This is a genomic window from Prevotella sp. oral taxon 317 str. F0108 (assembly GCF_000162415.1).
Lineage (GTDB): Bacteria > Bacteroidota > Bacteroidia > Bacteroidales > Bacteroidaceae > Prevotella > Prevotella conceptionensis.
On sequence record NZ_GG740073.1, the window covers coordinates 9,200 to 66,870 of the forward strand.

Sequence of the window (57,671 nt, forward strand, 5' to 3'; positions counted from 1 at the left end):
GAATTAGTATGAATGAGATTTAGATTCAGGCTTCCAACCAGACTGTGCCGTATCAAACGTATTAAGCAGGCTCTGCATGAAACCCTCCACGCATTGGCAGTGCTTCTTTTCTTGCAGCCTTGATAGGCACAGCACTCCCCACCACGAGGGGGGGGGGGCATAACTCCGTTCAAATCACCGCTAAACGTGTGTTAGGAAGACATTCTACGTTCCAAGATATGTTCCACCACAAACCCAAAACAACATGGCAAAACGTGAATATATAGAAGCCAACAAACGCTGGCTTGAAGAAAAAGCAAAAGAAGCGGGGGTGAAATGCCTCACTAAGGGCGTAATGTATAAGGTGATTAAGCAGGGCGGAACTGGCGGCGCAAACCCTTCACCAAGAAGCATCGTAACGGTGCACTACACGGGGCGAACTATCAATGGGCGGAAATTCGACACGAGCGTGGGCGGCGTTCCACTTGCTTGCCGATTGTGCGACCTTATTGAGGGCTGGATAATTGCCCTGCAACAGATGCACGTTGGCGATAAATGGGAGTTGTATTTGCCGGCCGAGGTGGGTTATGGCAAGCTGTCGCAAGCTGGTATACCTGGTGGGTCGACCCTTGTTTTTGAGGTTGAACTGCTGGGTGTGGGCTAAATATCTGGCTGGTTTCTTCGCCAAGAACATGAAGAAGTAGGAAAGAAACGAGGCTGGTAAGGCTCGCTTTGGTCTGCTGGTGGGCAGTTGTAATGTGCAACATGCTCAACAACGGCTTTGTTACAGGCTTGCTCTGGTCTGCCGGGGCTGGGGTTGTAATGTGCAAGGCACTCAATAACGGCTTTGTTATAGGCAGGTTTAAGAGATTACCTTTGCTGTGTTTTCAGTACATGCCACAACATAATAAAGGCTCGCTCTATCGCGGGGCGAGCCTTTCTTTGTGGTGGTACACCTATTATATAATAGGCGGTTGTAGCGGGTTGTCTTGGCTGTGGTTGCAGGCTTTTGGCTCTTGTTGGTGTTGCATTACAAGTACAAAAGGCTGCAAACAACCTTCGCCATCCGCAGTTTCGTTATTCTTTATTAACAGAAAAACATTTGCTTTGAAGTGTCCTTTCTCTATCTCGCAGTAAGTTTGCAGCAGAAATCAAAACAATCATTCAAAAGCAAATCTGTATGAATAATCTTCTTAACAACCCAGAACACACCGAAAGCAAGCAGCGACTAACCCAAGCCCGACAACACCTCATCAAGGCATTCGCGCCCTTGCTCTCTACTCAACACAACGGAAAGCAAAGGTGGATTGGCACCAAAACCGACTTACTGGAGATGGTTCACCTGGCCTATACCTTCTCTTACGTACGCGACGACCAAGGTCGACCTGCCACTTTTCTGTGGATGGTGCAACGCGCCTGCGACAACTTTTTGCTCTCCATGCCCCGAAACCCCAGTGCCTTTGTGGGCAAAGCCATGCAACGTAAAAACACTAAGCAGGCCCCTTTACTAGAACGCTACTGCCATTTGCTCTACGAACAGGGCGTTAACGAACCGTTACAGACATGGATGGCAGTGTGAGTTGTTTTGAGTTAAGGCGTCAACTTGTCAACTCGCCGACAGCAAAAACATCATCAACTAACAAAAGAGCTCACAAACTTACCCACACATTTCTCCAACCAAAAGAACAACATTCAGCTATGACCACACAACACATCACCCTCAACCAGACGTTAACCCCGCACTTCACCCTTGCAGAGTTCGTGCGTTCAGGCGTTGCTATACGCCATAACATTGCGAATACCCCGACACCCAACGCAATTAATAACCTTCGCCTACTTTGTGAGAACGTATTAGAACCCCTACGCCGCCGCTTTGGCGTGATACGCATAACCAGTGGCTATCGTTGCGAAGAGCTTAACAACATGGTGGGCGGCAAACCCAATTCGCAACACCTGCTGGGACAAGCTGCCGACATTCACCTTTCTAATAAAGAGGTGGCCATGAAGATGTTCAACTTCGTTGCCGAACGTCTTGACTACGACCAGCTGCTGTTTGAGCATCGAAAAAGCGATGGGGCTAATTGGCTACACGTATCGTATAACGCCGCAGGCAATCGCAAAATAAAATCTGAACTGGACGTTTAGGCATTAACCACGCCCAAAACACAACCGCAAACACGAAGGGCGGGCTGGGAACAAGCAAACGCATGCCTAGCCCGCCCTTTTTATATTCGCCTTTAAACCAAGCCTTTACAAACGCTACACCTAACACTATCCCCATCACTACACCATCATTGCTTGACAAGGGCACCTTGATTTAGTAACTTTGCAAACGTAATCAGTAAGCAACCACACCGCCGCCCACCAACAGGCACACACGGTATGCGCGATGTCGACTAGCGCAAAACGTTCTTGCCCCCACCCTTCAAGGGCGAAACGGATGGCCTCTACTGATACATAGTGAACATTATTAATCAAAAAAAGAACCTTTTAAACAACACACAATTATGGCAGTAATGTATAAACTTCGTCAAGAGAAGAACCCCAAGAGCAAGTTCAAAGGTCAGTGGTACGCACGTGCCATCGCCATCGACACGGTAGACACGGCGACAATTGCCAACATCATGCAACAAAACTGTACCTTGAAGAAGGCAGACATCCTGGCGGTTATCGCCGAACTGATCGACGTGATGAAAGAGCAGTTGCAAAACTCAAAGGTTGTTCGCCTCGATGGCCTTGGCTCATTCCGCATCGGCATCAAGACCAAACCCGCTCTCACAGCCGAAGACTTCAATGCCTCTAAGAATGTTGTGGGCACGCATGTGCTCTTCCGTCCGCAGACTAAGGTAAACAAAGACAAGAGTCGCAAGAAGGCCTTGCTTGACGGATGTCGCGTGCAAGAGTTGCCGCTCAACATGATTGAAAAGAAAAAGAAGCAGGCCGGCGGCTCTACTCCCGCTCCTACGCCCGGACATTGATAAGGAGAAAGGTGAGGGTGGCGAGGGGTGATAAAGGGCTAGGTATTCTAGAGATTTTAGGTATTCTAGTTATCCTAGACATTCTAGGACAAGCTAGACAAACATTATATCAGTAGGCGCAGCCATCTTTTCACTTTTTCACCTTTTCACCCTTTCACCTTTAAAAGGCGCAGCCATCTTTTCACCTTTTCACCCTTTCACCTTTAAAATCCCTTTTTACATTAACTTAAAACTTCAAAGCACAATGAACACCAAGAAACTATCAACCTTCAAGTTAATCATCAAAGTAATTGCCGCCATTGCCACTGCCGTGCTTGGCGTGATTGCAGGCAAAGGACTGGGCGATGAAGATTAGTCGTGAGCAGCGAGAGATGATACTCTTCATTCTCAAATCCATCGCCCTGCTAGCCACCACCATTGCAATATTCAGTTGCACTTGGCTACTTCATTAGCCTCAACGCCCACACTATCTCTCTCGTTAACGCGCGTTCGGACAAGTTCCGAACCCGCGTTTTCTTTCCCCTCTCCCCTATTTCGCATATAAAGCCTGTTCTTGACAGAAGAACATAAGGGACATAAGCAAAGAACGCCCTACCATCTTTCCTACTTTTTAAGTTAGCAAGGTCGTATTGACCTTTAACCCCAATCGGCCGTTACACCGCTTATTAATTATTTTAGGTTGTTTCCATCGCTTCCTGTTCATCTTTCGTTTGCTTGACGGCATTTTGCCTGTCTTATTCTCTCGACCTAGCCCGCTACGCCTTCAAGAATAAGAAAGACAATATGCTGAACAACCAAACAAAACCAGTACAGGCTCTAACAAACGATTTGGGTTTATCAGTGGTAAAATGCGGCTACACTTCAAAAGAAACTCTGTTGGAATTAATTGAGTCTATGCCCTATAAGTTCAAGGCGAAGTTATAGCAACACTTAATACTTATAAAGGTGAAAAGATGTAGCAACCATACGCGCTTACTTACTATGGAGCTGGAATAATCGCATTGATTAACTTTATGTTCCTTATGTTCTTATGTCAAAAAGGGCTGTTGCTATTTAAATGCCGCTGTTTCTATGTCTAATGCGCGAGAATAGAATCTGCCAATTCGCTAACTTGTTGACTTATTAACTCGTCTGCTAACTAACTGGCTAAAAACAAAATGTGAGAACATCCTATGCCTTGGCATAGAACGCTCTCACATGATTGCACACAGGCGAAACATCTGCACCTGCACATAGGCAAGTGTAGATGTTCGTTGCACAGGTTGGGTTATACCCTGAGGTTTAGTCGGCCAACTTAGCCGAAATAAACTCGCGGTTAAGGCGTGCGATGTTGGCGATTGACTCGTTCTTGGGGCATTCGGCCTCGCAAGCGCGAGTGTTGGTGCAGTTTCCAAAGCCCAACTCTTCCATTGTCATCACCATTGCCTTGGCGCGTTTAGCGGCCTCGGGCTTTCCTTGGGGCAACAATGCCAGCTGACTAACCTTCGAACTAACGAAAAGCATGGCCGAACCATTCTTGCAAGCGGCAACGCAAGCACCGCAACCGATGCACGTTGCGCAGTCCATTGCCTCGTCGGCATCTTCCTTGGGGATGAGGATGGCGTTGGCATCTTGGGGCTGACCCGTGCGAATGGTGGTGTAACCGCCTGCTTGGATAATCTTATCGAATGCGCCGCGGTCTACCATGCAATCCTTAATAACAGGGAAACCAGCCGAACGCCAAGGTTCGACGGTTATCACGTCGCCATCTTTAAAGCGACGCATGTACAGCTGACAGGTGGTTGCACCAGTAGCTGGGCCATGAGGATGACCGTTAATGTAGAGCGAACACATACCGCAGATGCCTTCGCGACAGTCGTGGTCGAACACGAAAGGCTCTTGGCGTGCCTCGATGAGCTGTTCGTTAAGGATGTCGAGCATCTCTAAGAACGAAGTGTCGCCAGGTATATCTTTCATTTCGAACGTATCAAAATGCCCTTTGGCTTTGGGTCCATTCTGACGCCACACTTTAAGTGTGAAACTTATATTTTTGTCCATGTGATTTAGTTTTGTTTAAGTTGGCGAGTTAGCCCGTCAACTTGTCAACTCGTTAACTTAATTATTGCTTATAGTTACGTGTTTGAACCTTTATCGCTTCGTATTCCAGAGGCTCCTTAATGAGTTCGGGCTCGGTGGTGTCGTCGCCTTGATACTTCCAGCAACCAACGTAGAAGAAGTTCTCGTCGTCGCGTTTGGCCTCACCCTCTTCCGTTTGGTATTCCTCGCGGAAGTGTCCGCCGCAACTCTCGTTACGCGAAAGTGCGTCGTAGGCTTCGAGCTCGCCCATGATGATAAAGTCGCGCAGGTGGATAGCCTTGTCAAGTTCAACGTTCAAGCCTTCTTTCGAACCAGGGATGAAGAGGTTGCTGTCGAACTCCTTACGCAGCTCTTTCAACTTCTTGATACCCTCGCGCAGACCCTCGGCCGTACGACCCATACCCACGTGTTCCCATAGGATGTGGCCCAGCTCCTTGTGTATCGAGTCTACCGAACGCTGACCTTGAATGCCCATCAGCCTGTCTATCTCGGCCTGCACACCCTTCTCGGCCTCCGCAAACTCGGGCAGGTCGGTAGAAAGACGTGGCCAAATAGCTTGGTCGGCCAAGTAGTTCTGGATGGTGTAAGGCAGCACAAAGTAGCCGTCGGCCAGACCTTGCATCAGTGCAGACGCACCCAAACGGTTTGCCCCGTGGTCGGAGAAGTTGCACTCGCCGATGGCGAAAAGCCCCTTAATAGAGGTCATCAGCTCATAATCTACCCAGATACCACCCATCGTGTAGTGTATGGCAGGGTAAATCATCATCGGGTTGTAATACTTCACGCCATTAATTTCGTTGGCCAACTCGCCGGGATTAACGTCGGTTATCTCTTCGTACATGTCGAAGAGGTTGCCATAACGCTGACGAATGGCATCGATGCCCAGGCGTTCGATACTCTCAGAGAAATCGAGGAACACAGCAAGACCCGTGTTGTTTACGCCGAATCCCTTGTCGCAACGCTCCTTTGCGGCACGAGAGGCCACGTCGCGAGGCACCAAGTTGCCGAAGGCGGGATAGCGACGCTCCAAGTAATAGTCGCGATCTTCTTCGGGAATGTCCGAACCACGCTTTTGTCCAGCCTGCAATGCCTTAGCGTCTTCAATCTTCTTGGGCACCCAGATACGGCCGTCGTTACGCAACGACTCAGACATCAGTGTCAGTTTAGACTGCTTGTCGCCGTGTACGGGAATACAAGTGGGGTGAATTTGCACGTAGGCAGGGTTGGCAAAGTAAGCGCCCTTGCGGTAACACTGTATGGCGGCGGTGCAGTTGCAGCCCATTGCGTTGGTAGAAAGGAAGTAGGCGTTGCCATATCCACCGGTAGCAATAACCACGGCGTTGGCCGAAAAACGTTCTAACTTACCTGTAACAAGGTTCTTGGCGATGATACCACGTGCGCGGTCGTCAACGATAACCACGTCTTCCATCTCGTAACGCGTGTACAGTTTTACCTTTCCTGCATGCACTTGGCAGCTCAGGGCCGAATATGCACCCAGCAAAAGTTGCTGTCCTGTTTGTCCTTTGGCGTAGAACGTACGGCTTACCTGCGCTCCACCGAACGAACGGTTGGCCAACATGCCGCCATATTCGCGTGCGAAAGGTACGCCTTGCGCCACACATTGGTCGATAATGCTGTTGCTAACCTCGGCCAAGCGGTAAACGTTGGCCTCGCGAGCGCGATAGTCGCCACCCTTTACGGTGTCGTAGAATAGGCGATACACCGAGTCGCCGTCGTTTTGATAGTTCTTTGCGGCGTTGATACCACCTTGTGCGGCGATGGAGTGTGCCCTACGGGGCGAGTCTTGTATGCAGAAGTTCAGTACATTGAAACCCATTTCGCCCAGCGAAGCGGCTGCACTAGCACCGGCAAGACCAGTTCCCACCACAATAACGTCGAGTTTGAGTTTATTCTTGGGGTTAACCAGTCGCTGGTGAGCCTTATAGTTAGTCCATTTCTCAGCTACGGGTCCTTCGGGAATTCTCGAATCTATTTTAATAGCCATAATCTTTATCTTTTTATACGTATCATGATTTAAGCGCAGCAGCACAAGCTAGGTGCGCAACCGAAAGCGAAGGCCAACACTACAATGAGGAAACCCAACATGAGCAGCGTGGTGTAAACCAAGCCGATGGTTTTCCAACGATTGAACCATACCTTGCCGTTAATGCCAAGGCTTTGCATGGCACTCCAAAAGCCGTGCGAAAGGTGGAACCAAATGGCCACAAGCCACACGATGTAGAGCACTACATAAACGGGATTAGAGAATGTTTCCTTGATGTAAGCGAACCCGTCGGCTGGATGGAACTGCATTTCCACGCCTATAAGTTCTGCAAACATCATGTTGTACCAGAAGTTGTAGAGGTGCAACAACAAGCCTAGGGCGATGATAATACCCAAAACAAGCATGTTTTGCGATGCCCACTCCACCTTCTCGTGCCTGCTGGTAACGGCGTAACGCTCGTTTCCGCGGGCCCTGCGGTTTTGTGCCGTGAGGATGAAGGCATACACAATGTGCGCCACGGTCAAGGCTCCAAGGCCAAGCGTGGCAACTACGGCATACCAGTTGGCACCCAAAAACTCGCAGACCATGTTGTATGCCTCGCCCGAGAACAGCGCAACGATGTTCATCGACATATGGAATGTCAGGAACAGAACGAGCGCCACGCCAGTTACAGACATGACAACCTTTCTACCGATAGAAGAATTGATTAACCACATAAATTGATTGAAATTTAATTATTTAATTATGTTTGTATTATTTCCTGTTATCTATCGCGTTTGTTTTAGGCGAGCCTGGGCAATCCCCATGTGCCAAAGGGCCGTCTTTTTGCGTTGCGCATCATGGTTTTGGGGGCTAGTTTGGCTTGTTTGCGCCTTACCTCTCGACACACGGAACGCGCCTCCTCCCCAAGAACAACGCACACCCTGCACGATAAAACCGCCAAGTTTGGCCGATGCTTTCGGCTAAAACCTGTACAAAAAACAAACTTTTTGCCCGTTGGCAATACCTTGATTTAGGTATGCTACTTGCATAACACGTTGCAAAAATACTATATTTTGGTGATTATTCAAAGTATTTTTGACGCTTTATTATACTTCTTTGCACTATCAATACTTACACCATATACCGCACAAATATGGCCAAACGATAGACAAAAGCCGACAACGGCGGCAAGAAGTCAACCTTATCACACCAAAAACATTCTCCCAGACACTGCAAAATGCCTTTTGCTAGCCGTATGTAAACACCATGCTGCGAAAAGCAATGCAACCAATAACTTTTTAAAAAGCTATTTATTGCCCGAAAATCACTTTTTGAAAAGTTATTTTTCGCACATAATTCGCTTTTGAAAAAGTTATTCTGCATCTTCCCAACACGCTCAAATCGCTAACAAAACATTTCTTTATGAAATGCTACCAACGCCCTATAAGGGTGCACCTTTTAACCGAAAACCTCCCTACCAACTTGTTAACCAGCCAACTCATCAACTTAAAACCCATCTACTTTGTTACATTTTCTCTCCCAACCGCTTTGCTGTCTCGTGAATAATCAATATATTTGCAGCCATATATATAAGGAAACCATCTTGCGCGAGCAGCATAACGAAGTGGCGCAAACGCCACCCTGCCCCACCATCAGCTATCCGAACAATCGCAAATAATATAAAGACATTCCAATATTTGATGATGAAAACGACCCTGACTATCGTGGCCCTTGCCCTAGCTACATCGGTATCGGCCCAAGAAAGTCCTTTGTGGATGCGCTATTGCGCCATCTCGCCCGACGGCTCTGCCGTGGCCTTCACCTACAAAGGCGACATCTACACCGTTCCTACAACGGGTGGAACAGCACGACAACTTACTACCAACGCCGCCTACGACACGCATCCCGTGTGGAGTCCCGACAGCAAGCAGCTGGCGTTTTGCTCTAACCGAGAAGGCAGCATGGATGTATATGTGATGCAACGCGAAGGCGGTACGCCACGCAGACTAACCACCAATAGCAACAGCGAGACACCCATCGCATTTAAAGACAACAATACCGTGCTTTACACCAGTAGCATCATACCCTCGGCCAAGAGCATTATCTTTGCCAACAGAATGCTCCCCCAGGTGTATGAAGTGGGCACCAACGGCAGCCGACCCCACCTTTTCTCGGCCCTTCCGATGATGGACATCAGCATTAGGCCCAACGGCGACTTGCTGTATCACGACCAAAAGGGCTACGAAGACCCCTGGCGCAAGCACCATCGCTCGCCCATCACGCGAGACATTTGGCTGCGTCGCGGCGGCAAATACACTAAGCTTACCAACTTTAACGGCGAAGACCGCACACCCGTTTGGGCGGCGCAGGGCGACACCTTTTACTATCTCAGCGAAGAAGACGGCACCTTTAACGTGTACGTGCGCAACATCGACGGCACTGGCAAGCAACAACTAACTCGCCACACCACCAATCCCGTGCGCTTTCTAACCGCCGCCAACAACGGAACGCTGTGTTATGGCTACGACGGCGAGATATATACTTTGAAACAAGGCGAGCAACCGCAGAAACTGAAAGTGAACATCGTAACCGACAAGATAGACACAGACCTTGACAGGCAGACGCTTTTTACGGGCGCAACGGAGATTGCACTTTCGCCCGACGGCAAGGAGCTGGCCTTTGTGCTGCATGGCGACGTGTATGTTACGTCTAACAACTATCGCACCACCAAACAGATAACCGACACGCCCGAACAAGAGCGCGAAATACAATTCGCTCCCGACGGGCGAAGCATCGTTTACGCATCAGAACGCGGCGGACTATGGCAAATCTATCGCACAAAGCTGAAACTAGACAAGGAAAAAAGCTTTGCATACGCCACTCAACTTGAAGAAGAACAGCTGGTAAAGAGCGACCGCACCTCGCAACAGCCTCGTTTCAGCCCCGACGGCAAGAGCATCGCCTTCTTCGAAGACCGCTCCACCCTGCGCGTTCTCGACATTAAGAGCAAGGCTGTGCGCACGGTGATGGACGGGAAGTACGTTTACTCCTACTCCGATGGCGACATTAGCTTTGCATGGAGCCCCGACAGCCGTTGGTTGCTCTCATCCTATATCGGCGTTGGCGGCTGGAACAGTCCCGACGTTGCCTTGGTAAAGGCCGATGGAAAGGGCGAAATTCACAACCTTACGCAAAGCGGATACAGCGACGTAGGCCCCCGATGGGTGCTCGGCGGCAAGGCAATGCTTTTCAGTAGCGACCGCGCCGGCTATCGCAGTCATGGTTCGTGGGGTGCCGAACGCGACGTTTACATCATGTTCTTCGACCTCGACGCTTACGAAAAGTTCAGACGAAACAAGGAAGAACGCGAACTAGCCAAGAACGAAGTGCAAGAAAAGGATGAAAACAAGAAAGAAAAAGAAGAAGACAAGCTGAAACTTGGCTCGGCTAAGAAAGATAAGAAAGACGATGTGAAGGCTTTGGAGTTCGATTTGGAGAACTGCCGCGACCGCGTTATTCGCCTTACCGACCACTCTTCGCACTTAGGCGACTATGTGCTGAGCAATGGCGGCGACACATTGTACTACCAATCGGCGTTCGAAAGTGGGTACGACCTTTGGAAACGCGAGATTAGCGAAAACAAAACGGCCCTCGTAATGAAGAACGTGGGCGGCGGCGAATTCATCCCCGACAAAGACTTCCGCAACTTGTACCTCTGCACCTACAACGCCATCAAGAAGATCGACTTGGGCAGCAACACAAGCAAGAACATTGAGTTCGAGGCGCGTTTCAACTTCAAGCCCTACGCCGAAAGACAATACATGTTTAACCATGTATGGCAGCAAGTTAAGGATAAGTTCTACGTGCCTACGCTGCACGGAGTAGACTGGGCTAACTATCGTAAGGTGTACGAAAAGTTCCTTCCCCACATCAACAACAACTTCGATTTCAGCGAAATGCTCAGCGAAATGTTGGGTGAACTGAACGCCTCGCACACTGGCGCACGCTTTTGGGGCACCGCTCCGAAACTGCAAACGGCAGAATTGGGCCTTTTCTTCGATACCGAATATCAAGGCGATGGCCTTCGCGTGCAAGAAGTAATCAAGCGCGGACCATTTGCCGTGCGCAACACAAAGGTTACTCCGGGCTGCATCATCGAGAAGATAGACGGCGACAGCATTCTGCAAGGCAAAGACTATTACCACTTGCTCGACGGTAAAGTGGGCAAACCTGTGCGCATTTCGGTGTTCAACCCCAAAGGCAAGAAACACTTTGATGTGGTGATACGTCCCATTTCGGCTGGCGAACAACAAGAGTTGCTGTACAAACGCTGGGTAGACCGCAACCGCCACCTTGTAGATAGCCTTTCGGGAGGCCGTTTAGCCTACGTGCACGTTAAGGCGATGAACAGCTCAAGCTTCCGTCAAGTGTACCTCGAACTGCTTAGCGACACCAACCGCTGCAGAGATGCCGTTATCGTAGACGAGCGTCACAATGGCGGCGGATGGCTACACGACGACCTTTGCACGCTGCTTAGCGGCAAGGAATACCAACAATTCGTGCCTAACGGACGATATGTGGGTAGCGACCCCTTCAACAAATGGACCAAACCCTCGTGCGTAATGGTGTGCGAAGACGATTACAGCAACGGCCACGGTTTCCCCTGGGTATATAAGGAGTTGGGCATTGGCAAGCTGATTGGCACGCCCGTTGCAGGAACCATGACCGCCGTTTGGTGGGAAAGTCTGCTCGACCCCTCCATCGTGTTCGGCATTCCGCAGGTGGGATGTCGCGACATGCGTGGCAATTATGGCGAAAACACTCAGCTCGACCCCGACATCGAAGTGTATAACACACCCGAAGACTATCTCAACGGATACGACCGACAACTGGTTAGGGCCGTTGAGGAGATGATGAAGGTGGTGAAGAAGTAAGCGTTTTTGGGGGAGTTAAGTAGTAAAGGAGTAAGGAGTAAGTAATGGGAGACAAGTAGTTAGAAGTAAAGGAGGTAAGCCAAATGGCTTTGAACAGCGAGGCAAATGCCTTAATTAGCAGCTTACCCTTCAACTGCTCAACTTTTCACCTGTTGTTACTTATCCCTTACTCCCACTCCTTACCCCTTCACTCCCTCCCACTCCTCACTCCTTACTCCTTTACTCCTTACTCCTTTACTCCTTTACTCCTCAAAAGCAATGAACAACCTTAGACGAGAGCTTGAACTATTACTTTTATTAACCGAAAACCGCGATTACACCGTACAATTGCTGGCCGACCGCCTTGACATAACCCGCCGCCAGCTATACTACGACCTCGAAAATCTGCGCGCATGCGGCTTTAAGCTCATTAAGACAAACACCCGTTATCGGCTCGACCGCCATTCGTCTTTCTTCAAACGACTGCACGAGAACATCGCCCTTACCGAAGAAGAGGCCATGTTTGTCTACCGCCTGCTCGACCGCTTGCCGCACACCGACTACCTTTCGAAGAACATACAATCGAAACTTGAACGTTTCTTCAACCTCGAATTGCTTACCGATGTGGGTCAACGCCGACAGACGGAGCGTAACGCTGCCGTGCTGCGCGAGGCCATTGCGCTACGCCGAGTGGTGATACTCAAAAACTATTCGTCGCCCCATAGTCGAACCGTTAGCGACAGAATGGTTGAACCTTTCCTCTTTCTCAATGCCGAAATGGACATCCGCTGTTTCGAGATAAATAGTCACACCAACAAGACTTTCAAGACTTCGCGTGCCGAATCGGTAGAGATGACCGACGTGGAATGGCTCAACGAGAAAAAACACAAATCCATTTTTACTGATATTTTCATGTTCAGCGGTGAAGAAAGGCTGCCCGTAGAGCTGAAGTTGGGGCGGCTATCGCACAGCATTCTACTAGAAGAATACCCCGCAGCAGCGGCTTACATCACCCCGTCCGACGACTCCGAACATTGGATTTTCTCTTCAGACGTTGCCAGTTACCTCGGCATCGGCCGTTTCGTACTGGGTCTTTATCACGACATCGAAGTACTAGGCAGCCCCGATTTCGCAGACTACATATATAATAAGGTGAAAGCAATGGTTGAAAAAGTGCGCTAACCAGCTGTGTTTTTATTATTCGTTATCGTCAAATTCTGGCACGCCAATATCATTCGGCCAAAGATAGTCTGCCGTAAACCAAGCTTGAACTTTGGAAAAGCCCATGACGACCTAAATCTAACATAAAGATTTTCCTTGTCAACAAAAGGAGAATATAACAACGAAAACAGCCAACTAATCTCAATACACAACACTACAAGCACTTTGTAGTAGCAGTACAAGCCGCTTGTAGCGTCAGTACAAGATACTTTGTAGTGTCAGTACAAGGTGCTTGTAGTATCAGTACAAGGCTCTTGTAGCACCAGTACAAGCCGCTTGTAGTGCCTGTACAAGGTGCTGTGTACTGATGTTTGCGCCCAATATATGCAAACTCGTGCGTAAGACAATCATTCCAAAACTAATTCTTTTCGATTATCCCAAATCGGTCGTTAGAGCCTGTGCAGATTTTGTTTGATTGTTGAGCATATTGCCTGTCTTGTTCTTAAAGGCGTAGCGGGCTACGTCGAGAGAATAAGACAGGCAAGATGCCGACAAGCAAACGAAAGATGAACAGGAAGCGATGGAAAAAACCTAAAATGATAGGTAAGCGGTCTAACGACCGATTGGGGATTATAACGCTGCCTACAAACAATGGCCTGTCGGGGCGATAAGTATTGTGTGATGTATCAATGTTCATAGCCATATAAAAAAACTCATGAACCCAAAAGCATAAAATGCTTAAACCTTCTGCTCCTCATTCTCCAACATTTCCTTAACGCCCTTGAATGTTTTACGATGAAATGGGGAAATTCCATGCTCCTCAATGGCAGCGCGGTGCGCCTTTGTAGGATAGCCTTTGTTCACATCCCACTGGTATGCGGGGTGTTGTAAGGCAAGGCTGTTCATATAATCGTCGCGGTAAGTCTTGGCCAAAACGCTGGCGGCAGCAATAGACAAGAACTTGGCATCGCCCTTAACAATCGTTTCGTGGGGCAGAGTGCCGTAGGGTTTAAAGCGGTTTCCGTCTACGATAACGGCCTGCGGACGAAGTTTCAAGCCATCTAGTGCGCGGTGCATGGCAAGTATGCTCGCATTAAGAATGTTTATTTTGTCGATTTCATCGGCTGTAACCTCGCCCACAGCCCATGCCAAAGCATCGGTTTCTATCTGCGTACGCAAGGCATAACGCTGTTTCTCCGTCAGCTTTTTCGAGTCGTTTAGCAAAGCGTTCTCGTAATCAACAGGTAATATTACGGCTGCCGCAAACACGCTGCCAGCCAAACATCCACGGCCAGCCTCGTCGCAACCGGCCTCGATTAAATCGGTGAAATAATGAGATTTTAGCATAAAGTTTATATTTTATAGGGGCGAAAAGGCGGGAAAAGGTGAAAAGGTGAAAAGATGGCTGCACAACTTAAAGGTGAAAAGGTGAAAGGGTGAAAAGGTGAAAAGTTGGCTGCGCACCTTAAAGGTGAAAAAGTGAAAGGGTGAAAGGGTGAAAAGATGGCTGCGCCTTCTAGCTTGTTAGCTAAGGAAGAAAACTGGCAGTGCTTATTAACTATCTTGTTGTTCTATATTGCCTAGTTGTTCTAGGTTAACTAGTTGTTCTAGGGCATCTAGGTTCCCTAGCTATTCTAGTGTTTCTAGTTATTCTAGGCTTGCTAGTTGTTCTAGGCTTGCTAGTTGTTCTAGGCTTGCTAGTTATTCTAGGCCTGCTAGTTGTTCTAGGCTTGCTAGTTGTTCTGGGGCACCTAGGTTCCCTAGTTGTTCTAGCACTCCTAGGGTTCCTAGTTATTCTAGGATTCCTAGGCTTTCTAGGCAAAGAATCAAGCTTAATCCTTTACTGCCCCTTACTCCTTTCTCCTTACTCCTTCCAACTTTCTCCTTTCTCCTTTCCCCTTCCTACTTAATACTTACTACCTCCTCCTTACTACTTACCACTTCCTCCTTCCTCCTTTTGTTAATTATTAACCAAATTCATTTGTTTGTGAAATATCACTTCCATATTTTGCTGCAATTTTGCACCTACAAAGATAAGCAAATAATAACATTCAACATAGAGAACAATGAAAAAGGAGATGACATTATCAGTTAATTCTGCAAGCGAGATGCGTATAAACAACCTCTTTGCTAGCGTAAAGAAAGGCATTATGTTTCCCATAGTATGGCTAAGCCAATACTATTCGGCCGTATTGAACAAGGAGATAAGTGTCAAAACCACACTTCAACTGCTCAATGCACAAGTGGCATTTGCCCTCGCCGTATTCCCTGCCAACGCCCCTTTCATCCTTCGGGTGGTATGCACAGCATGGTTCGCCACAGCCATTAGCGGATGCAAACGAAGTTTAAAGAGCAGCAAGCGCAGGTAAAAACGTGCGCCCAAAACAACAAGAAAGCAAGAAACAGCGGTTTCATCGATAGGCAAGGCCTATCAAACACGTGTTTGCGTTGCATCCCATTTGTTGGTGCAACGCAAACAAATACATTTCATTTAGAATAACAACACACACCCATCAGCAAGCATTTTCAGGCTAAACAAATGCTATTTAGCCACAAACTCCCAACAAACAAGGCAACCAAAACACTTGTTCTGCCCTAGAACATTGCCGCCACTCTACGCACGCCAGCTACAAGGGCATCAACCTCTTCGCGCGTGTTGTACAAGCCAAACGAGGCGCGAACGGTACCAGAGATGCCCAAACGAGCCATAAGCGGCTGGGCGCAGTGGTGACCCGTGCGAACGGCAATGCCCAAACGATCGAGCAATGTGCCGAGGTCTAGATGGTGAATGTCGCCAACAAGAAAGCTAATGACGGCGTCTTTATCGGTGGAATGGCCGAAAATGCGCATGCCGTCGATGGTTTCTAGCTGCTGAGTGGCATAGCGGGTAAGGTCTTGTTCGTGCTGTTGAATGTTGTCCATGCCCAAAGCCGAAAGGTAATCGAGGGCAGTTGCAAGTCCGTGAGTGGCCACATAGTCGGGTGTACCAGCCTCGAACTTAAACGGCAGTTCGGCAAAGGTGGTCTTTTCAAAACTCACAGTGGCAATCATCTCGCCTCCCCCCTGATATGGCGGTAGCTTTTCGAGCCATTCTTCCTTACCATATACAACGCCTACACCCGTTGGGCCATACGCCTTATGACCCGAAAAGGTGAAAAAGTCGCAATCCAAATCTTGCACATCCACCTTAAAATGCGGCACGCTCTGTGCCCCATCCACCAAAACAGGCACGCCATGAAGGTGCGCACGGCGAACAATCTCCTTAATGGGGTTCACCGTTCCCAACACATTGCTTACCTGCATAACGCTAACCAGTCGGGTACGCGAGGTAAGCAATTTGTCCATTTCATCGAGAATAAGCTCCCCGCGGTCGTCAATGGGTATCACCCTGATGGCAATACCGCTACGGGCAGCCTGCAATTGCCACGGCACAATGTTGCTATGGTGTTCCATGGCGGTGATTATCACCTCGTCGCCAGGCTGCATAAAACCCTCGCAAAACGAAGAGGCGATAAGGTTGATGCCCTCGGTTGTTCCGCGAGTAAAAATTATTTCGTTGTCGCTACGGGCATTAATGAACTTACGAACGGTGGTTCGGGCGGCCTCGTGGAGGTCGGTTGCCTGCTGCGAAAGATAGTGAACACCACGATGCACGTTGGCATTGGCGTTGAGATACTCGCTCCGCATGGCATCAAGCACGCAAAGGGGCTTTTGCGTTGTCGCCCCATTGTCGAGGTAAACCAGGGGTTTGCCGTACACTTCGCGCGATAAAATGGGGAAATCTGAACGAATGGAGGTGATGTTGTACATATCTTTTGAGGAGTTATGGGGGTATGGAGGAGTTAAGGAGTTATGGAGTTAAGGAGTTAAGCCAAATGCGTTGTCGCAGAGTGGTAAACAATCTTGTAAACTCATCAACTTATCCGATTATCAAATGTCCAAGAAGTTAAGGAGTTAAGCCAAATGCTTTGTTGCAGAGTGGCAAACAATCTTATAAACTCATCAACTTGTCTGATTATCAAATGTCGAAGAAGTTAAGGAGTTAAGCCAAATGCTTTTGAGCAGAGAGGCAAACATCCCTGTCAACTCGCTAACTTGTCTACTCATTAACTAATAAACATATCACGCCCCTCTCCCCTTGGAGAGGGGAAGGGGGTGAGGCTTTTTTTACTGCACTTTTCTACAACCTTCGCATCGGTCGAACTCGCCACGGAAACGTTTTTCTACCAAATGATGCAAGCGTTCGCGTAGCGGTTCGAGGTCCATTTGGTCGATTACTTCGTTGATAAAAGCAAATTCGAGCAACAATTTCGCCTCCTTTTCGCTTATGCCACGCTGGCGCATGTAGAACAAGGCTGCATCGTTAAGCTGCCCTACGGTAGAGCCATGCGAGCATTTCACATCGTCGGCGTAGATTTCGAGCATGGGCTGGGTGTACATGTGCGCCTTTTTCGTGGCACAGATGTTTTGGTTACGCATCTCCGAATCGGTGTGTTGGGCATCTTGTCGCACCAACACCAAGCCTGCGAAGGCACCAATGGCCTCATCGTCCAACACATATTTATATAGTTCGTGACTTTGACAGTTGGGCACGGCATGGTCTATCACAGTGTTGTTGTCCACATGCTGTTTCTTATCGGCAATAACACAGCCCGACAAGTTACATTCGGCACCCTCGCCACGGAACGTTAACGAAACATTGTTGCGCGTTACGCCATTGTGCAGCGTTATCACATTGTGGTTCACGCGACTGCTAGACTGCTGCTCGATGTAAACACTGCTCACGCGTACATTCTTCTCGTGGGTTTCTTCCATGCAGTAAAGGTCTAGTCGGGCGTTATCGCCAACAAAGGCCTCGATAACCTGCGTGGCCAAGAAACGTTGGTCGTCGAAGGTGTGGTCGCAGAATAAGAACTTGGCCTCGGCTTGCGGTTCAACGATGATAAGCACGCGGCGATTAACCATCAGGTCTACTTGTGCATGCAGGATGTTAATAACCTGTATGGTTTGTCCGAGCTTTACACCACGCGGAACATACACCAAAAGCCCGTCTTGTGCCAACATCGTGTTGAGTGCCGTTACGGCATCGCCAGATGTTGCGGCCAACTTACCATAGTATCTGGCGATGAAATCGGGATTTTTCTCTGCGTATTGGCACAGCGAAGTAATGACAACGCCGTCGGGAAGTTGCTTATGGGGCGCGGTGGGCTGCAAGAAAGCATCGTTAACCACAAAGTGATTGGCCGTGCTAAGGTGCGGCACGTCACAACTGAACACCTCGTAAGGATTGATGGGCATGGGCAAGCGTTGTAGGTTTAGCCCGAAGTCGGGTTCGAAAAGCTTGCTTATGTCGGTGTATTTGTACTCCTCGGTCTTGCGCGTAGGAAATCCCAAACGCTTGAAATCTTCGAAAGCAGCCTCGCGCGGAGCGTTCATTACCGCGGTGGAATGGGCGGAAATAACATTGCGGTTGGCCTCGAAGAGGTCTATATATTGTTTCTCACTATTCATGTTTGCTAGCCTTTACTTCTCTCCTACTTCTTCTTTAATCCAGTCGTAGCCGCGTGCCTCAATCTCTTTGGCCAGTTCCGGCCCAGCCGTCTTAACGATTTTGCCCTTGTAAAGCACGTGTATCACGTCGGGACGGATGATGTCTAGCAAGCGGTCGTAGTGGGTAATGACGATGGTACTGGTGCTGGGCGACTTCAATTTGTTAACGCCTTCGGCCACGATGCGCAGGGCATCAACGTCCAAACCAGAGTCCGTTTCGTCGAGAATAGAGAGTTTTGGTTCGAGCATTGCCATCTGAAAAATTTCGTTACGCTTTTTTTCGCCACCGCTAAATCCTTCGTTTACCGAACGTTGAGACAGCTTTGCATCTAGTTCTACTATCTGTCGCTTTTCCTTCATCAGCTTAATGAAGTCGGCGGCCGACATGGGTTCGAGGCCTTGATACTTGCGTTTCTCGTTGATGGCGGTACGCATGAAGTTGGTCATTGATACGCCAGGAATTTCAACGGGGTACTGAAACGACAGGAAGATGCCTTCGTTGGCCCTGTCTTCGGGTTTCATTTCGAGCAAGTCTTTGCCGTTAAAAACGGCCGTTCCATCGGTAACTTCAAACATGGGGTTACCTACCAGCACAGCCGAAAGCGTGCTTTTGCCCGAACCGTTGGGTCCCATGATGGCGTGCGTTTCGCCATCTTTAATTGTGAGGTTGATACCTTTTAATATCTCTTTATCGCCAATCTTGGCGTGTAAGTTTCTTACTTCTAACATATATATCTATTGTTTTATTATTTTCTATTAGTATTGGGGCCAAACAGAATGTTATACAGCAAATCGTCTAACAAGCCATCTACCACTTTCTGCCCATCTTTCTCGGTGAAATGGAACGGAAATGTTACTTTCAGTCCTATATTAAAGCCGTGCCTAATTGGGCGCAAACGTATCTCAAAGGGTTCAGCCAGGTGGTTGTACTTGGCCTGAATGACGGATGCCTTACTAAATCCCATCCTACAGCTATATTCCAATTGAATGGCTATACAACTGAAAAGATAGAGGTCGACACCTGCTATGGGTGCAAGACTGAAACGCGGAATATGCGCCATTCCATCGTAATGCACCCTGCCGTATCGGTTGCTGTCCAGCTCCCTACTGAATACCCTGCTACCACCATTAAAGTTATACAGCGCATCAAGGCCTATATATGGTTGTACAAACCATGACTTACGACCAGGATAACATCGCCCTCCGAGCGAAAAAATCTCCATATCATCGCCTAAATTGGTGTCGAGGAAGTTCCATTCCTCATGTTCGTAGCCCGCCTTTAACGAGAGCGGCGTGTAAGGCAGATAATATTCCAAACGCAGTTTGGATATTATGCCATAGCCCGAACCAACCTTCTCGGGAATGAGATATTGCCCCTTGGAAAGGGTTTTAACGTGTGGAGAGCTGGCTCCGCCTATTTGCCCGTCGATGGCGAAAGTGCGAACGGGTTCGTCTTGTGCCTTAACGGCTAAGGGCACAAGGAGCAATGCGATGGCTAGAAGGGCTTTCACGTCTGACAAGGATTTACCTAATGTTCTGTTTCTAGTCTATCCTACCGTGCCTTCGAGCGACACACTGAGTAGCTTTTGCGCCTCAACGGCAAACTCCATAGGCAACTTGTTGAGCACTTCCTTGGCGTATCCGTTCACGATTAGGCCCACGGCCTGCTCGGTTGGGATGCCTCGCTGGTTGCAATAAAACAGTTGGGCCTCGCTTATCTTGCTGGTTGTAGCCTCGTGTTCGATAATGGCCGTGTCGTTATGTATGTCCATATAGGGGAAGGTATGCGCGCCGCACTTGTCGCCCAGCAACAAACTGTCGCACGAACTGTAATTGCGAGCGTTGTCGGCATTGGCCGTTGCGCGTACCAATCCGCGGTAAGAGTTCTGACTACGGCCTGCACTGATGCCCTTAGAGATGATGGTGCTCTTGGTGTTTTTGCCCATGTGTATCATCTTGGTGCCCGTGTCGGCTTGCTGATAGTTGTTGGTTACGGCCACAGAATAGAACTCGGCCTGCGAATTGTCGCCGCGTAAGATGCACGAAGGGTATTTCCAAGTGATGGCCGAACCCGTTTCTACCTGCGTCCACGACAGCTTGGAGTTTACTCCGCGCAGGTCGCCGCGCTTGGTAACGAGGTTAAACACGCCGCCTTTTCCATGTTCGTCGCCTGGATACCAGTTCTGAACGGTGGAGTATTTCACCTCGGCATTGTCCTTAACGATAATCTCTACGATGGCTGCATGCAACTGATTTTCATCGCGCATGGGGGCTGTACAGCCTTCAAGATAGCTTACATAGGTGTCGTCTTCGGCCACAATGAGGGTTCGTTCGAACTGTCCCGTGTTGCGAGCGTTAATTCGGAAGTACGAACTTAGCTCCATTGGGCAGCGCACGCCCTTGGGAATGTAGACGAAAGAACCATCGGAGAACACGGCACTGTTGAGCGCAGCGAAGAAGTTATCGCTGTAAGGAACCACCGAACCGAGGTATTGCTGCACCAAGTCGGGATGTTCTTGCACGGCCTCGCCGATAGAACAGAATATCACGCCCTTCTCTGCCAGTTTCTCTTTAAAGGTTGTTTTCACCGAAACAGAGTCCATAATGGCGTCTACGGCCACGCCTCCAAGCACCAATCGCTCTTCAAGCGGGATGCCCAGCTTATCGAAAGTCTTTTCCAATTCGGGGTCTAGCTCCTTGTTGGCGGGCTTTTTGGCCATCGGGTCGGCATAATACGAAATGTCCTGATAGTCTATTTCGGGCAAGTTCACATGCGCCCAGTTGGGCTGTTTCAACGTTTTCCAATGATTAAAGGCCTTCAACCGAAACGCCAGCAACCATTCGGGCTCGTTTTTTTTGCTCGAAATAAGTCGCACAACGTCTTCGTTAAGGCCCTTCTCTATAATATCTGTTTCCACGTCTGTGGTGAAACCGAACTCGTATTTCTGTTCGGCCACACTTCGCACATACGCGTTTTTTTCGTTCTTTACTTCTTCCATATATACAAATTTGTATTAGCGATGAATAGGGGCAGCCCCAATGGAGCGCCCCTATTGTTTAGTTCAGCAAACACCGTACCGCAAAACAAGGCGGTAACAAATGTTACTGTTAGTTTTTGAGGTGGTGAGTTCGTGAGTTTTTAAGTTCTTGAGTTTATGAGTTATTGCGTTCATCAGTTGATTTGTTGATGCTAAGCATGGCCTAACCCTAACATATCTGCAACTCAAAACCTCATAAACTCAATAACTTATCAACTCAAAAACTAACCCTACAACTTCTGTTCCACTTCGATAACGGTGAATGTTTCGATGATGTCGCCCACTTGAATGTCGTTGAAGTTGACGATACTTATACCGCATTCGAAACCCGTAGGCACCTCTTTCACATCGTCCTTATAGCGTTTCAAGGCGTTGATGTCGCCCGTATGTACCACGATGCCGTCGCGAACAAGGCGGGCTTTGTCTACGCGGTGCACCTTTCCTTCGGTAACAATTGCTCCTGCAACGGTGCCCACCTTCGATATTTTGTAAACCTCGCGCACTTCTACTTGGCCCGTCACTACTTCTTTCTTCACCTTATCGAGCATGCCCTCCATAGCCGAGTGCACGTCGTCGATGGCATCGTAGATAACCGAATAGGTGTTTATCTCCACCCCTTCTTGGTCGGCCAACTTGCGTGCGGCAGACGAAGGACGTACTTGGAAACCCACAATAAGCGCATCGGAGGCATCGGCCAGCGTAACGTCGTTCTCCGAAATCTGACCCACAGCCTTGTGAATAACGTTCACCTTGATCTTCTCGGTAGAGAGTTTGATGAACGAATCGCTAAGTGCCTCGATTGAACCATCGGTATCGCCCTTGACGATAATGTTGAGTTCTTTGAACGAACCCAATGCAATGCGGTGCGAGATGTCGCTCAACGTCAGACGTTTTTGCGTACGCAAGCCTTGTTCGCGTTGCAGTTGCAAACGCTTGTTGGCTATGTCGCGCGCCTCTTGTTCGGTTTCCAGCACGTGGAAAGCATCGCCAGCTGTTGGCGCGCCGTTCAAACCAAGGATGATAGCAGGCTCGGCAGGACCAGCACTTTCAATGCGTTGGTTACGCACGTTGAACATGGCCTTGATACGTCCCCAGCTTGTTCCGGCAATCACGTTATCGCCAACATGTAGCGTTCCGTTGCTCACCAGCAGCGTAGAAACATATCCGCGACCCTTGTCAAGGGAGCTTTCGATGATGCTACCCGTACCCTTACGGTTGGGATTGGCTTTAAGGTCGAGCATCTCGGCCTCCAAAAGCACCTTCTCCAACAGCTCTTTAACGCCAATACCTTTCTTTGCACTAATCTCTTGGCATTGGTATTTGCCGCCCCACTCTTCCACAAGCAGGTTCATTTGCGAGAGGTCTTCGCGTATCTTGTCGGGGTTTGCGCCCGGTTTGTCAATCTTGTTGATGGCAAACACCATCGGTACGTTGGCCGCTTGGGCATGCGCGATGGCCTCTTTGGTGGTAGGCATCACGCTGTCGTCGGCCGCGATAATGATAATGGCGATGTCGGTTACTTGTGCACCGCGGGCACGCATGGCCGTAAAGGCCTCATGACCGGGCGTATCCAAGAACGTAATGTTGCGCCCATCGTCTAGTTTCACGTTGTAAGCACCGATATGTTGGGTAATGCCGCCGGCCTCGCCTGCAATAACGTTGGTGTTGCGAATGTAGTCGAGCAGCGATGTCTTACCGTGGTCTACGTGTCCCATCACAGTAACGATGGGCGAACGCGAAACGAGGTCGGCCTCATCATCGGCCTCTTCGGTAACGGCCTCAGAAACTTCCGCACTTACGTACTCGGTCTTAAATCCGAACTCTTCGGCAACGAGGTTAATGGTTTCGGCATCTAGACGTTGGTTGATAGAAACCATGATGCCCACGCTCATTAGCGTTCCGATAACCTGATTAACCGATACGTTCATCATCGAGGCCAGCTCGCTAACGGTAACAAACTCCGTCAACTTCAACGTCTTGCTCTCCTTGCGTTCTTCTGCACGCTCTTCGTTCAGACGTTCTTGTGCGGCCTCGCGTTTCTCCTTACGATACTTTGCGCCCTTCTTGTTTTGGCCACGACTGGTAAGACGTGCCAAGGTTTCTTTTACCTGGCGTGCCACGTCTTCCTCGTTCACCTCTAAGGGTTTCTGGTTTCGGTTGGGTTTCTTATTTTTCTTATTGGCGTTTCGTCCGCCGGCAGCATTGTTATTGTTGCCGCCACCGTTGTTTCCGCCCTTATTCTTATTAGCGTTAGGCTGGTTAGCAGCCGCATTAATGTCCACCCTTTCGGTGTTTATGCGGTTGCGTTTGCGACGTTCGCCGCCCTGTTGCCCTTTATTCTCGCGTTCTTTGCGCTTCTCTTCCTTCGACTTCTTCTTGGGTCGCGTGTTTTGGTTGATGGTAGAAAGGTCTATCTTTCCCATCACCTTGATGCCAGGCGCATTGTTTTGCTCGCTCTTCAACGTAAAGATAGCAGGCTTGCCGCTCTCCGTCTCCGCCGTATCGGCCTTTTCGGCAGGTGTTTCCACCTTTTCGTTCTCGGCTTTGGGTGCCTTATCTGCGTGTTCCTGTTTCCTTTCGGCCGTTTCTTTGGCCGATGCAGCAGGTTGTGCAACGTTGGCTTGGGCATCCTTGGCAGGCTGTTCCTTTTGTTCAGTCTTGGTTTCCGCCTTCTCCACGCGGGTTGTTTGCATGGTTTCGGCCTTCATTTCGGGCTTTTGTTCAACCGTTTCAACCTTCTGTTTAGGCGTTTCCACCTTGCCAACCTTCTCTTGTTTCTCAGCAGAAACGCTCTCTGCCTTGTTCGAAACCTCGCCCACGGCAGCAGGCTTAGTCTCTTCTTTATCGTCTTGAACGGCTTTAACATCAGATTTCTTCGCCGAACCTTTGCCGTTGAGGTCAGAAAGGTCTATCTTACCCAAGGGCTTATATTGTTGTTTTCCAGCGTTCAGCACCGTTTCTGCACGATGGTCCTTATCTTCGGCCGCACGTTTCTTCTCCTTCGTTTTCTTTGGGAAAAGTTTGTCGGCTTGGTTGCGCACCTCCTTGTCCTTATGAAACGCTTTCACAAGGGCCTGATATTGCGCATCGTTCAGTTTGAACGTGGGTTCGGCTTTCACCTCTCCCAGCTCGCTTTTCTTTTCTAAGAACTCCACTGCCGTTTGGAGTCCGATGTTCAATTCACTTATTGCTTTGCCTAATCTGATGCTCATTCTGTTGTTTTGTTATTGTTTTTTGGTTCTGGCCTCGTTTTTATCTACCCATACGGGGTTTTTATCCTTGTTCGAACTCTGCCCTCAGCACGCGTAGCAGGTTGTCTACGGTTTCTTCCTCCAAGTCGGCCTTCTCTACCAGCATTTCACGGGGTGCGTTAAGCACTGCCTTAGCCGTATCAAGACCGATGCTCTTAATGGCGTCGATAACCCATTGGTCTACCTCGTCTGAGAACTCATCCAAGTAGATGTCCTCGTCGGCCTCGCCTTCTGCCACTTCGCGGAACACGTCGATGGTGTATTCGGTAAGCATGGATGCCAGCTTAATGTTCAGTCCGCCACGTCCAATGGCCAGCGATACTTCTTCGGGGCGCAAAAATACTTCGGCCTTGCGGGTCTCTTCGTCGATGTTGATGCTGCTCACTTGTGCAGGACTAAGTGCGCGTTGGATGAAGAGTTTGGTGTTGGCCGTGTAGTTTATCACGTCGATATTCTCGTTGCAAAGTTCGCGAACGATGCCGTGTACACGACTTCCCCTAACGCCCACGCAGGCACCAACGGGATCGATACGCTCGTCGTAGCTTTCTACGGCAATCTTAGCGCGTTCTCCCGGCATGCGGGCGATGCGCTTAATCGAAATCAACCCGTCGTTAATCTCAGGCACTTCGGCCTCCAACAGCCTTTCAAGGAACATAGGACTGGTGCGGCTGAGTATAATTTTGGGGTTGTTGTTCTCGTTGTCTACGCGCAAGATAACGGCCCTAATGGTTTCGCCCTTGCGGTATTGGTCGGCAGGAATTTGCTCCGACTTGGGGAGAATCAGCTCGTTGTTCTCGTCGTCTACGATGAGCACCTCGCGTTTCCACACTTGGTACACCTCGCCCGCGATAACCTGTCCCACACGGTCCTTATACTTATTATATAACGAGTCGTGTTCAAGTTCCAATATCTTCGATGCCAACGTTTGGCGTAGCGTTAAGATGGCGCGACGTCCAAACTTGGCGAAGTCTACTCGTTCGGTAACTTCTTCGCCCACTTCGTAGTCGGGTTCAATCTTTTGCGCCTCGGCCAACGCAATTTGTTTGTTCTCGTCTTCCACTTCTCCATCAGCCACTACCATTCGGTTGCGGTAAATTTCAAAGTCGCCCTTATCCGGGTTTACGATAACATCAAAGTTCTCGTCGCTACCGAAGATACGGGCAAGTACGTTGCGAAAGCTTTCTTCCAGAACGCTCACCAAGGTCATTCGGTCGATATTCTTGGTGTCTTTAAACTCCTTGAACGTGTCGACCATGCTCAAGATATTCTCATCTTTTTTTCTTGCTACCATAGGGTTTATTATCGTTTGATGTGGCCTTGCCCCAACATTGCAAGCCGATTGCACGTGCGAATGGTGTTTCCACGTATCGGCGGCATGGGGGCGAGCCAATTAATTTCTCCTTTTAATTATTAGTTTATGAGTTGACAAGCTTGTTAGTTGACGAGTTAACAAGTTGACAAGTTAACCAGAGGGTAAGTTGATAAGTGTATGAGTTTACAAGTTCGGGGTTAATTTGTTAAAGAATCAACAGCAATGCCACAAAACATTTAACTTAACTCCTTTAAGGCGATAGGCCATTGTAGCTCTGCAACAAAGCATTTGGCTTAACTCCTTAACTCCATAACTCCTTAACTCCTACCTCCCACTTACTACCTTACTACTTTACTACCTTACTACTTTACTCCTCAAAACTGAATCAGATATTTGGTGTACTTCACACCATCCATCTTAAAATTGTGGTCCACGTCTTGCAGCACAGGGCGTTTCTTCCCTTCCACTTTCACCTTCTCGTTCACCGCAACCACGAAGTCGTTTCCGTCCACGCTTTTGAGTATACCCTTGTATTTTTTGCCATCTTTATCCAAAACCTCAACCTCTTTACCAATGAAGTTCACGTATTGTTGTGGCACTTTAAAGGGTTGTCCCAGTCCGGCCGAACCCACTTCCAGTTCATAATCCTCTTCATCGCGGTTCAAGTGTTCCTCGATAAAGCGGCTCAGCTCCACGCAGTCTTCAATCCAAACGCCGTCGGCATGGTCTATTTCCACCACGATACGGCTGTCTGGACTAGTCTCAACGTCGACAAGAAAGTACTCTTTGTCGGCTAACCATTGTTCAACAAGTTCTTTTACAACGTTTTTGTCAATCATATTTTGTTGTTACTGATAATGAAAATGAGGAACTCTCGTCGGAGCCCCTCATTCCACTGAATGCTGCAAAGTTACGAAAAAATAGCGAAACGCACAAAATATTTTTACGTTTTCAGTGTTTTTATCCACGATTTTTGTATATGGAAGTCGTTTCGGTGCATTTTTGATAGGTAGGAAGTTACATAAAATCAGTTTTAACAAGTAAGGCAGCAAACAAACAATTGCGAAATGGACAGCCATATTTGCGGGTATAACTTTGCAAATCAGAGCGTTTTTAAAGTTTGCCACTTACCATGATATTCATGGCCCACTCCCCCACAACATGCACCTTATTATATATGCGCATGCCTGCACGCGCGAGGGCGCAACATCCCCCTACGGCATCTTTGCAGCCTGCTTTGCTTTCTCGGTTGGCTTGTTCCTGGCATTAAGGTCTATTGCGCAACCAGCACCTTATCTTGCTTTGCCCCCACGACAACATCATTAAGCCCCCACAAGCATTGCACATAAACTGCCCATAAACAGAGAAACCGCCCCGATTGATAAGCCAACGCAGCACACGGAATAAGCTTTTGCATGCTCAGAAAACTATTAGCCCACAAACTTACTGACCAACAAACTCACTAACCCCTCCAATTTTTGTCCGCTTTTCGGCATAAAATTTAACATTATGAGTGCCTTTTTGTTCACCAATCGCACACCTTGCCGCAAAAAATCGATTCTCGCGAAGGTTGGTTTCGATGCAAAATAGGGTTAGTCTGTGGGTGCGGCAAAATGAATTTATATTTAAACGAACCACCATTTGCACCAACTTTTGGGCTATTTGCTGCTAAATGCACTGCGTTTTGGTGCTAAATAGCGTGCGTTTTGGTGCAAAATGCACTGCAATATGCCGCTAAATGCAATGCGTTTTGCCGCTAAACGCGAGGTAAAATGGTGCAAAACGCAGTTCAATGTGCCGCTAAATGCAAGGCAAAAAGCATAAATATCCGTCGCAATGGTATAAATACAACCTTCTAGAACCATTAAATACATGGCTCAAAAGGGCAAAATGTACCCTAAAAAGTGGGTTTTTAGGGGCAAAAAGCAGCAATTTGGGGCTGCCAAAAACATGAATCGGCAGCAAACTAGAAAGGCAAAATGGTGCTAAATGTAGGTGGCATGCTCAAAATTGGACTAAAAAAGGAACGCGCCAAACCCAAATTTGCAGCCATTTGCCTGTTCTGAGGGCTATTTTTGCGCTAGAAGGGTGTTGCGAGCAGGGGGCGTTTTGTAAAGATATTTTAAGTTTACGCCCATTCGGGATAAGATGGCTGTGGCTCTAAATACCACCTATATTTCAATTGCCATTACTACGTCAATCCCTCCTGGGTTGTTGGCTTACCGCAGGAAAATTGGCCTGCTGCGTTTGTGCGGCAGGTGTCGTCAGCCTCGGTTATGGCAACTTTATAGAGCATCCCGGCCCAATGTTGTTCTTCTTGAACCAGCCTTGCGGCACTTCGAGCGCATAGCGCACAGATTGCGACGACTCTACACTTGCCTTACTGAACGGCGTCATATCGCGTGTTTCGCAGATTTCGCCACTTGCACTGATGAACGCGATTGAAAGGGGCGTAGGCGTGTCTTTCATCCAGAAGGCGAGCTTTTGGTCTTTTTTAAACACAAAAAGCATGCCCGTTCCATCGGGAATATTTGTGCGCCCCATAAAGCCTTTTGTCATCTCTCGGCGTGAGCGGGCAAGCTCAACTGTTATGGGAATGGTCTTGCCGTCAAGATTTGTGATTGCCAAATCCTTTTTTTCAAATTCGATCACGGACGTTGAACATGCGCTAAAAATGGCGCAGCACAATACAACAACTCCTTTCAGCACCAGCTTAGCATGCAGCTGTAAAAACTTTTTCATGGATAATCCTTTGTAAGTCATAATACAATTCATTATTTATTGGTCTGTAATTTATGGTGTTGTGGATAAGAAACACCTTATTCGAAAGCAAAGGTAATCTATTTTTTGCAAAACACGAAGAAGTTTTTGTTGTTTTTCTTGGTTGCTTTTGCCACGCTGAAAGCAAATGTTTTGTTGATGTTGCAGATGCTTGCAAAGGCCAGTTTGGTATAACTAAGAATGTAACTTGCTACCTTTCCATCTCGTTCTATCGATTGCCCTGTTCGTCTGTTGGGCATGTCTAAAAACACGCGAAGAAACATGTGGAAAGAGGTTAATAATATGGTGTAGGCGCCAGAACGCATACCATTATACGCCAGTTCGGGATAAGAAAGTGCCCTAAAAGGTTGGTAATCTCACTATTATTTTGTGAGTTTATAAGCGTGTAAGTTAGTGAGCTGGTGAGGTTGTGAGTTAGTATGTTTGCGGCACTTTTCAAGGCATTAGCACGTTTTGCCACAGACAAATGATGCCGAATCTTGACATTTTTCCCATTTTAGTATTAGTACTTCGTGCATAATGAGGGGTGTTTATCTGTTTTCTCGCGTATATTCCAAAGACGATAAGCCTCTTTCAAAGTTATAAGAAAACTATAATTCAACACTAGTTCAACATTAAAGGCGCACCGTGGGGTGCGCCTTTAATACTTTTATTGTATGGCAATTAACCCAAATCGGCCGTTTGAGCCTGTGCAGGTTTTGTTGGGTTGTTGAGCCTATTGTCTGCCTTACTCTTGAAGGCGTAGCGGACTACGACAAGAGAATAAGACGGGCAAGATGCCGACGAGCAAACGAAAGGCGAATAGGGAGCGATGCCAACAACCTAAAAATAATTGGTAAGCGGAGTAACGAGCGATTGGGGTTAGACTAGAAATCATAGCTAGTATTATAGGGATCGACAAACGTGTAGCCCTGCCCTTTTTTCCTTAACACAAGCCTAAAATAGGAAAACGACATGTGGGGGATTGTGCCATTGTTCCCACTATAAACGCTTAGGAGTTCGACACCGGTATCCGACAGCGAACCTGAAGATAGAAATTTAGAGGAATCGATGTAAAAGCTGTAATAAAAGATTAGCGGTATCTGTACCCCATCTATCGACATTTCAACTCTGGAATATCCGATGCCCGTTGTGAATCGCTTTTCCATTTTGGCAATGTACTCGTCGGTAATGCCGTTTCGTCGGCCATCAGAGCGTGTTGCGCCTTTGGCTGCATAAGATGGGGGAATCTCTTTCAACGGAACTTCGGGCGAGAAAACGAGTAGCTTATCGCCTTCCTTCACTTCTGTTCGCACGTCTAAGGCTTCACCGCCATTCTGCCCAACAACAGAAAACTTATTGTCTTTCAATAGCTCGTCGGGGTCTATGGGCTGCCCATTTTCATCTTGTACCTGCACGTAGACTTTGTTTTCCACCACAAAGGCAGAATCGTCTGCATCGTTGTTCGAGCCACAAGCCACAACGAATAGGGCAGCCAACGCTGCGAGCAAGCGTATTCGCAAATGTTTCATCGTATGTTGTTAGTATTCAAATTTGTAAGTTGGTAAGTTGATGGAGGCTAGGTTTGTCGGCCTTCAATGTTACTCCTTGCTGCTAAACACAAGCACTTTGGATTGAACGTTAACGCCATCGGCTTAGCCAAAAGGGTGTATACACACCACTTTACTCTACCGAATAGCCTTGCTCTTGCTTGCGCAAAACAATTTTGAAATGCTTATTATGCAGGTAAGGGTCTATCGTTTTACCCTGATACTCCACCGATTTTATAACAATACTCGTTCCTCCATACATTTTTTCGGCATTGGGCACAGCCGCATACGCATAATGAAAACGCATCGGCAGCTTAACGCGGTCTATCGTTATCACCACATCTGCATAGCCTTCGCCACGTTTCCCCTCGGCCGTGTCCCAGAATTTCATTACAGACAGGTCGGGCAAGTCGGCAAAAAAGCGAAACACGTCAACGTCATCTAGCTTGTAGGCATCCACGTTTAAGGTGCGTTTACTGGCTTTTCCAAACACCGAGAACTTGCATTCGTACAGCATGGCACTGGGCGAAACGGTCTTCTCGCCATCTTGCACTTCAACATACACGGTGCTGTTGAGGGAAGATGCCGTCGTGGGCCTGTACATTTCTTTCTCCTCATCGGCACTACAAGCGGCCAACAGCACAAGCACTGCCATCAACCACAAACTGCTTTTCAATTGTTTCATCGTCTTCGGTTTTAAAAATGGAAGTGGAATATACATGCGACCAAAAGGCCTAGACACTCCATTTGAGTTAATTAATTGAAGTTGGAGCGCATGCCACTGCCCTAGGGTTATTATAATTAGATGCTGCAAATATACACTTTATGCTTTAAAGTGCAAAGAAGAAGGAAAGAAAATCTCAACTAAGACCATACAAAACAAGTGGTGCGAATTTTCTTAAAGAATTTCTACTTGCTTGTCATTATACACCTGTGTCTCTCTTACCGAGCCCCGTTTTACATTCTCATAGTTAGAAAAAAGTAAGCGAACGAAGGTCATGCTTTTACATCACAGTCGGCCTTCGCTCGCTTCTCTTCGTTTTTTTCAAGGTGTTCCACCTACCCTATCTGCTTTAACAGATAGGCGCATTTCTCAGGATTACCCAGCGTTTTACCCTTATCGCACGATAGTTTTACACAGTCGTGCCATTCGCGTTTCTCAGTAATGCGACACTTAGTGAGTTTCACCACGATGTTCATGGGCTTACATCCCAGCACATCGCAAGTAAGGAAAGTGCCCATGCCGTAGCTGTCTTGCACACGTCCGTCTACAAAGCGGTGTATCTCTAAGGCGCGTTCGATGTTCAAGCCATTGCTATATATCACCTGCTTGGTGGCTGGATTGATGCCCAGTTGCTTGTATTTTTCGATGATTTTTTCGGTTTGCTCTTCTTCCACGCCGCTGTCTACACGCAAGCCAACGAACATCAAGGCCATGCGCTTTGATAGATTGTTGAAGAAAACCTTGTCGCCGAAACAATCGTAGAGGTAAATGCCGTTGTCGCCATCGTAAACATCGCTGAACTTACGCATCACATTGAAGTTGCATTCGAAGATGCCGCTGACGTTTTCTTCAAATTCTATAATCTGATGGCTCATCGTTCCCATAGGCACCAACCCATGTTTCATGGCCAGATACACGTTGCTTGTACCCACGATGCGACCTTTCCACGGCACGAAAACGCCGTCTACCTGCTCGCCGCCTGCATCGGCGGTGGCTTTCATGGCACGTATCACGTTGTCGTGATGCACAAACGACAGTCGGCGGCGCGTACCCATGTCGCCCAAAATCAACCCTCCGCGCAATATTTGCCTAGCTTTATCGACAGCTCGCTCGTACTCTACGGCGGCATCATAGCGTTCTAAGTCGCCGCGATGCTGGTGCATCAACTCGGAAACGATGGACAGTACGGGCATTTCCCACATGATGGTGGAATACCATTTGCCGCGAATGGATATGGCGAGTTGCCCATCTGGGGCTTGTTCGATATGCACTTCGGCCGGATTGAACTTGTAACCGCGCAAGAAAGTGAAGTACCATTGGGGCAGATAATACATGCGATGCTGCATAAAGGCTATCTCCTCTTCGGTTATTCGCACGTTCTGCATCAGGCTAATCTGCTCTTTCACCTTCTCGGCAAAGCCTTCGGGGTACACGGTGTGGTTGCGATCGAAGAAAGTATATTCTACTTCGGCGCGCGGATAGGTTTGCAAAATGTAGTACTGGCAACTGAAAGTGTAGGCATCGTTGTCGGTAAAGTGGTTGATGATTGGTTGCATAAGTATCGTTTTTTATGGGTTTTTATTTCGAAGTGCGGTGGGTGTTGCGCGGGTGGGGTTAAGGGGATTAAATGATGTTGAGCAGCTCGGCAAAGTCGTCTATCACCCAATTGGCACCTGCTTCTTCCAACTCGGCAGGCGTGCCGTTGCCATAGGTTACGCCACAAGTAAGGGTGTTGGCGCGGCGTCCCATCTCAATATCGAATGCCATATCGCCCACAACGAGCGTTTCTTCGGGCTTTACGCCAAAATGTTCGAGGGTAAGGAGCACTGGTTCGGGATGAGGTTTGGCGTTCGTAACATCGTCGGCACTCACAATATAGCTGATGTATGGGCCTATGCCGATGCTCCGCACGAGGTTGGGTAGCGAGTCGCGCCCACGACTGCTGGCTATGGTGAGCGTTAGGCCTGCGCTGTGCATGCGCTTAATGGTTTGCACCACGTTGGCAAAGGGCTTTACTGCACCCGTAACATTGTTGATGTCGAAAATGCTGCGATAGGTTGTTACACAGGCTGTGGCCGTTGCATCGTCTACGTTTGCCAAGCGCACAAAAGCCTCTTTAAGGGGCAGCCCGATGGTGGCCGCACATTCGTCTTCGCTGTTCTGTGGCAAGCCATGTAGCCGTAGGGTTTCTCTCAGTGTGTCGACAATGATGCGGCGCGAGTCGCCTAGCGTGCCGTCAAAGTCGAGTATCACGGTGGTAATTCTCATCTTTTTCATGCAAAGGTATGAAAACTTTGGGAGTAAGTAAGGGTGAAAAGGGGAAAAATTGAAAAGGGGAAAGGTGGAAAGGTGAAAGAGTGAAAAGGTGAAAAGGTGAAAAGATGGCTAACGCCCTTTAAAGGTGAAAAGGTGAAAGGGTGGAAAGGTGAAAGGATGGCTAACGCCCCTTTAAAGGTGAAAAGGTGAAAGGATGGAGAAAGCCATGAAAAGATGATAAATAAAGCATAACCCCTGCCCCCCTTCCAAAGGGGAAAGGGACAGGGGATGAGGTTTTATTTATCAACCACAGTGAAGTCTAGCTGACGTTTCTCTTGGTCTACACGAGCCACTTGTATGCGAATAGGGTCGCCAAGCTGATACTTGCGGTGGCGTCGCCTGCCTACAAGGCAATAGTTTCGTTCGTCGAAGTCGTAGTAATCGTCGTCCAAATCGCGCATGGGCACCATGCCTTCGCAGTGGTTTTCGTCTATCTCGCAATAGATACCATAGCTGGCAATGCCACTGATGTGCGCGTCAAACTCTTCACCCAGCTTGTCGGCCATAAACTCTACCATCTTATACTTAATGGAATCGCGCTCCGCATTCTGTGCAACCTGCTCCATCTCCGACGAATGCTCGCACAGTTCTTCATAGTGTTCCTTGTTCGCACTGCGGCCTCCTGCGGCATAACGCGTAAGCAAACGATGCACCATCGTGTCGGGATAACGGCGTATAGGACTGGTGAAATGCGTGTAATAATCGAAGGCCAGGCCGAAGTGACCAATGTTATGGATGCTGTATTTGGCCTTCATCATGGCGCGAAGGGCGATGGTTTCGATGAGGTTTTGCTCGCGTTTGCCCGCCACCTCGTCCATTAGCTTATTCAACGAGCGCGAGGTTTCACCCTTAGTGCTCGTTGTTTTCAGCTTATAACCAAACTTCATGATGAATTCGCGCAAGTTTTCGAGCTTCTGCGGGTCGGGATTATCGTGTATGCGATAAGGCAAAGTTTTGGGCGTTCGCCCACCTTTGGGCTTGCCAACACTCTCGGCCACGGTTTTATTGGCCAAGAGCATAAACTCTTCTATCAGCTTATTGGCATCCTTCGAACGCTTGAAATAGGCGCGAATGGGCTTGCCTTGCTCGTCTACATCGAAGTGAAGTTCTTCGCGATCGAACTTTACTGCCCCGTTCTTAAATCGCTTTTCGCGCAGTTTCTTGGCCAACTTGTCTAGCATAATCAGGCTGTCGGCGTTCTCACCTTTATATCCTCCCTTCGGTGCTGGCGGTGCAGGCTCGCCCGTTCCGTCAACAACACCGTTGTCTTCCAATAGTTGTTGCACCTCTTCGTAGGCATATCGCCTATCGCTTTTTATCACGGTGTGCACGATGCGGTAAGCCTTTATGTCGGCGTTTTCGTCCATGTTGAAGATAACACTATAAGCCAACTTCTCTTCATCGGGGCGAAGCGAGCAGATAAAGTTACACAGCCGTTCGGGCAACATGGGGATGGTGCGGTCTACAAGATACACGCTTGTGGCGCGTTTCATGGCCTCTTTGTCGATTATACTGCCCTCGGTAACGTAATGACTAACGTCGGCTATGTGCACGCCCACCTGCCAAAGGCCCTTGTCGAGCATGCGAATAGACAGCGCATCGTCGAAATCCTTGGCGTCTCGCGGGTCGATGGTGCAGGTAAACACGTTGCGGAAGTCTTCGCGTTCGTCGTAATCCTTCTGCGTTATCTCGGCCGAAATGCGTTCGGCAGCCTCTTCTGCCGCCTTGGGATAAGTGTAGGGCAAGCCGTATTGGGCCAAGATAGCGTGCATCTCGACATCGTTTTCGCCCGTAGGGCCAAGCACATCAATAACTTCTCCCATGATATTCTTGTGTTCGGCATCGGGCCATTGGGTTACTTTCACCACGGCCTTATCACCCGTTTTGCCGCCTTTAAGCTTACGTTTAGGCACGAAGATATCGTGTACATATAGGTTTTCGGGGGTTACGAGGAACGCCATGTCGCGTTCAACCCGCAGTTTACCCACCACTTGGTCTTTGGCGCGTTTCAGTATTTCGATAACCAACGCCTCCTTGATATGTCGTTTGCGGCGCGCCATCAGCTGCACGCGAACACGGTCTCCGTTAAGTGCCGACTTGGAGTTTCGCTCACTTACGAAGATGGGCAATGAGCCATCGTCGGGAACGAACGAGTTTTTGCCGTTGGTTTTGCGCACGAAACGGCCTTCGAGCACCTGTCCGGCCTGATTCAGTCGATACGAACTGTCGGTCACTTTGGTCAAGAAGTCGTCCCAAGCCATCTCTTCCATCACGTCGATGGCCAACATCTTGAGCGGATGCGTGTCGAGTTTCAGGTTCTTGAAGATTTCTTTAAAGCTGAAAGTCTTCCCTGGATGTTGCTCGAAAAACTGTTGTAGCCTTTCGGCCACCTGCTTTTTGGTGAGGCGTTTGCCTCCTTTCTTTCCTTTTCCCATATTCGGCTGTTGTTTATGGCTTATCTAATATCATCTAAATAAAGGGCATTATCTGCCATGCAGCACGCCCGTATTCTCATCAGTGTTGGTTATGCGCTTGTTTCCTGCGGTCTTGGCTTTGCCAAAATCGAGATTGAACGACACGTTTATCATCAATATGCGCCGCAGATTTCTGGAATACGCCAGTTTATTTGCAGGCGCAATACGCGACAGGTTCTCCACTTCGGTGGTATAAAGGGTGGTGAATGGGTTCGCCACCACCAACTGTACCGCCCATTTGTCCTTGTTATATCCAAGAGCTATATTATGGCTAGCCTCTTCTTTGTCTAGCGTTTCGCCCCACAAGCTATGCTGGCTCGTCTCCATTTCGGCAGCCAAAAGCCACTGCTTATACATGGCTAGCAGCTGCCCGCGCATTCCCCAGTTGGCGTGAGTGTGGGTGTAGTGGTTGCCATTGCTAATGAATCGGTTGAAGAATGGTGTTACTTGAAGGGAAAGCCAATCGCCAAATGGGTGGAGTTTAAAATCAATGCGGGTGTTAATACGGTGGAAACCGCGTTGATTGTTCATCGTTCGCACAAAGCGTTGGTTCTCCAATAGCGTTTCTTCCATAATGGGTTTGTGATCGTAGCTGTACCTTCCGTACAGGCCAACATTCAGCCATTTCGTCGCCCAATCTACAGAAAGACTGTTCGATACGAAAGTAACTGCTTTTAGATTTGGGTTTCCACGTCTTAGCTGATAAATGTCAATGTCTTGCGAAACGTCGCTCATGTTAGAGAGCGAAGGTGCATAACCCGACACGTATCCTGTGTATTTTATCACCAAGCTGTTTGTCACATTGTAAGCAAGCGATAGCCTAGGCCGAAAGATTAGCGAGCTAAGGCTGTTGTTTGCCTGACTATTGTATATCCGCATTACCCCCAATCCCAAGGTATAAGTTAGTTTCCCCAGTTTAGAAAGCCACTCGGTATAAAGGTAAGTCTCCGATGTGTTCAGCTTAACTAGGTTCTCTATTGTCCCACTATAACTGTTTTTGGTGTACATCTGCGTATGCTTAACACCGAAAGAAAGCTTGCTGCGGTTGAACATCTTTTCGTATATACCTTCGGCGATGAGCGAATACTTACGTCCCGTTGTTTCGGAAACAAAGTCTTGATCATTGTGTCCCGTCTCAAACAAGGTGAATTTACGATTACTTCCACTGCCGATATAAGTGCCAACGAGGTCGAAATAGATAGTCTGTTGGTGAGGTAGCATGGTATGAAAGTACAGGTCTAGCGAGGGCGAATTGTCGTGCGTGCGCATAAAGTCGTTGATGCGATAGGTTTTGTTCTCCGTATATAAAGTGCTAATCCTATCGGTAGTGGAGTTCGGCACGTGGTTATACCTGTCTCGGAATATAACACTGAACACGCTTTTGTTAACCGCGTAGCTATACCACAGAGAGAAATCAAAGTTATTGAACTTAGCTTTTGTGGGGTCGCCTATCTCTCTGTTGGTTAAAGTTCGGTCGTTATAGTGGTATGTTTCGGTATTCTCCCTTATCCATTTCAGGTCACGTCTGTTCCACCATGCCACGGCTTTCAGTTCCGATTTGCCTTCATGATAGTTGGCAGACAGCTGATATTCGCCAAAGCCCAGCATCGAAATGCCGTTGGTTAAGTCGCCACTAACATTGCCTCCCCTTTCCTTATATCTCACGATAATGTCGATAACGGCTGCCGCACCTGCATAGCGTGCCCCGGGCATATCGTAATATTCCACTCTTAGAACATCGTGTGGGCGAATGGACTTTATCTCTGCAACAGTTGTTTTCACGCCATTGATGCGCAATTGAACTGGCTCGCCCGTAGATGTACGTATGGTATTGTCGATGGTGTTGAGCCTAATTCCAGACAATTGCATGTTTCGCAATAGGCCAAATCCACTGGTAGCAGCTTTCAATTGGAACTTGGAAGGGATGATAATCTTACGATCTATCTTTTGTATTTCACGTTGCCCCACCACCTCTACTTCTTGCATCGTCCGTTCAACAGGCAGCATGGTTATCTCACCCAAATACAAATCATGGACCACATTCTCCAATCTTACATGATAATCGGCATAGCCAAGATAAGTTACTAAGAGGTTGTCGAAGTGTTTATCCTTGTTAACGGCTAAACCAAAACGACCATTTGCATCACTGATTGCATTTTGTTTTTCTTTTGTTCCATCCGAGACGAGACTCACAACGGCACCTTCCAAGGGATGACCAGCCTCATCTTGAACTAGGCCTGTAATGTTTATCTGTGCATTAAGGCTAGTCCATAACACAAGAAAAAACAAAAGCAAGAGAGTTTTTTGCATACCATTTGTGTATTAAATTTGTTATAAGATTACTGTCAAACGTTGGTCAAAAGTAGGCGTTTTATTCCGAGTACAAAAGCTATTGCAACCAAAACTGCGGTGCGTTACGCATTTTTAACACCGCGATAAATAGCCTTGTTCCCCTTCCATACGCCATCAAACATCTGTTGTTCTTTTATTCCATACTTGTCATATCTTACCGCAAAGTAACAAAAAAGATGCGAGATAAAAGGAGCATTTTACAAAAACTTCTTTGAAGTCTGCGCATTTTATTGTACATTTGCAAGTTAAAGCACAGATACGTTCGGCTTAAACCACCCTTTTTCTAACCTTGCCCACGCGCAAGTAAGCCCCCAAGCCATGCCGCTAAGGCTTTTGAGAAAAGGCAAAAAGAACAAAAACAGCAAATAATATACATAGCACATGTCTGCAGTGATAATAAAGAAAGTCTGCACCAAAAGCGACTTAAAGGCGTTCATCGACCTACATTACGACCTATACGAGGGTAACGAGTATGACGCGCCAAACCTGTTCAGCGACGAAATGAATACGTTGAGCAAAGACAAAAACGCGGCGTTCGACTTCTGCGAGGCCGAATACTTCCTCGCTTACAAAGAAGGAAAGTTGGTTGGGCGCGTTGCCGCCATCATCAACCACAGCGCCAACAAGAAGTGGGATCGCAAAAGCGTGCGCTTCGGATGGATAGACTTCATCAACGACCGAGAAGTGTTGGAGGCATTACTTCATGCCGTAGAAGAGTATGGGCGCTCTAAGGGCATGCGCTCTATCGTGGGTCCGCTGGGCTTTACCGACATGGACCCAGAAGGTATGCTCACAACGGGGTTCGACCAACTAGGCACCATGCCCACCATATATAACTATGAGTACTACCCCCAACTGATGGAAAGCATCGAAGGCTTTGAGGTGGACAATCACTACGTGGAGTACAAACTGATGGTGCCCGACGAAGTGCCTGAGAAGTTTGCCAAGATTGCCGACATGATACAAAAGCGTTATAGCCTAAAAATAAAGAAGCTTACACGCGACGATGTATTCAAAGGTGGGTACGGCAAGCGCATCTTCGACCTCGTGAATAAAACCTACGGACACCTATACGGCTACTCGGAGCTTACCGAAAGGCAAATGGACCAGTACGTAAAGCTGTACTTCCCTATGGCCGACCTAGACCTCATCACACTTGTTGAAGACGAGGCAGCCGACAATAAACTCGTAGGACTGGGCATTTCCATACCCTCGTTAACGCGCGCCTTGCAAAAATGCCGTCGCGGAAGACTAACGCCCTTCGGCTGGTGGCACGTGCTAAGGGCCATCAAATACCACAAAACAAAGGTGGTAGACCTGCTGCTCATCGGCGTTTTACCCGAATATCGCATGAAAGGCGTCAACTCGTTGCTCTTCGCCGACCTTATTCCGCGCTACCAGAAGTACGGATTTGAATGGGGAGAAACACAGGTGGAGATGGAAACCAACTCGAAAGTACAAAGCCAATGGGAATGGCTGGATGCTAGCATTCACAAACGTAGGAAGTGCTATATCAAGACGTTCTAATGCGGGGGCGCACCATAAAAGAGCCAATTAGTAGACACCACAAAAGAAGATGAATAAGAAAAAGACACCTAATAATCAACAAGAGATGACATTCGAGCCAGCCAACGCGGCAGGTTCGAACGCAAACAACACGCCCACTTCCACCCAACAAGGAAACAACCAGACGGCATACACCGATGATAACATCAGGCACCTGTCGGACATGGAACACGTTCGCACGCGCCCCGGTATGTACATCGGCCGACTTGGCGACGGAACACAAGCCGAAGACGGCATTTACGTACTGCTGAAAGAGGTGATTGACAACTCTATCGACGAGTTTAAGATGCAGGCCGGCAAGCGTATCGAGGTGGATTTGGAAGACGATCTGCGCGTATCTGTGCGCGACTACGGCCGCGGTATTCCGCAAGGAAAGCTGGTAGAGGCCGTAAGCATGCTCAACACGGGCGGCAAATACGACTCAAAGGCGTTTCAAAAAAGCGTGGGATTAAATGGCGTCGGCCTCAAAGCCGTCAACGCATTGAGCGCACGTTTCGAGGCTAGATCGTACAGAGAAGGAAAGGTACGCACCGTGGTGTTCGAAAGGGGCGAACTGATTAGCGACAACACAGAAGACACCAACGAAGAGAACGGCACGTTCATCTTCTTCGAACCCGACAACACGTTATTCCTCAACTATCGTTTCAAGGGCGAGTTCGTGGAAACAATGCTCCGCAACTACACCTACCTTAACGCCGGTCTGACCATCATGTACAACGGGCGGCGCATCATTAGCCGCAATGGTTTGGCCGACTTGCTGAACGACCGCATGACCAACGACGGCCTTTACCCCATCATTCACATACAGGGCGAGGACATCGAGATTGCCTTTACCCACGCCAACCAATACGGCGAGGAATATTACTCCTTTGTAAACGGACAGCATACCACGCAGGGCGGCACGCACCAAAGCGCATTTAAAGAACACATCGCCAAAACCATTAAGGACTTTTTCTCGAAGAACTACGAGTACGTAGACATACGTAACGGATTGGTGGCTGCCATTGCCATCAACGTACAAGAGCCCATGTTTGAAAGTCAAACGAAGATTAAACTGGGTTCGCTGACGATGAGTCCCGGCGGAGAAAGCGTTAACAAATACGTGGGCGACTTCATTAAGCGCGAGGTAGACAACTACCTGCACATACATGCCGACGTGGCCGAAGAGATTAAACGCAAGATTGACGAGAGCGAAAGAGAGCGAAAGGCAATGGCGGGCGTAACCAAAATTGCACGCGAAAGGGCAAAGAAGGCCAACCTGCACAACAGAAAGCTGCGTGATTGCCGCATACATTTCAGCGATGCAAAGAACGATCGCAAGGAAGAAAGTTCCATCTTCATCACCGAAGGCGACTCGGCAAGCGGCAGCATCACTAAAAGTCGCGACGTAAACACGCAGGCCGTGTTCTCACTTCGCGGCAAACCACTCAACTCCTACGGGCTTACTAAGAAGGTGGTGTACGAAAACGAAGAGTTCAACCTGCTGCAAGCGGCACTAGATATCGAAGAAGGACTCGACACATTGCGATATAATAAGGTTATCGTGGCCACCGATGCCGATGTCGACGGCATGCACATTCGCCTGCTCATCATCACTTTCTTCTTGCAGTTCTTCCCCGAATTGGTGAAGAAAGGCCACGTCTACGTGCTGCAAACACCCTTGTTCCGCGTACGAAACCGCCGAACAAAGATTAAGAGCAAGAAGGTGATTGCCGCTGCCGACGCACGACTGATGAAGGGCGAACGCAAAAACGACTTCATCACGCGCTATTGCTACAACGAAGACGAACGGCAGAAAGCCATCGCCGAGCTGGGTCCCGACCCCGAAATTACGCGCTTTAAGGGATTGGGCGAGATTTCGCCCGAAGAGTTTACGCACTTCATCGGCCCCGAAATGCGACTGGAACAGGTTACCTTGCACAAGAACGACCAAGTGCATAAGCTATTGGAGTATTACATGGGCAAGAACACAATGGAGCGCCAAAACTTCATTATAGACAACTTGGTGGTGGAAACTGACGGCCCGACAGAAGAAGAAACCACCGAAGTATAATTTATTAACACGTTAAAGAAAGGAGAAGAAAGCACCTAAGAGAACAAAGAGAATAGAGAGAGAAAAGAGTGAAAGAGAGAACGAAAAAGATTGAACGAGAGAATTAGGGATATTGGAGAGGATGATGAAAAGGCTTTATTGATTGGTCTAGGCAGGTGTTCTGAAAGTTACCTGCACTGCGCTTTTAGGCTTTATCCATGCAAACTTGGCTTAATCCTTGATGGGAGCATAGTGCACTATGCCGCTGAAAGAGTAAGGCTAAGATGCCAAATAAAGACAGAAAGACAGTGAAGAGCAAACCTAAAAAGGAGAAAAAAATAAGCGTGGAAGTTTTAGAACATGCCTTTATAAAATCAGTTAGAAATGTTTTAAACCTGTCGCGGCACATACAACCAGCCCGACTTGTACCATTGTTGTTACCACCCCTCCCAACCCAACCAAAGTAAATACGTACAGATATGAAGAAAATCTTAATTCTTGCAGCTTGTTTCGCCACACTAGCTGCACAAGCACAGTTGCGGACTACCATCGGAAAAGACAATCCGCAGCAAAAAATGCAGATTGCCGAAATGGCAATCAAGAACTTGTATGTCGACACCGTTAACGAAAACAAGCTGGTTGAGGATGCCATCAGGGGTATGCTCGAAAAGCTAGACCCCCACTCGTCTTACTCCACTGCGAAAGAAACAAAGGCCATGAACGAATCGTTACAAGGTTCGTTCGAGGGCATCGGCGTACAGTTTAACGTTGCCAAAGATACGCTGCTCGTTATACAACCCGTGGCCAAAGGTCCGTCAGAAAAGGTGGGAGTAATGGCTGGCGACCGCATTGTAAGCGTTAACGACACGGCCATCGCTGGGGTGAAGATGTCGCAAGAAGACATCGTACGCCGACTGCGAGGCCCCAAAGGCAGCATCGTTAAGCTGGGTATCGTGCGCCCCGGCATTAAGGGGCTGCTGGACTTTCATGTAAAACGCGATAAAATACCCATCGAAACGCTCGATGCCTACTATCTTATCAGGCCGGGCGTGGGCTATATACGCATCGGCAGTTTCGGCGCCACCACCTACGAAGAGTTTATGCGGGCGTTGATGAAACTGCAATTGCAGGGCGCAACCGACCTGATACTCGACCTGCAAGACAATGGCGGCGGCTACCTGCAAGCGGCGGTGCGCGTTGCCAACGAGTTCCTCCGCCGCAACGATCTCATCGTATATACCCAAGGACGAAATGCAGACAGGCAGGAGTTTCGCGCGCAAGGCGATGGCGGAATGCTTACGGGCAGGGTGTTCGTACTGGTTAACGAGTTTTCGGCATCGGCTGCCGAAATCGTAACGGGGGCGTTGCAAGACCAAGATCGCGGCATTGTTGTTGGGCGTCGTTCGTTTGGCAAAGGCTTAGTTCAAAGGCCTATCGAGTTTGCCGACGGTAGTATGATGCGCCTAACCGTGGCTCATTATTACACGCCATCGGGCAGGTGCATACAGAAACCCTACACCAAGGGCGACAATGCCAACTACGAAAAGGACTTAGACAACCGCTTTAAGAATGGCGAGCTTTACAATGCAGACAGCATTCACCTAAACGACTCGCTGAAATACCTAACCTTACGCCGCAAACGCGCGGTATATGGTGGTGGTGGCATCATGCCCGACTACTTTGTTCCGCTAGACACCACGCAGTTTTCACGTTACAATCGCGAGCTTGCAGCCAAGAGAATTATCGTTAATGCCAATATACAATACATGGACAAGCATCGCAAGGAACTGAAAAAGAAATATCCTTCGTTTGCCGAGTTCAACAAAAAGTATCAGGTGCCGCAAGAACTTATAGACGAGATTGTGGCCGAAGGCGAAAAGCAAAAGGTTAAAGCCAAAGACCAAAAGGAGCTGAAAACCAGTTTGGCAAGCATCAAGATACAGCTGAAAGCGTTGGTGGCTCGCGACCTATGGGACATGTCGGAGTATTTCCACATCATGAACCAAAACAACCATGTGGTGCAAAAGGCTCTGGTGTTGCTGGGGAAAGGGAAGATGTAAGGCCGTGCGTTCGTGAGCAATTAGCTTGGTTAGCGTTTGAGTTTTTAATGGCCAAAGGCTTTAAATCCCACAACATATAAAACACCCACGCTGCCGTTCGTCGGCAACGTGGGCGTTTTGTTTTAGTTGCATTCTTTTGAGGTTTAACACATATCCACATGCCCAACAAGTTGCGCAAACCCTTATGTTCTATCTGCTGGCTCAGGCTAAGGGAACAGCTGCTCTACGGATGGTTTGGCTGTTGAAGATGATATGTGCACAATGGCATTCTAAACTTAGCCATGTTAAGAACAGCTAATCTGATTACATCAGTTAGGGATAACACAGCGTGCAAGTTGTGCTATTCAATAAGAAGCGATGTCGTGCATATAACAGGCTAAAATTGGACTTATGTGCAGTTTGCAATGGCCCAACAACCCCAAAAGAGGTGGTTCGTCGGTAGTTTGTGATGCGCCAACAACCTCAAAAGGGGTGGCTTGTCGGTAGCTTTCGATGACCCAACAACCACAAAGGGGTTGGGCTGTTGGTTGGGCTGGGTTGGGCGCCATAGCGACCTACCCTGCCTGCGCTGGGCAGAGTGAAACCAACGCCATAGGTGTTGGTCTGTTTCCTTTTTGCTTGTTGTTTTGTTTTCTTGATGAGTATAAAGCATCATTAATTTATATGCGCCGATAAGCTTTCTTACTAAATGATAGCGTAAGCTTGCCATCAGAAAGCAGACCAACACCTATGGCGTTGTGGCGAGAAGGCTAAGGTCCAGGCAAGGTAGGTCGCTCTCGCCTTTCTTTTTCTTCATCTTTCAACCCTTTTACTTTTTCACCTTTCCTTTGCGCAGCCCTACCAACAGGCCAACCGCGATGCGGCTGTTGGCGTAGCAACGACAGCTGAAACCTTGATGTTGCCCCAAACGGCAATCGCCTTATACCAAACTGGCATATCTGATTATCACGAATGAGTATTGGTATAATGGTAAGCGTTCTGGTGCCTACACCATATTATTAACCTCTCTCCACATGCTTTCAGGCTGCTTTTGAGCAATTTGTCGTGTTACAGCATGCTTGTAACACGATTACAAGCAAAGCGTAACCCTGTTACAAGCACCCTGCAACAGGGTTACGAGCAAAGTGTAACGATATTACAAGCATGCTGTAACACGACGCCTTGCGCAAAAGCGGGCTGGAAGAAACCTTTTCGCGTGTTTTTAGACGTGCCCAACGGACGAACAGGGCAATCGAAAGAACGAGGTGGAAAGGTAGCAAGTTACGTTCTTTGTTATACCAAACTGGCCTTTGCAAGCATCTGAAACATAAACAAGACATTTGCTTTCAGTGTGGCAAATAATAACCAAGAAAAACAACAAAACCTTTTTCGCGATTTGCAAAAAATAGACTACCTTTGCTTTCGGATAAGGTGTTTCTTATCCACAACACCATAAATTACAGACCAATAAATAAAGAATTGTATTATGACTTACAAAGAATTATCCATGAAAAAGTTTTTACAGCTGCATGCTAAGCTGGCGCTGAAAGGAGCTGTTGTATTGTGCTGCGCCATTTTTAGCGCGTGTTCAACGTCCGTGATCGAATTTGAAAAAAAGGATTTGGCAATTACAAATCTTGACGGCAAGACTATTCCCATAACAGTTGAGCTTGCCCGCTCACGCCGAGAGATGACAAAGGGCTTTATGGGGCGCACAAATATTCCCGATGGAACGGGCATGCTTTTTGTGTTTAAAAAAGACCAAAAGCTCGCTTTCTGGATGAAAGACACGCCTACGCCCCTTTCAATCGCGTTCATCAGTGCAAGTGGCGAAATCTGCGAAACACGCGATATGGTGCCGTTCAGTGAGGCAAGTGTAGAGTCGTCGCAACCAGTGCGCTATGCGCTCGAAGTGCCGCAAGGCTGGTTCAAGAAGAACAACATTGGGCCGGGATGCTCTATAAAGCTGCCATAACCGAGGCTGACGACACCTTCCGCACAAACGCAGCAGGCCAATTTGCCTGCGGTGAGCTAACAACCCAGGGGGATTGGCGTAGTAATAGGCCAGTTCGGGATAACAATGAATACCATTTGAGTTATTCAATAAGGAATGATAAGTTGCTCGCAAGTGAACCAACTATCGGTAATCACATACTTCGCATGTAACACGGTGGATGCTCTCACCCACAATGCGGAAGAGGCAAAGGGAAAGGATCAACTCCGAAGCGGAAACTCCGTCCCTTTTCTCCAATGACAGGCGAGATAACAGGTGGCCGATGCCAAACTTGCCAAAAAGATGAAATAAATCATCACTCAGTCGGCTTTTAACACTCAAAAGTTTGGATAACTCGCTTATTTTCTCTATTTCTGTTTGCATAACAGTTTTGTTGTTTTGTCTTTGAAATCAGTTGTTTAGCGATTACTAATTTACAAAGAAAATTCGACAAACTGTTATTTTTTATGTATTTATTAGGGTGGGAAACTTTAGTTCTAAACTTGCCCGCTTGTTAATCGCTTAACCTCTCGTCAACTGGATAACGCGCCAACTTACCTTCCATTAACTCGCCAATACTCCTTTTGTCTACTTTTCGGTAAGAATTTTAACATTATGAGTGCCACTTTTGTCCACCAACCGCCCACCCGACCGCAAAAAATCGATTCTCGCGAGGGTTTGTTTGGGTACAAAAAAGGTACTAGCAGATAAAAGGTGACTAAGCATGATTATGCAGAGTTAGCGCCCAAATTGGGCAGAAAAGCGGCAATTAGCAGCAAAACACCTTGCAAAATGGTGCAAAACGCACTGCATTTTGCATCTAAACGCAGTCTATTTAGGTGCAAAACGCAGGTCATTTTGCACCAAAACGCAGCCTATTTTGCTACAAAACGCAAGGCTAAAAGCATAAAAATGCACGTAAAGTTGGGGATTATGCGTTTTCATTTCGATTGAAAACAGGTGTTTTACATGGCAAAAACCCGCTAATAAATGGGTTTTTAGGTGCTAAAAGCAGGTAATTGGGATGGGAAAAAGATGTGAGTAGACGACCAAATAGAAAGGTAAAGTGATGCTAAATGGCGGAAATTTCTTAAAACAGGACTAGAAAAGGAAGTTCATAAAGCTAGTTTTTGCGGCTAATTGCATGCTTTTAACCCTAAATTTTCGCTAGAAGGGGTCGGCGAACAGCATACGCTTTGTAAAATATTTTCATGACCTTACAAGTTCGTAAGCTTATGAGTTATGACGGGGCATCATCTATTATTTCTTTTATTCGTTGAGCGGAAAGGATGCCCTTTCCGTATCTCTCTATCTCTTCTAACTCTCCGATAATCGCTTTAAATGAGTATAGTATTTTATTCAGCTTGCTAATGTCACCAAAAATTTCAATGTAGACATACGTCTTTGCAATTACTCTTATTTCAAAATCTATCCAATCTACATCGTTATCTCTACCCAAAGGCTTGGTTTCTTTTAAAATGTCTCCATAATTACTTATATCAGCACTTAAAATCCAGCCAGGATTATCTAGCATACTAATAGAAATACCGAGTTCATGTTCCCAATCGCCATCTATTTGACTCTTTGTCCAATCTTGCAACCATTGTATTATGCTACTCATACCTTGTCCCTTACTACCATTTATTGGCAAACAGAATTGAATTTAGAAAATCTAGTTGAACTGCTCAAAAAAACACAAGACCTCAACCATAATGAAAGATTGTTCGTCTTTCGCCGACTACAACACAAGGATTGTTACATGAAGGCATCCATCGCCAATTTAACTTACCTATACCCAGACAACGCGTTCAAAATTCAATGCTGTTCTACTATAATAGGCATCAGAAAGAAAGGGGAAAGACAAGCAAGATTACAAAACTTGTTTCAAAATGAAAAGACAAGCAAGGTTGCGAATCCATCTTCAACTTGCACCGAAACAGCAGGTCATATCACTCCCCTCTCCCCTTGGAGAGGGGCTGGGGGTGAGGCCTTTTTGGGCGAGGGGCTGGGGGCTGGAGGGGGTGAGGCCGGTTGGGGGCAAGCCTTTTACTTTATCACCGTGTAATGCCGTTTTGCCTCGGCTCTCGACTTAAAGTTAAAGTGCCACCACTCTGTGCGAAGGGGTTTAAAACCTGCATAGCGCATAACCTGGCGCAACAATTGGCGGTTTTGTTGTGCGCGTTTGCTGATAATGCCCTTTGCAACAAGCTGGCTTTCGGTGTCGATGTGAGCCTCTGGACCCAAGTGATCTATCTTCGTTCCCATAGTTATGCTGTCGCCCTTAGCATCGCAAAGGGTAATGTCAACCGCCAAACCATAATTATGTAGCCCACCACCATTAGCAGGATTACTCACATACGGTTTCATCGGCGTGTTCTTCACCTTGTTCCACATCTTTTGCTGAATGTGCATGGGGCGTGCAGCATCGTATATTTTCAAACTTAATTCAGGGCGCAACTGTTTTAGTCGTTTTTGCGCCTTTACAAGCGCAGCGGCCGCATCTGGGTGCAGATAGGCCTGCCGCAAGTCGTCGTAAAGCACAACACCAACAAAGTTGTCGGCGCGCGCATACATCAACGAAACTTGCAATGTGGGGTCTAACTCGCGCACATTGACATAACCTGCACGACTCAACGCCTCTTCTGTTTTGCTAGTCTGTGACTTGGCAGGGAGAACGAAAAGCGAAAAAAGGAGGAGGAATTTAAACATATTGATTATTGAAACGTGTGATTAACAAGTTGACGAGTTAATGGCTTTACGTGCATTAGGTTTAGTAAGCTAGCGGGGTGATAGGCTTTCTAGATATATTAGTTGTTCTAGTTATACTAGCTGTTGTAGTTTTCCTAGTTATTCAAGCTGTTCTAGTTGTTCTAGTTATACTAGTTGTTCTAGTTGTTCTAGTTATACTAGTTAAAAGGGCGTTAGCCATCTTTTCACCTTTTCACCTTTTCACCCTTTCACCCTTTCACCTTTAAAGGGCGTTAGCCATCTTTTCACCCTTTCACCTTTTCACTCTTTCACCTTTATAAGGCGTTAGCCATCTTTTCACCTTTTCACCTTTTCACCTTTTCACTCTTTCACTTTTTCACCTTTAAAAGGCGTGAGCCATCTTTTCACCTTTTCACTCTTTCACCTTTTCACCTTTAAAGGGCGTGAGCCATCTTTTCACCCTTTCACTTTTTCATCTTTTCACCTTTTCACTCTTTCACCTTTTTCCAAACCCCAACCTCAACATCTTTCGGGGCATCTCTTTAAGGATGGTGGCGCGTATCTCGCGGGGCGACAACCGCCAAAACAATCGGTAATGGCGCAACTTGCGAATGGTGGCCTCAACGTTATAGCGCATGCCTGAGCGCACTGCCGTGGTAGACATGTGCTTGCCAAAGTTGCCACCCGTGAACACGATGTCGAGAATGGCTGGCTGATAACGTGCATCGCCAGGACTAATGGCGAAAGGAAACTCGTGGGCTGGCAAGCCAAGCTTATCTATCAGCACGCTGCCTATGGCGCAAAAGGCACGATAGAAACCCATAGTGCGAAGATGCTGTGCAAGCGCATGGCGGTCTATCTGTTCGCGATGACGATGCAACAGCATCATCAAGTCGCAGAACTGGCGCAGCCCCACACCCAATTCCACCAAATGATGGTAAAGGTGAAGGAAGGTATACAGCACGTTGAGCGTAGGCGGAAGTGTGGTGACGGGCACGCCTTGGATGGCGGTTTGCTCGATAGGGGCATCGGCCAACAGCCGTTCCCAATAGGCCTGTATGCCCTTGCTGTTGAACTTTATCATGCGGAAGTGCATCTCTAACGGCACTTCACGATAGTTAAACTCGCGGTGTTGCTCGCTTTCTTCGCCTTTAAGGGCGATACCCCACGCCTGTTGCAAAAGGTGTTCGGCGCGCGTAAAGTCGGCAGGAACGCAATAGAAGTCGATATCGCCTGGCGTTCGTGCCAAGGGATAAGGGTAGAGTTGCGCAAGGGTTTGCCCCTTAAAGATGCGATAATCTATCCCGTTGCCGCCCAGAATACCCGCCAAATCTTTGGCCACACCGCTCACTTTATTGTTGAGTTGCTCTATCATCATGGTTCGCGAATAGGCCGTCAGCGCGTCGGCACGCTCTAACTTCACATTGTTGCGTATCAATGCGCCCATCACCAACCCCTCTACCGTTTGTTTGGCGGCAGCCTGTTGCAGCACAACAAACTGCTGGTGGTTGAGGGAAGTGAATGGCAATGGCGTTTGCCAAAACTCGTTATGCAAAAGGGAGAATAGCATGAATAAGGGGAAATGGGGTTAAAACTTTATGGTAATGGTTGAGATAGAGATGGGACAAGCGGGGCGGATTGGGCGAATAAGAAGAATGGGAGTGATGAGACGATGGGTACAGCTGAGAGGAGTTAGGGCCAAGCGGGCCTTAGCTTTTGTTTTGCACCTCTCATCGGTTCCATTCATCTTATCACTCCCATCAGCTTATTTAATGGCTAGCTCTAAGAAATTGCCGCCAGTGGCTTTCTAGTGTTGGGCACTCATTTATCTAGCTCTGCGTACACAGAGTTCTTGCTCTTAAATTCGGGAACAATCTGTTTCATCTTACGCACGATATTCATCTCGTCGTAGGTATGCGAGATAGATACGAGTTCCATCACGTCGGTGTTTACCTGTTCGTAATCGTACTCGCGCACCTTGGCGATGCGAATTTTGGGGTTGAACGAAGGCAGTGTACCCTCTTCGTCGTTGAGCACTTCTTCGTAAAGTTTCTCACCAGCACGCAACCCCGTGTATTGTATCTCGATGTTCTTAGCACCCGAAAGGCGTATCATACGCTTAGCCAAGTCGGCTATTCGCACCGGTTTGCCCATATCGAAGACGAAAATCTCGCCGCCGTTGCCCTTCGTTCCCGCCTCAAGCACCAGTTTGCAGGCCTCGGGTATGAGCATGAAGAAACGAATGATGTTGGGGTCGGTAACGGTTACGGGGCCTCCGGCCTTAATCTGCCGTTCGAAAAGCGGAATAACAGAGCCGTTAGAACCTAGCACATTGCCGAAACGCGTGGTAACAAACTGCGTGTTGCCGTGCATCTTGCCCTCTTTCTCGGCCTTGTCTAAGGCCTGTACGTAAATTTCACAAATGCGTTTAGAGCAACCCATCACGTTAGTGGGGTTCACTGCTTTATCGGTAGACACCATCACAAACTTCTTTACGCCGTATTTAAGACTGAGATCGGCCACAACCTTCGTTCCCCACACGTTGTTTTGTATGCTCTCGCTGGGGTTGTTTTCCATCATGGGCACGTGCTTATAAGCGGCAGCGTGGAACACATAGTCGGGACGGAATGTAGAGAAGATGCCTTCCATGCGGTCGCGGTTGGCGATAGAGGCGATGACGGTATATGATTTAATGGCCGGATAATCGTTAGCCATCATCAGGCGGATGTCGTGTTGCGGAGTTTCAGCTTGGTCTACCAGCATCAGTTCTGCGGGATGGAACAAACATACCTGCCTAACCATCTCGCTGCCGATACTACCTGCCGAACCCGTGATGAGTATCTTCTTACCTTTAAGAAGGTTGCCCACGCTCTGCATGTCTATTTGTATTTGGTCGCGCGGCAGCAAGTCTTCGATGCTAATTTCTTTCAGCGTGTTCACCACCTTGCCCGATGCATCGGCGTCCCATTCTTGCACGCCTTCGGTCATATAGATGTTCACACCAGCCTCGATAAGCATGTCTTGCAAGCGTGTGTTATCGCGGAACACCTCGTTGCGCAAGGGCGACACCAACACGGCATTGATGCGGTTCTCCTTAATGACACGGAGAAGTTCGTCGTTTACTTCATACACCTTCTTGCCCATGAGGTAATGGTTGGCAAAGCCTTCCTCGTGAGAGATGAAACCGAAAAGGCGGAACTGTTGCGGCTTTTGGGCGGTAATGTTCTTTGCAAGCCCCACACCGCCCTCGCGTACGCCATAAATCAGTGCGCGCTTGGCTTGTCCCGTGTCGAACACCGTATCATAAATACCCTTTATCATGATGCGGAAAGTCCACAGCAAGATGGTGGTAACGAGGTAAATGGAAACGATGTGCCGCAGATGCAACGGAACAATGTGCTGATGAACTGCGGGTAAGAAGATGATGGGGTAATGCAGAACGACAACGATAATGAAACCTAGCCCCATGGCATAGGCCACGCGTTTGAGGTCGACAAACGACGAATAGCGTATCACACCAGCATAGGTGTGGAACACGCGGAAACCTATGATGTTGAACAACTGATAAAACAACAGCGTGTTAACGATGGGCACGATGTTTGTGGCTGTGCGCGAAATACGGAAGAACAAGGCACAAACAAAGATGCCGCCTAGCAAACAGATGAGGCAGTCGATAAGGAACACGCACCAATAAGGCAGCGAGTCTTTACGGAAGTACCAATTTATAAACTTGCTAAATGGATCCATAGTGATGTAAGTTAACAGGTTGAGTTTCTGAGTTTGTAAGTTTACAAGTCTTTGAAGTGATAAAGATCAAGGATTGGGGAGTTCCTAATCCTCAATCTCTATCACCTGTCCTTATATCTCTAAGCTACCTTGTTCTTTATGATGTGCCTTTTAAACGCCGAACCTTTCGAACATATCGCCTACTAACGTAGTGAAAGCTGAAGGCATTAAACTTCGCAACTCAAGAACTTAGAAACTTAAGGACTTAAAACTTAAAAACTTAAAAACTCATGAACTCAATCGACTCTATTTCATCTCTCTAACTATTTTTTCAATGTCTTGGTCGCTTACGTAAGGGCCTGACGGCAAGCACAGACCTTGTGCAAATAACCTTTCAGACACACCATTTACGTATGCAGGGGCATCCTTAAACACGGGTTGCGTGTGCATGGGTTTCCACAATGGGCGGCTTTCTATGCCCACGCTCTCCAAATGTTGACGCATCTGTTCGTAATCGCGCCCTGTTTTCTTGGGGTCGATAAGCACAGTGTTGAGCCAATAGTTGGGATCCATGTAGTCTTCGGGAGCAACGTGTAAGTCTATTCCCTCAACATCGGCAAACAACTGAGCGTAAAGCTCGGTGGTGTGACGATGGTGGGCGATGTGTTCGCGGGCGATGGTCATCTGTCCGCGGCCGATACCAGCGCAGATATTGCTCATACGATAGTTGTAGCCAATCTCCTTGTGCAAATAGTAAGGCTTAGGTTCGCGGGCTTGCGTAGCAAAGAACATGATGCGTTTCTTCGTTTCTTCGTCAGGGCAAATCAATGCACCGCCACCGCTGGTGGTTATCATCTTATTGCCATTGAAACTCATGATACCGAACTGACCGAAGGTGCCAGTCATGCACCCCTTGTACTCTGAACCGAAAGCTTCTGCCGAATCTTCCACCACGGGTATGCCGTAGCGGTTGGCAATTTCCATTATCTCGTCAATGTAGGCGGGCATACCATATAGATATACCAACATGATGGCTTTGGGTTTCTTGCCTGTTTTGGCGATGCGGTCTTTGATTGCTTCCTCCAAGAGGTTGGGGTCCATGTTCCATGTGCGGTCTTCGCTGTCTACGAACACGGGCGTTGCACCTTGATAGGTTATGGGGTTTGCCGAGGCCGAGAAGGTAAACGACTGGCAAATAACCTCATCGCCTGCCTTTACGCCTAGGGCTACCAACGCCAAGTGTATGGCCGCCGTACCTGCCGACAGGGCCACGACATGTTTGCCCTGCCCCACAAATGCCTCCAAGTCTTTTTCAAAGGCATTGACGTTTGGCCCTAAGGGCACTACCCAATTGGTGTCGAACGCCTCTTGAATGTACTGCATTTCGTTACCGCTCATGTGAGCGAGACATAAATAAATTTGATTATCCATAATTATCTAGTTTTTTCGAAAATTCCATTATTATATTGGTGTGATGACAAGTTGACGAGAGGTTTGTCAGTTGACGAGTTAACAAGTTGACGAGTTGACGAGAGGATTGAGCGGACAAGTTAACAAGTTGGTAGGCGAGCCATCTTTTCACCTTTTAAGGGCGCAGCCATTCTTTCACCTTTTCACCCTTTCACTCTTTCACCTTTAAATCTCTTTTCACTCTTGCAGGTACACCCACATAAAGCGAATGGTCGGCGGTATCGTCCATCACAACCGCGCCAGCACCAATTTGCGTATGGTTGCCAATAGTCTTGTACTGCACAACAGCAGAGTTTAGTCCGAAGAAATTGCCATCGCCTACCTTCACGCCACCCGATAAGCGGACGCCAGGCATGAACGCATTAAACGAACCAATCTGAACATCGTGGCGAATGCTTACATCGCCATTAAAGAGGTTGAAATTGCCGATGCGTACATTGCACGACACTACGCAATGGGGCATAAATAGGTTTCCCTCGCCCATCGTGAACGAAGGGGCATGCCATAGTTCGACTGTTGGGTCGATGATGTTGGGGAAGTAGACATTGGGATTAGTGATTGCCTGCCTTACACGCTGCATAACTTGCGGTGAGCCAAAAGCCAATACCACGGCCAAAGGCTCGGTAACGGCATTCAGTTGGGCAGCACCTCCCAGCACCTTCCCCATCTCGTTGCTACTGCCTTGGGGCAAACCATCGTCGTAGAAACCAACAAGTTGCCACACTTCCTTGTTGGCAGCGTGGTTTATCCTTTGCAGGGTGCAGGCAATTTCGCGCCCCATCCCGCCAGAACCAAATATCGCAATGCGTTTCATTCTTTAATTACTTCCGTTAAAAGGCTCTATCGTGGCTTGTCCTTCGGCCGAAATGCCATCGCGTTTCAGCACGGCCTTGATGGTATAATATATCACCTTCATGTCGGTGAGAAACGAAACATGGTCTACATACCACACATCGTATTCAAATTTCTGTGTCCACGAGATGGCGTTGCGCCCGTGACACTGCGCCCAGCCAGAAATGCCTGGCCGCACTTCGTGCCTTCGTGCTTGCGAAGGCGAATACAAAGCCAAGTACTGGGGAAGTAACGGACGTGGCCCTATCAGCGACATGTCGCCTTTAAGCACATTAAAGAGCTGAGGTAGCTCATCGATAGACGTAGAACGAACAAAGCTACCAACGGGAGTTAGTCGCTTGTCATCGGGTAATAGTTGTCCCTGCTCATCGCGTTCGTCGGTCATCGTCTTATACTTAATCACCTTAAATATCTTTCCATTCTTCCCAGGACGTTCCTGCAAGAAGAAAGCTCCCCCACCCTTATTGGCGAAATGCAACCAGAGGGTTACGACTAATAGCAAGGGACTGATACATATGAGGACAATTAAAGCGACACTAAAATCTATCAGGCGTTTAAAGAAATGCTTGTACATATATAACTTGGGATTAAACGTAGGGCTTTGAAACTTGGAGTAAGCCCTTTTACAGCTTTGTAGTGGGACTACTAGCGGTTTGTAGCTGCACTACAAATGGCTTGTAGTGTGCGTACATGTGCCTTATAGCACCGCTACAAGTAGCCTGTACCAATGTCTACATGTCCGCGTTAAGGTATGTTACTTAGAGATACTAATCTTATTTACGATAAACAATAGGCACCATGCGACAGGTTCTTATCTGTTCTTTTTCGTCTGCTCCAATGCTTGATACTCTGCAAGCAAGGCTTGCCACACTTTCTCCTGCTCGTACCTTTGTTGTATCATCGGCCGTGCCATGACAGCCATCTTGGCAACCGCACCGCGCTCTTTCAAGAAAACTTCTATTGCTGCCAGCAATGCCGTTTCGTCTTTTGGGGGAATTATCTTGCCATTGGTACCATCAACAACAATTTCATTACATCCATTAATGTCGGTAACAATAGAAGGTAGTCCCATAGCACCTGCCTGCATCACCACATTGGGGAATCCTTCCCGGTAACTGGGGAACACAAGCGTATCGGCGGCCAACAGGTAAGGACGCACATCGGTTTGATAACCCACATACTTAACGCTTGGCGCTGTTTTGAAGAACTCTTCGTTCCCATCGTTCAAAGGGTCGAGTTCGGTTTCGAAAGTACCAACCAAGATGAGTTTACACTGAGGCTGATCGGTTTGAAGCTTGCGCATACAAGCGGCCAACTCGTTCATTCCCTTGTCTCCCACGATACGCCCAACGAAGACGAAAGCGAAATCATCGGCAGACAAGCCCAACGGCGCACGAATAGCTGCTCGCTTGTTGGCAACTTCTGCTTGGGTGGGCTGTTCTTTATCTACGCGCGCCACACTTTCGGCAGAGAAATATTCAGTGTCAATGCCGTTGATGTTGCCGTTAAGCACCACTTTCAATGGTTTCTTCGTAATATGGTCGTGCTCCAATGCCATTTTCACGCCATTGCCTTCGGGAATTACCTTTGTTGCACAAAAGCAGGTGATGCGCTCCATCGTCATCAATATTATACGGAGCATGCCTTGCGCGCCTTGATAGCGCAAACCCGTAACAGTATAAATGCGATGGGGCACGCGCGTAAGCTTGCCTGCCATCATGGCCAGCAAACTTCCCTTAGGCGTGTTGGCATGTACGATGAATGGGCGTTCGCGCTTAAATATCTTACATAAGTCCCACAAACTTTTCAAATCTGCCCATAGTGAAATCTCTCGATGCATGGGCACTTCAACCACTCGCACGCCTTCTCTTTTCCCCACCTCCTTCAACCGGCCAGTGTTGTTAGATAAACCTACTACTTCATAATGTTGGTTCATGAAATGTAGCTGCCCCTTAATGAGCGTGTCGAGGCTGATATCTGAGGTTGTTACCCTGATTAGTTTCTTCTTCATTATAATTTATAGACTATGGAACGTCTGACACTATCTATCGTTTGCTCTTGCCTTGCAGAGATTTTTGCCATGTAGCTCTCTTGACGTGTAACATGCCTATGGAACCAAGTCCTTATATACCGACTCGTAGCCCTCCACCATCTTATTAATGTCGAACATCATGGCCCGTTGGTAGCACTTGTCGGCTATCTGGTCATAATACGCCTTGTCGTCATGCAACTGACGAATGATGGCCGCCAAAGCCTCGGCATCGCCATGCGGGAACAACACGCCATAACCCTTTGTCACCTCGCGCAATCCGTCTACATCACTCGCAACAAACGGACGTCCCGACGACATGCCTTCGATATTTGAGAGGGAAAGGCCTTCATAATGAGACGACATACAAACCATATCAGCCGTATGGAGAACATTTGCCACATCGGTTCTGTTACCCCAGAACTTCACACGTTGTTGCAATCCCTTTGTTTCGACATAGTTACGCACATCGTCAAGGCATTCTCCTTGTCCCACAAGCCATAATTCGTACTCATCGCCAGGTAACAAGTTCATCGCATCAATAAGTGTTTTCTGGTCTTTTTGCTTTCTGAATGCGGCTACCATCACCACGACGAACTTCTCTTTTTTAAAGTCGTCAAGTGGTTTTGCATTATAAAAAGCGGCCACATCCACACCATTATATATGGTGGTAATAGACGCTTTGTCTTTCCCTAAATACTTCTTCAAGTTCTCTTCCGCTTGGTCGGATATACATATAATCTTGCGATACCTATTATACATCCATTTGTCAACAGGTTTCCATAGCGGATTGTTTCTCCTCCTGTTGGTTGTGTTGTGTTCTGTTGTTACGAC

41 protein-coding genes and 1 pseudogene (1 of these 42 cut by a window edge) are annotated in these 57,671 nt (G+C 47.9%); 13 read left to right on the forward strand and 29 right to left on the reverse strand.

Going from position 1 to position 57,671, the window contains the following annotated elements; all coding sequences use genetic code 11:
- The first annotated feature begins 244 nt into the window (after positions 1-244).
- From HMPREF0670_RS06915 to HMPREF0670_RS16285, 5 genes are all read left to right on the forward strand, one after another.
- Positions 245-643, forward strand: a complete 399-nt coding sequence (locus tag HMPREF0670_RS06915) for an FKBP-type peptidyl-prolyl cis-trans isomerase (protein ID WP_009230436.1) — start codon at positions 245-247, stop codon at positions 641-643.
- A gap of 516 nt (positions 644-1,159) precedes the next feature.
- Positions 1,160-1,558: a hypothetical protein gene (locus HMPREF0670_RS06925; protein ID WP_009230437.1), complete on the forward strand. Its 399-nt coding sequence runs from the start codon at positions 1,160-1,162 to the stop codon at positions 1,556-1,558.
- A 119-nt stretch (positions 1,559-1,677) separates the two neighbouring features.
- Positions 1,678-2,124, forward strand: a complete 447-nt coding sequence (locus HMPREF0670_RS06930; RefSeq protein ID WP_044077922.1) for a D-Ala-D-Ala carboxypeptidase family metallohydrolase — start codon at positions 1,678-1,680, stop codon at positions 2,122-2,124.
- 362 nt (positions 2,125-2,486) lie between these two features.
- Positions 2,487-2,957 (forward strand): HU family DNA-binding protein, encoded by a 471-nt coding sequence (locus tag HMPREF0670_RS06935; RefSeq protein ID WP_009230439.1) that lies wholly within the window; start codon positions 2,487-2,489, stop codon positions 2,955-2,957.
- A 244-nt stretch (positions 2,958-3,201) separates the two neighbouring features.
- The gene (locus tag HMPREF0670_RS16285) at positions 3,202-3,312 is read left to right on the forward strand and encodes a smalltalk protein (RefSeq protein WP_157579585.1); all 111 of its coding nucleotides are present in this window, start codon (positions 3,202-3,204) and stop codon (positions 3,310-3,312) included.
- Between the two features lie 926 nt (positions 3,313-4,238).
- Here HMPREF0670_RS16285 and HMPREF0670_RS06940 read toward each other — a convergent pair.
- From HMPREF0670_RS06940 to HMPREF0670_RS06950, 3 genes are all read right to left on the reverse strand, one after another.
- Entirely contained in the window at positions 4,239-4,994 is a 756-nt protein-coding gene (locus HMPREF0670_RS06940; protein ID WP_009230441.1) for a succinate dehydrogenase/fumarate reductase iron-sulfur subunit, read from the reverse strand.
- A 61-nt stretch (positions 4,995-5,055) separates the two neighbouring features.
- Entirely contained in the window at positions 5,056-7,038 is a 1,983-nt protein-coding gene (locus HMPREF0670_RS06945; RefSeq protein WP_009230442.1) for a fumarate reductase/succinate dehydrogenase flavoprotein subunit, read from the reverse strand.
- A 29-nt stretch (positions 7,039-7,067) separates the two neighbouring features.
- Positions 7,068-7,754 carry a succinate dehydrogenase/fumarate reductase cytochrome b subunit gene (locus HMPREF0670_RS06950; RefSeq protein WP_009230443.1) on the reverse strand — a complete coding sequence of 229 codons (687 nt, stop codon included), beginning with the start codon at positions 7,752-7,754 and terminating at the stop codon, positions 7,068-7,070.
- A 966-nt stretch (positions 7,755-8,720) separates the two neighbouring features.
- Here HMPREF0670_RS06950 and HMPREF0670_RS06955 point away from each other — a divergent pair.
- The gene (locus HMPREF0670_RS06955; protein WP_009230446.1) at positions 8,721-11,954 is read left to right on the forward strand and encodes a S41 family peptidase; all 3,234 of its coding nucleotides are present in this window, start codon (positions 8,721-8,723) and stop codon (positions 11,952-11,954) included.
- Positions 11,955-12,212: 258 nt separating this feature from the next.
- Positions 12,213-13,115: a helix-turn-helix transcriptional regulator gene (locus HMPREF0670_RS06960; protein ID WP_009230447.1), complete on the forward strand. Its 903-nt coding sequence runs from the start codon at positions 12,213-12,215 to the stop codon at positions 13,113-13,115.
- A gap of 717 nt (positions 13,116-13,832) precedes the next feature.
- On the opposite strand, the gene HMPREF0670_RS06965 is transcribed toward HMPREF0670_RS06960, so the two are convergent.
- The gene (locus HMPREF0670_RS06965) at positions 13,833-14,441 is read right to left on the reverse strand and encodes a ribonuclease HII (protein WP_009230448.1); all 609 of its coding nucleotides are present in this window, start codon (positions 14,439-14,441) and stop codon (positions 13,833-13,835) included.
- Positions 14,442-15,160: 719 nt separating this feature from the next.
- Between HMPREF0670_RS06965 and HMPREF0670_RS06970 the strand changes: the two genes are divergently transcribed.
- Positions 15,161-15,463, forward strand: coding sequence for a hypothetical protein (locus tag HMPREF0670_RS06970; RefSeq protein ID WP_044077923.1), 303 nt, complete (start codon positions 15,161-15,163; stop codon positions 15,461-15,463).
- A gap of 226 nt (positions 15,464-15,689) precedes the next feature.
- Here HMPREF0670_RS06970 and HMPREF0670_RS06975 read toward each other — a convergent pair whose 3' ends face one another.
- From HMPREF0670_RS06975 to HMPREF0670_RS07055, 15 genes are all read right to left on the reverse strand, one after another.
- A complete protein-coding gene (locus HMPREF0670_RS06975) occupies positions 15,690-16,904 on the reverse strand; it encodes an aminotransferase class V-fold PLP-dependent enzyme (protein ID WP_009230451.1) in 1,215 nt (404 codons plus the stop codon).
- Positions 16,905-17,261: 357 nt separating this feature from the next.
- Positions 17,262-18,605, reverse strand: a complete 1,344-nt coding sequence (sufD, locus tag HMPREF0670_RS06980) for a Fe-S cluster assembly protein SufD (protein WP_009230452.1) — start codon at positions 18,603-18,605, stop codon at positions 17,262-17,264.
- Between the two features lie 12 nt (positions 18,606-18,617).
- Positions 18,618-19,373 (reverse strand): Fe-S cluster assembly ATPase SufC, encoded by a 756-nt coding sequence (sufC, locus tag HMPREF0670_RS06985; protein WP_009230453.1) that lies wholly within the window; start codon positions 19,371-19,373, stop codon positions 18,618-18,620.
- Positions 19,374-19,390: 17 nt separating this feature from the next.
- Entirely contained in the window at positions 19,391-20,155 is a 765-nt protein-coding gene (locus HMPREF0670_RS06990; RefSeq protein WP_044078046.1) for a hypothetical protein, read from the reverse strand.
- A 36-nt stretch (positions 20,156-20,191) separates the two neighbouring features.
- On the reverse strand, positions 20,192-21,643 hold the full coding sequence (gene sufB, locus HMPREF0670_RS06995) for a Fe-S cluster assembly protein SufB (RefSeq protein ID WP_009230455.1): 1,452 nt from the start codon (positions 21,641-21,643) through the stop codon (positions 20,192-20,194).
- Positions 21,644-21,912: 269 nt separating this feature from the next.
- On the reverse strand, positions 21,913-24,894 hold the full coding sequence (gene infB / locus HMPREF0670_RS07000) for a translation initiation factor IF-2 (protein ID WP_044077924.1): 2,982 nt from the start codon (positions 24,892-24,894) through the stop codon (positions 21,913-21,915).
- A gap of 61 nt (positions 24,895-24,955) precedes the next feature.
- Positions 24,956-26,224, reverse strand: coding sequence for a transcription termination factor NusA (gene nusA / locus HMPREF0670_RS07005; RefSeq protein ID WP_009230457.1), 1,269 nt, complete (start codon positions 26,222-26,224; stop codon positions 24,956-24,958).
- 395 nt (positions 26,225-26,619) lie between these two features.
- Positions 26,620-27,084, reverse strand: coding sequence for a ribosome assembly cofactor RimP (gene rimP / locus HMPREF0670_RS07010; RefSeq protein WP_009230458.1), 465 nt, complete (start codon positions 27,082-27,084; stop codon positions 26,620-26,622).
- A 1,435-nt stretch (positions 27,085-28,519) separates the two neighbouring features.
- On the reverse strand, positions 28,520-28,987 hold the full coding sequence (locus HMPREF0670_RS07020; RefSeq protein ID WP_044077927.1) for a DUF192 domain-containing protein: 468 nt from the start codon (positions 28,985-28,987) through the stop codon (positions 28,520-28,522).
- Between the two features lie 905 nt (positions 28,988-29,892).
- Complete coding sequence (locus tag HMPREF0670_RS07030; protein WP_009230461.1) at positions 29,893-30,537, reverse strand: hypothetical protein; 645 nt, start codon at positions 30,535-30,537, stop codon at positions 29,893-29,895.
- Between the two features lie 151 nt (positions 30,538-30,688).
- Entirely contained in the window at positions 30,689-31,240 is a 552-nt protein-coding gene (locus HMPREF0670_RS07035) for a hypothetical protein (protein ID WP_232213880.1), read from the reverse strand.
- Positions 31,241-31,614: 374 nt separating this feature from the next.
- Complete coding sequence (gene pncB, locus HMPREF0670_RS07040; RefSeq protein ID WP_009230463.1) at positions 31,615-32,835, reverse strand: nicotinate phosphoribosyltransferase; 1,221 nt, start codon at positions 32,833-32,835, stop codon at positions 31,615-31,617.
- 67 nt (positions 32,836-32,902) lie between these two features.
- Positions 32,903-33,547: an HAD family hydrolase gene (locus HMPREF0670_RS07045; RefSeq protein ID WP_044078047.1), complete on the reverse strand. Its 645-nt coding sequence runs from the start codon at positions 33,545-33,547 to the stop codon at positions 32,903-32,905.
- 284 nt (positions 33,548-33,831) lie between these two features.
- Entirely contained in the window at positions 33,832-36,030 is a 2,199-nt protein-coding gene (gene rnr, locus HMPREF0670_RS07050; protein ID WP_009230465.1) for a ribonuclease R, read from the reverse strand.
- A 48-nt stretch (positions 36,031-36,078) separates the two neighbouring features.
- A complete protein-coding gene (locus HMPREF0670_RS07055) occupies positions 36,079-38,379 on the reverse strand; it encodes a carboxypeptidase regulatory-like domain-containing protein (protein WP_009230466.1) in 2,301 nt (766 codons plus the stop codon).
- A gap of 423 nt (positions 38,380-38,802) precedes the next feature.
- On the opposite strand from HMPREF0670_RS07055, the gene HMPREF0670_RS07060 reads away from it, so the two are divergent.
- The 4 genes from HMPREF0670_RS07060 (at position 38,803) to HMPREF0670_RS07085 (ending at position 46,033) form a co-directional block, all read left to right on the forward strand.
- Positions 38,803-39,948: a hypothetical protein gene (locus HMPREF0670_RS07060; RefSeq protein WP_044077931.1), complete on the forward strand. Its 1,146-nt coding sequence runs from the start codon at positions 38,803-38,805 to the stop codon at positions 39,946-39,948.
- A 49-nt stretch (positions 39,949-39,997) separates the two neighbouring features.
- A complete protein-coding gene (locus HMPREF0670_RS07065) occupies positions 39,998-42,040 on the forward strand; it encodes a DNA topoisomerase IV subunit B (RefSeq protein ID WP_044077932.1) in 2,043 nt (680 codons plus the stop codon).
- Positions 42,041-42,498: 458 nt separating this feature from the next.
- Positions 42,499-44,079 carry a S41 family peptidase gene (locus HMPREF0670_RS07070; protein WP_009230469.1) on the forward strand — a complete coding sequence of 527 codons (1,581 nt, stop codon included), beginning with the start codon at positions 42,499-42,501 and terminating at the stop codon, positions 44,077-44,079.
- Positions 44,080-45,565: 1,486 nt separating this feature from the next.
- A complete protein-coding gene (locus tag HMPREF0670_RS07085; RefSeq protein ID WP_044077936.1) occupies positions 45,566-46,033 on the forward strand; it encodes a DUF192 domain-containing protein in 468 nt (155 codons plus the stop codon).
- Between the two features lie 189 nt (positions 46,034-46,222).
- Here HMPREF0670_RS07085 and HMPREF0670_RS15650 read toward each other — a convergent pair.
- Both HMPREF0670_RS15650 and HMPREF0670_RS07095 read right to left on the reverse strand, forming a co-directional pair.
- Positions 46,223-46,435: pseudogene (locus HMPREF0670_RS15650) on the reverse strand (IS4 family transposase); the annotation flags it as partial.
- 856 nt (positions 46,436-47,291) lie between these two features.
- Complete coding sequence (locus HMPREF0670_RS07095; protein WP_044077938.1) at positions 47,292-47,672, reverse strand: Imm53 family immunity protein; 381 nt, start codon at positions 47,670-47,672, stop codon at positions 47,292-47,294.
- A 36-nt stretch (positions 47,673-47,708) separates the two neighbouring features.
- Here HMPREF0670_RS07095 and HMPREF0670_RS07100 point away from each other — a divergent pair, with 36 nt between their 5' ends.
- Positions 47,709-48,116, forward strand: a complete 408-nt coding sequence (locus tag HMPREF0670_RS07100) for a hypothetical protein (protein ID WP_157579586.1) — start codon at positions 47,709-47,711, stop codon at positions 48,114-48,116.
- Here the strand turns inward: HMPREF0670_RS07100 and HMPREF0670_RS07105 are convergent.
- From HMPREF0670_RS07105 to HMPREF0670_RS07145, 8 genes are all read right to left on the reverse strand, one after another.
- Positions 48,098-48,760, reverse strand: a complete 663-nt coding sequence (locus tag HMPREF0670_RS07105; RefSeq protein ID WP_009230472.1) for a M15 family metallopeptidase — start codon at positions 48,758-48,760, stop codon at positions 48,098-48,100. The two genes, HMPREF0670_RS07100 and HMPREF0670_RS07105, sit on opposite strands and share 19 nt — an antisense overlap.
- Positions 48,761-49,256: 496 nt before the next feature.
- A complete protein-coding gene (locus tag HMPREF0670_RS07110) occupies positions 49,257-50,330 on the reverse strand; it encodes a nucleotidyltransferase family protein (protein ID WP_009230473.1) in 1,074 nt (357 codons plus the stop codon).
- A 251-nt stretch (positions 50,331-50,581) separates the two neighbouring features.
- The gene (locus HMPREF0670_RS07120; RefSeq protein WP_009230474.1) at positions 50,582-52,507 is read right to left on the reverse strand and encodes a nucleoside-diphosphate sugar epimerase/dehydratase; all 1,926 of its coding nucleotides are present in this window, start codon (positions 52,505-52,507) and stop codon (positions 50,582-50,584) included.
- A gap of 285 nt (positions 52,508-52,792) precedes the next feature.
- Positions 52,793-53,917: a DegT/DnrJ/EryC1/StrS family aminotransferase gene (locus tag HMPREF0670_RS07125; RefSeq protein WP_009230475.1), complete on the reverse strand. Its 1,125-nt coding sequence runs from the start codon at positions 53,915-53,917 to the stop codon at positions 52,793-52,795.
- Between the two features lie 190 nt (positions 53,918-54,107).
- Positions 54,108-54,770 carry an acetyltransferase gene (locus HMPREF0670_RS07130; RefSeq protein WP_009230476.1) on the reverse strand — a complete coding sequence of 221 codons (663 nt, stop codon included), beginning with the start codon at positions 54,768-54,770 and terminating at the stop codon, positions 54,108-54,110.
- A gap of 3 nt (positions 54,771-54,773) precedes the next feature.
- Positions 54,774-55,382 (reverse strand): sugar transferase, encoded by a 609-nt coding sequence (locus tag HMPREF0670_RS07135; protein ID WP_009230477.1) that lies wholly within the window; start codon positions 55,380-55,382, stop codon positions 54,774-54,776.
- A 237-nt stretch (positions 55,383-55,619) separates the two neighbouring features.
- Complete coding sequence (locus HMPREF0670_RS07140) at positions 55,620-56,819, reverse strand: glycosyltransferase family 4 protein (RefSeq protein WP_009230478.1); 1,200 nt, start codon at positions 56,817-56,819, stop codon at positions 55,620-55,622.
- Between the two features lie 96 nt (positions 56,820-56,915).
- A protein-coding gene (locus HMPREF0670_RS07145) for a glycosyltransferase (protein ID WP_009230479.1) crosses the window boundary here: on the reverse strand, positions 56,916-57,671 show its 3' portion. 315 nt of this gene lie beyond the right edge of the window; the window shows 756 of its 1,071 coding nt (coding positions 316-1,071); the start codon falls outside the window, past its right edge — the gene reads right to left on this strand; its stop codon occupies positions 56,916-56,918.

Coding starts and splice junctions, on each gene's coding strand:
- HMPREF0670_RS06915 (WP_009230436.1), top strand. CDS start 245: ATGGCAAAACGTGAATATATAGAAGCCAACAAACGCTGGCTTGAAGAA.
- HMPREF0670_RS06925 (WP_009230437.1), top strand. CDS start 1,160: ATGAATAATCTTCTTAACAACCCAGAACACACCGAAAGCAAGCAGCGA.
- HMPREF0670_RS06930 (WP_044077922.1), top strand. CDS start 1,678: ATGACCACACAACACATCACCCTCAACCAGACGTTAACCCCGCACTTC.
- HMPREF0670_RS06935 (WP_009230439.1), top strand. CDS start 2,487: ATGGCAGTAATGTATAAACTTCGTCAAGAGAAGAACCCCAAGAGCAAG.
- HMPREF0670_RS16285 (WP_157579585.1), top strand. CDS start 3,202: ATGAACACCAAGAAACTATCAACCTTCAAGTTAATCATCAAAGTAATT.
- HMPREF0670_RS06940 (WP_009230441.1), bottom strand. CDS start 4,994: ATGGACAAAAATATAAGTTTCACACTTAAAGTGTGGCGTCAGAATGGA.
- HMPREF0670_RS06945 (WP_009230442.1), bottom strand. CDS start 7,038: ATGGCTATTAAAATAGATTCGAGAATTCCCGAAGGACCCGTAGCTGAG.
- HMPREF0670_RS06950 (WP_009230443.1), bottom strand. CDS start 7,754: ATGTGGTTAATCAATTCTTCTATCGGTAGAAAGGTTGTCATGTCTGTA.
- HMPREF0670_RS06955 (WP_009230446.1), top strand. CDS start 8,721: ATGATGAAAACGACCCTGACTATCGTGGCCCTTGCCCTAGCTACATCG.
- HMPREF0670_RS06960 (WP_009230447.1), top strand. CDS start 12,213: ATGAACAACCTTAGACGAGAGCTTGAACTATTACTTTTATTAACCGAA.
- HMPREF0670_RS06965 (WP_009230448.1), bottom strand. CDS start 14,441: ATGCTAAAATCTCATTATTTCACCGATTTAATCGAGGCCGGTTGCGAC.
- HMPREF0670_RS06970 (WP_044077923.1), top strand. CDS start 15,161: ATGAAAAAGGAGATGACATTATCAGTTAATTCTGCAAGCGAGATGCGT.
- HMPREF0670_RS06975 (WP_009230451.1), bottom strand. CDS start 16,904: ATGTACAACATCACCTCCATTCGTTCAGATTTCCCCATTTTATCGCGC.
- sufD (WP_009230452.1), bottom strand. CDS start 18,605: ATGAATAGTGAGAAACAATATATAGACCTCTTCGAGGCCAACCGCAAT.
- sufC (WP_009230453.1), bottom strand. CDS start 19,373: ATGTTAGAAGTAAGAAACTTACACGCCAAGATTGGCGATAAAGAGATA.
- sufB (WP_009230455.1), bottom strand. CDS start 21,643: ATGGAAGAAGTAAAGAACGAAAAAAACGCGTATGTGCGAAGTGTGGCC.
- infB (WP_044077924.1), bottom strand. CDS start 24,894: ATGAGCATCAGATTAGGCAAAGCAATAAGTGAATTGAACATCGGACTC.
- nusA (WP_009230457.1), bottom strand. CDS start 26,224: ATGGTAGCAAGAAAAAAAGATGAGAATATCTTGAGCATGGTCGACACG.
- rimP (WP_009230458.1), bottom strand. CDS start 27,084: ATGATTGACAAAAACGTTGTAAAAGAACTTGTTGAACAATGGTTAGCC.
- HMPREF0670_RS07020 (WP_044077927.1), bottom strand. CDS start 28,987: ATGAAAAAGTTTTTACAGCTGCATGCTAAGCTGGTGCTGAAAGGAGTT.
- HMPREF0670_RS07030 (WP_009230461.1), bottom strand. CDS start 30,537: ATGAAACATTTGCGAATACGCTTGCTCGCAGCGTTGGCTGCCCTATTC.
- HMPREF0670_RS07035 (WP_232213880.1), bottom strand. CDS start 31,240: ATGAAACAATTGAAAAGCAGTTTGTGGTTGATGGCAGTGCTTGTGCTG.
- pncB (WP_009230463.1), bottom strand. CDS start 32,835: ATGCAACCAATCATCAACCACTTTACCGACAACGATGCCTACACTTTC.
- HMPREF0670_RS07045 (WP_044078047.1), bottom strand. CDS start 33,547: ATGAGAATTACCACCGTGATACTCGACTTTGACGGCACGCTAGGCGAC.
- rnr (WP_009230465.1), bottom strand. CDS start 36,030: ATGGGAAAAGGAAAGAAAGGAGGCAAACGCCTCACCAAAAAGCAGGTG.
- HMPREF0670_RS07055 (WP_009230466.1), bottom strand. CDS start 38,379: ATGCAAAAAACTCTCTTGCTTTTGTTTTTTCTTGTGTTATGGACTAGC.
- HMPREF0670_RS07060 (WP_044077931.1), top strand. CDS start 38,803: ATGTCTGCAGTGATAATAAAGAAAGTCTGCACCAAAAGCGACTTAAAG.
- HMPREF0670_RS07065 (WP_044077932.1), top strand. CDS start 39,998: ATGAATAAGAAAAAGACACCTAATAATCAACAAGAGATGACATTCGAG.
- HMPREF0670_RS07070 (WP_009230469.1), top strand. CDS start 42,499: ATGAAGAAAATCTTAATTCTTGCAGCTTGTTTCGCCACACTAGCTGCA.
- HMPREF0670_RS07085 (WP_044077936.1), top strand. CDS start 45,566: ATGAAAAAGTTTTTACAGCTGCATGCTAAGCTGGCGCTGAAAGGAGCT.
- HMPREF0670_RS07095 (WP_044077938.1), bottom strand. CDS start 47,672: ATGAGTAGCATAATACAATGGTTGCAAGATTGGACAAAGAGTCAAATA.
- HMPREF0670_RS07105 (WP_009230472.1), bottom strand. CDS start 48,760: ATGTTTAAATTCCTCCTCCTTTTTTCGCTTTTCGTTCTCCCTGCCAAG.
- HMPREF0670_RS07110 (WP_009230473.1), bottom strand. CDS start 50,330: ATGCTATTCTCCCTTTTGCATAACGAGTTTTGGCAAACGCCATTGCCA.
- HMPREF0670_RS07120 (WP_009230474.1), bottom strand. CDS start 52,507: ATGGATCCATTTAGCAAGTTTATAAATTGGTACTTCCGTAAAGACTCG.
- HMPREF0670_RS07125 (WP_009230475.1), bottom strand. CDS start 53,917: ATGGATAATCAAATTTATTTATGTCTCGCTCACATGAGCGGTAACGAA.
- HMPREF0670_RS07130 (WP_009230476.1), bottom strand. CDS start 54,770: ATGAAACGCATTGCGATATTTGGTTCTGGCGGGATGGGGCGCGAAATT.
- HMPREF0670_RS07135 (WP_009230477.1), bottom strand. CDS start 55,382: ATGTACAAGCATTTCTTTAAACGCCTGATAGATTTTAGTGTCGCTTTA.
- HMPREF0670_RS07140 (WP_009230478.1), bottom strand. CDS start 56,819: ATGAAGAAGAAACTAATCAGGGTAACAACCTCAGATATCAGCCTCGAC.